Annotated in this window: 52 protein-coding genes (2 of these 52 only partly in view); 35 read left to right on the plus strand and 17 right to left on the minus strand. The window is 41.9% G+C overall.

The genetic code is table 11. From position 1 onward, the window contains the following. Nucleotides 1-471 carry the 3' portion of a hypothetical protein gene (locus UNH61_RS05870; protein ID WP_326991200.1) on the plus strand. 246 nt of this gene lie to the left of the window's left edge, so only the last 471 of its 717 coding nucleotides appear in the window; its start codon lies off the left edge, out of view; its stop codon occupies nucleotides 469-471. A 172-nt stretch (nucleotides 472-643) separates the two neighbouring features. Here UNH61_RS05870 and UNH61_RS05875 read toward each other — a convergent pair whose 3' ends face one another. After that, nucleotides 644-2152, minus strand: coding sequence for a caspase family protein (locus tag UNH61_RS05875; RefSeq protein WP_326991201.1), 1509 nt, complete (start codon nucleotides 2150-2152; stop codon nucleotides 644-646). A 410-nt stretch (nucleotides 2153-2562) separates the two neighbouring features. On the opposite strand from UNH61_RS05875, the gene UNH61_RS05880 reads away from it, so the two are divergent. The 3 genes from UNH61_RS05880 to UNH61_RS05890 all read left to right on the plus strand — a co-directional run bounded on the left by UNH61_RS05880 (nucleotide 2563) and on the right by UNH61_RS05890 (nucleotide 7311). Then, a complete protein-coding gene (locus UNH61_RS05880; protein ID WP_326991202.1) occupies nucleotides 2563-2847 on the plus strand; it encodes a hypothetical protein in 285 nt (94 codons plus the stop codon). A 259-nt stretch (nucleotides 2848-3106) separates the two neighbouring features. Beyond that, nucleotides 3107-6214, plus strand: coding sequence for a hypothetical protein (locus UNH61_RS05885; protein ID WP_326991203.1), 3108 nt, complete (start codon nucleotides 3107-3109; stop codon nucleotides 6212-6214). Between the two features lie 2 nt (nucleotides 6215-6216). After that, nucleotides 6217-7311, plus strand: coding sequence for an ATP-binding protein (locus UNH61_RS05890; protein WP_326991204.1), 1095 nt, complete (start codon nucleotides 6217-6219; stop codon nucleotides 7309-7311). A gap of 34 nt (nucleotides 7312-7345) precedes the next feature. Here UNH61_RS05890 and mobC read toward each other — a convergent pair whose 3' ends face one another. The 3 genes from mobC to UNH61_RS05905 are packed head-to-tail and all read right to left on the minus strand — an operon-like array spanning nucleotide 7346 to nucleotide 11054. Then, nucleotides 7346-9331 (minus strand): conjugal transfer protein MobC, encoded by a 1986-nt coding sequence (gene mobC, locus UNH61_RS05895; protein WP_326991205.1) that lies wholly within the window; start codon nucleotides 9329-9331, stop codon nucleotides 7346-7348. Nucleotides 9332-9372: 41 nt separating this feature from the next. Beyond that, a complete protein-coding gene (locus UNH61_RS05900; protein WP_326991206.1) occupies nucleotides 9373-10686 on the minus strand; it encodes a relaxase/mobilization nuclease domain-containing protein in 1314 nt (437 codons plus the stop codon). Then, entirely contained in the window at nucleotides 10671-11054 is a 384-nt protein-coding gene (locus UNH61_RS05905) for a plasmid mobilization relaxosome protein MobC (RefSeq protein WP_326991207.1), read from the minus strand. Before UNH61_RS05905 ends, UNH61_RS05900 begins: the two co-directional genes overlap by 16 nt. Before the next feature lie 604 nt (nucleotides 11055-11658). Here UNH61_RS05905 and UNH61_RS05910 point away from each other — a divergent pair. Further along, nucleotides 11659-12012: a hypothetical protein gene (locus UNH61_RS05910; protein WP_326991208.1), complete on the plus strand. Its 354-nt coding sequence runs from the start codon at nucleotides 11659-11661 to the stop codon at nucleotides 12010-12012. A gap of 265 nt (nucleotides 12013-12277) precedes the next feature. Here the strand turns inward: UNH61_RS05910 and UNH61_RS05915 are convergent, their stop codons facing one another. Further along, nucleotides 12278-13357 carry a DUF932 domain-containing protein gene (locus UNH61_RS05915; RefSeq protein WP_326991209.1) on the minus strand — a complete coding sequence of 360 codons (1080 nt, stop codon included), beginning with the start codon at nucleotides 13355-13357 and terminating at the stop codon, nucleotides 12278-12280. An 85-nt stretch (nucleotides 13358-13442) separates the two neighbouring features. After that, nucleotides 13443-13790 carry a hypothetical protein gene (locus UNH61_RS05920; protein ID WP_326991210.1) on the minus strand — a complete coding sequence of 116 codons (348 nt, stop codon included), beginning with the start codon at nucleotides 13788-13790 and terminating at the stop codon, nucleotides 13443-13445. 1177 nt (nucleotides 13791-14967) lie between these two features. Here UNH61_RS05920 and UNH61_RS05925 point away from each other — a divergent pair. From UNH61_RS05925 to UNH61_RS05935, 3 genes are all read left to right on the plus strand, one after another. Beyond that, nucleotides 14968-15354, plus strand: coding sequence for an AraC family transcriptional regulator (locus tag UNH61_RS05925; protein ID WP_339071613.1), 387 nt, complete (start codon nucleotides 14968-14970; stop codon nucleotides 15352-15354). A gap of 106 nt (nucleotides 15355-15460) precedes the next feature. Next, nucleotides 15461-16624, plus strand: coding sequence for a hypothetical protein (locus UNH61_RS05930; RefSeq protein ID WP_326991212.1), 1164 nt, complete (start codon nucleotides 15461-15463; stop codon nucleotides 16622-16624). Between the two features lie 315 nt (nucleotides 16625-16939). Then, nucleotides 16940-17266 carry a hypothetical protein gene (locus tag UNH61_RS05935; RefSeq protein WP_326991213.1) on the plus strand — a complete coding sequence of 109 codons (327 nt, stop codon included), beginning with the start codon at nucleotides 16940-16942 and terminating at the stop codon, nucleotides 17264-17266. 36 nt (nucleotides 17267-17302) lie between these two features. Here the strand turns inward: UNH61_RS05935 and UNH61_RS05940 are convergent, their stop codons facing one another. The 3 genes from UNH61_RS05940 to UNH61_RS05950 are packed head-to-tail and all read right to left on the minus strand — an operon-like array spanning nucleotide 17303 to nucleotide 23258. Then, entirely contained in the window at nucleotides 17303-18670 is a 1368-nt protein-coding gene (locus UNH61_RS05940; protein ID WP_326991214.1) for a RagB/SusD family nutrient uptake outer membrane protein, read from the minus strand. An 18-nt stretch (nucleotides 18671-18688) separates the two neighbouring features. Continuing rightward, the gene (locus UNH61_RS05945) at nucleotides 18689-21922 is read right to left on the minus strand and encodes a SusC/RagA family TonB-linked outer membrane protein (protein ID WP_326991215.1); all 3234 of its coding nucleotides are present in this window, start codon (nucleotides 21920-21922) and stop codon (nucleotides 18689-18691) included. A gap of 49 nt (nucleotides 21923-21971) precedes the next feature. Continuing rightward, the gene (locus tag UNH61_RS05950; protein WP_326991216.1) at nucleotides 21972-23258 is read right to left on the minus strand and encodes a DUF3738 domain-containing protein; all 1287 of its coding nucleotides are present in this window, start codon (nucleotides 23256-23258) and stop codon (nucleotides 21972-21974) included. A gap of 637 nt (nucleotides 23259-23895) precedes the next feature. Between UNH61_RS05950 and UNH61_RS05955 the strand changes: the two genes are divergently transcribed. Together UNH61_RS05955 and UNH61_RS05960 are read left to right on the plus strand one after the other, a co-directional pair. Then, nucleotides 23896-24285, plus strand: a complete 390-nt coding sequence (locus tag UNH61_RS05955) for a hypothetical protein (RefSeq protein ID WP_326991217.1) — start codon at nucleotides 23896-23898, stop codon at nucleotides 24283-24285. 125 nt (nucleotides 24286-24410) lie between these two features. Next, the gene (locus UNH61_RS05960) at nucleotides 24411-24950 is read left to right on the plus strand and encodes a hypothetical protein (protein ID WP_326991218.1); all 540 of its coding nucleotides are present in this window, start codon (nucleotides 24411-24413) and stop codon (nucleotides 24948-24950) included. Between the two features lie 23 nt (nucleotides 24951-24973). Here the strand turns inward: UNH61_RS05960 and UNH61_RS05965 are convergent, their stop codons facing one another. The 5 genes from UNH61_RS05965 to UNH61_RS05985 form a co-directional block, all read right to left on the minus strand. Further along, nucleotides 24974-25240 carry a hypothetical protein gene (locus tag UNH61_RS05965; protein WP_326991219.1) on the minus strand — a complete coding sequence of 89 codons (267 nt, stop codon included), beginning with the start codon at nucleotides 25238-25240 and terminating at the stop codon, nucleotides 24974-24976. Between the two features lie 168 nt (nucleotides 25241-25408). Beyond that, a complete protein-coding gene (locus UNH61_RS05970; protein WP_326991220.1) occupies nucleotides 25409-25768 on the minus strand; it encodes a hypothetical protein in 360 nt (119 codons plus the stop codon). A gap of 26 nt (nucleotides 25769-25794) precedes the next feature. Further along, a complete protein-coding gene (locus tag UNH61_RS05975) occupies nucleotides 25795-26049 on the minus strand; it encodes a SymE family type I addiction module toxin (protein WP_326991221.1) in 255 nt (84 codons plus the stop codon). Next, on the minus strand, nucleotides 26046-27230 hold the full coding sequence (locus tag UNH61_RS05980) for a HEPN domain-containing protein (protein WP_326991222.1): 1185 nt from the start codon (nucleotides 27228-27230) through the stop codon (nucleotides 26046-26048). The genes UNH61_RS05975 and UNH61_RS05980 overlap by 4 nt, the downstream gene beginning before the upstream one ends. Before the next feature lie 96 nt (nucleotides 27231-27326). Continuing rightward, nucleotides 27327-27641 (minus strand): hypothetical protein, encoded by a 315-nt coding sequence (locus tag UNH61_RS05985; protein ID WP_326991223.1) that lies wholly within the window; start codon nucleotides 27639-27641, stop codon nucleotides 27327-27329. A gap of 472 nt (nucleotides 27642-28113) precedes the next feature. Here UNH61_RS05985 and UNH61_RS05990 point away from each other — a divergent pair, with 472 nt between their 5' ends. From UNH61_RS05990 to UNH61_RS06055, 14 genes are read left to right on the plus strand one after another with little or no spacing between them, the layout of a single operon-like run. Beyond that, nucleotides 28114-28557 carry a hypothetical protein gene (locus UNH61_RS05990; protein WP_326991224.1) on the plus strand — a complete coding sequence of 148 codons (444 nt, stop codon included), beginning with the start codon at nucleotides 28114-28116 and terminating at the stop codon, nucleotides 28555-28557. 54 nt (nucleotides 28558-28611) lie between these two features. Then, nucleotides 28612-28959: a DUF4134 domain-containing protein gene (locus UNH61_RS05995; protein ID WP_326991225.1), complete on the plus strand. Its 348-nt coding sequence runs from the start codon at nucleotides 28612-28614 to the stop codon at nucleotides 28957-28959. Between the two features lie 27 nt (nucleotides 28960-28986). Then, on the plus strand, nucleotides 28987-29364 hold the full coding sequence (locus UNH61_RS06000; protein WP_326991226.1) for a DUF4133 domain-containing protein: 378 nt from the start codon (nucleotides 28987-28989) through the stop codon (nucleotides 29362-29364). Next, the gene (locus UNH61_RS06005; protein WP_326991227.1) at nucleotides 29348-31786 is read left to right on the plus strand and encodes a TraG family conjugative transposon ATPase; all 2439 of its coding nucleotides are present in this window, start codon (nucleotides 29348-29350) and stop codon (nucleotides 31784-31786) included. The genes UNH61_RS06000 and UNH61_RS06005 overlap by 17 nt, the downstream gene beginning before the upstream one ends. A 5-nt stretch (nucleotides 31787-31791) precedes the next feature. Next, nucleotides 31792-32478: a conjugal transfer protein TraI gene (locus UNH61_RS06010; RefSeq protein ID WP_326991228.1), complete on the plus strand. Its 687-nt coding sequence runs from the start codon at nucleotides 31792-31794 to the stop codon at nucleotides 32476-32478. Between the two features lie 23 nt (nucleotides 32479-32501). Next, nucleotides 32502-33143, plus strand: a complete 642-nt coding sequence (locus tag UNH61_RS06015) for a hypothetical protein (RefSeq protein WP_326991229.1) — start codon at nucleotides 32502-32504, stop codon at nucleotides 33141-33143. Nucleotides 33144-33150: 7 nt separating this feature from the next. Next, nucleotides 33151-33798, plus strand: a complete 648-nt coding sequence (locus UNH61_RS06020; protein WP_326991230.1) for a TerB family tellurite resistance protein — start codon at nucleotides 33151-33153, stop codon at nucleotides 33796-33798. Between the two features lie 5 nt (nucleotides 33799-33803). After that, a complete protein-coding gene (gene traJ, locus UNH61_RS06025; protein ID WP_326991231.1) occupies nucleotides 33804-35021 on the plus strand; it encodes a conjugative transposon protein TraJ in 1218 nt (405 codons plus the stop codon). Between the two features lie 10 nt (nucleotides 35022-35031). Beyond that, a complete protein-coding gene (traK, locus tag UNH61_RS06030; protein ID WP_326991232.1) occupies nucleotides 35032-35649 on the plus strand; it encodes a conjugative transposon protein TraK in 618 nt (205 codons plus the stop codon). A gap of 3 nt (nucleotides 35650-35652) precedes the next feature. Next, nucleotides 35653-36141: a hypothetical protein gene (locus tag UNH61_RS06035; RefSeq protein WP_326991233.1), complete on the plus strand. Its 489-nt coding sequence runs from the start codon at nucleotides 35653-35655 to the stop codon at nucleotides 36139-36141. Nucleotides 36142-36172: 31 nt separating this feature from the next. Continuing rightward, on the plus strand, nucleotides 36173-37513 hold the full coding sequence (gene traM / locus UNH61_RS06040; protein WP_326991234.1) for a conjugative transposon protein TraM: 1341 nt from the start codon (nucleotides 36173-36175) through the stop codon (nucleotides 37511-37513). Between the two features lie 33 nt (nucleotides 37514-37546). Continuing rightward, nucleotides 37547-38383, plus strand: a complete 837-nt coding sequence (traN, locus tag UNH61_RS06045; RefSeq protein WP_326991235.1) for a conjugative transposon protein TraN — start codon at nucleotides 37547-37549, stop codon at nucleotides 38381-38383. Between the two features lie 19 nt (nucleotides 38384-38402). Then, nucleotides 38403-39629 (plus strand): hypothetical protein, encoded by a 1227-nt coding sequence (locus UNH61_RS06050; RefSeq protein ID WP_326991236.1) that lies wholly within the window; start codon nucleotides 38403-38405, stop codon nucleotides 39627-39629. A gap of 37 nt (nucleotides 39630-39666) precedes the next feature. Next, nucleotides 39667-39987, plus strand: coding sequence for a hypothetical protein (locus UNH61_RS06055; RefSeq protein WP_326991237.1), 321 nt, complete (start codon nucleotides 39667-39669; stop codon nucleotides 39985-39987). Between the two features lie 483 nt (nucleotides 39988-40470). Here UNH61_RS06055 and UNH61_RS06060 read toward each other — a convergent pair whose 3' ends face one another. After that, a complete protein-coding gene (locus UNH61_RS06060) occupies nucleotides 40471-40878 on the minus strand; it encodes a helix-turn-helix domain-containing protein (protein ID WP_326991238.1) in 408 nt (135 codons plus the stop codon). A 101-nt stretch (nucleotides 40879-40979) separates the two neighbouring features. Between UNH61_RS06060 and UNH61_RS06065 the strand changes: the two genes are divergently transcribed. The 11 genes from UNH61_RS06065 (at nucleotide 40980) to UNH61_RS06115 (ending at nucleotide 55640) form a co-directional block, all read left to right on the plus strand. Then, nucleotides 40980-41828, plus strand: a complete 849-nt coding sequence (locus UNH61_RS06065) for an alpha/beta hydrolase (RefSeq protein WP_326991239.1) — start codon at nucleotides 40980-40982, stop codon at nucleotides 41826-41828. A 1-nt stretch (nucleotide 41829) separates the two neighbouring features. After that, nucleotides 41830-42594: an SDR family NAD(P)-dependent oxidoreductase gene (locus tag UNH61_RS06070; RefSeq protein ID WP_326991240.1), complete on the plus strand. Its 765-nt coding sequence runs from the start codon at nucleotides 41830-41832 to the stop codon at nucleotides 42592-42594. 156 nt (nucleotides 42595-42750) lie between these two features. Beyond that, nucleotides 42751-43353: a sigma-70 family RNA polymerase sigma factor gene (locus UNH61_RS06075; RefSeq protein WP_326991241.1), complete on the plus strand. Its 603-nt coding sequence runs from the start codon at nucleotides 42751-42753 to the stop codon at nucleotides 43351-43353. Between the two features lie 61 nt (nucleotides 43354-43414). Further along, a complete protein-coding gene (locus UNH61_RS06080; RefSeq protein ID WP_326991242.1) occupies nucleotides 43415-44623 on the plus strand; it encodes a FecR domain-containing protein in 1209 nt (402 codons plus the stop codon). 152 nt (nucleotides 44624-44775) lie between these two features. Further along, nucleotides 44776-48189, plus strand: coding sequence for a SusC/RagA family TonB-linked outer membrane protein (locus tag UNH61_RS06085; protein WP_326991243.1), 3414 nt, complete (start codon nucleotides 44776-44778; stop codon nucleotides 48187-48189). A 10-nt stretch (nucleotides 48190-48199) separates the two neighbouring features. Then, nucleotides 48200-49603: a RagB/SusD family nutrient uptake outer membrane protein gene (locus UNH61_RS06090; RefSeq protein ID WP_326991244.1), complete on the plus strand. Its 1404-nt coding sequence runs from the start codon at nucleotides 48200-48202 to the stop codon at nucleotides 49601-49603. 17 nt (nucleotides 49604-49620) lie between these two features. Further along, nucleotides 49621-50331, plus strand: a complete 711-nt coding sequence (locus tag UNH61_RS06095; RefSeq protein ID WP_326991245.1) for a DUF4843 domain-containing protein — start codon at nucleotides 49621-49623, stop codon at nucleotides 50329-50331. Nucleotides 50332-50362: 31 nt separating this feature from the next. Then, nucleotides 50363-51811: a PKD-like family lipoprotein gene (locus UNH61_RS06100; RefSeq protein WP_326991246.1), complete on the plus strand. Its 1449-nt coding sequence runs from the start codon at nucleotides 50363-50365 to the stop codon at nucleotides 51809-51811. 101 nt (nucleotides 51812-51912) lie between these two features. After that, nucleotides 51913-53334, plus strand: coding sequence for a TlpA disulfide reductase family protein (locus UNH61_RS06105; protein WP_326991247.1), 1422 nt, complete (start codon nucleotides 51913-51915; stop codon nucleotides 53332-53334). 16 nt (nucleotides 53335-53350) lie between these two features. Continuing rightward, the gene (locus UNH61_RS06110; protein ID WP_326991248.1) at nucleotides 53351-55015 is read left to right on the plus strand and encodes a trypsin-like peptidase domain-containing protein; all 1665 of its coding nucleotides are present in this window, start codon (nucleotides 53351-53353) and stop codon (nucleotides 55013-55015) included. A 16-nt stretch (nucleotides 55016-55031) separates the two neighbouring features. Beyond that, on the plus strand, nucleotides 55032-55640 hold the full coding sequence (locus UNH61_RS06115; protein ID WP_326991249.1) for a TlpA disulfide reductase family protein: 609 nt from the start codon (nucleotides 55032-55034) through the stop codon (nucleotides 55638-55640). 146 nt (nucleotides 55641-55786) lie between these two features. Here UNH61_RS06115 and UNH61_RS06120 read toward each other — a convergent pair whose 3' ends face one another. Both UNH61_RS06120 and UNH61_RS06125 read right to left on the minus strand, forming a co-directional pair. Beyond that, on the minus strand, nucleotides 55787-57205 hold the full coding sequence (locus tag UNH61_RS06120) for an amino acid racemase (RefSeq protein WP_326991250.1): 1419 nt from the start codon (nucleotides 57203-57205) through the stop codon (nucleotides 55787-55789). A gap of 194 nt (nucleotides 57206-57399) precedes the next feature. Further along, nucleotides 57400-57671: the 3' end of a site-specific integrase gene (locus UNH61_RS06125; protein WP_326991251.1), read on the minus strand. It continues 832 nt past the right edge of the window; the window shows 272 of its 1104 coding nt (coding positions 833-1104); the start codon falls outside the window, past its right edge; the stop codon is at nucleotides 57400-57402.

The raw sequence follows: 57671 nt of genomic DNA on the forward strand, positions 1-57671 counted from the left end.
GCCTATTTTCCTGCTTTGGGAAATCCTTTGGGAAACAGAAAGAATATGAAAATAATTCAGGATAGGATAAAGGGTTCTGTGGAAAATGCGGATACGACAAATAATAGATATATTATCGAATTTTTAAAAGTGAAATCTGAAGAGTTTAGTGCGTTCGTGAGTCAAATAGTAAGGGTTGATTTGAAAACAAATTGGTCTGGATTTTTTGAAATGATTTCAATTTTAAGAAATGTTATAGCTCACCACGGGACAATCGTAAATATTGACACCCTTAATCAAATAAAGATGAATGCGAAGGATGTTTTTGAAAGGCACTTTAGTTTAATAGCAGATAAAGCTGGTTTTAAACTTCTTCACCCTAAGTTTGGAGAATCCTTTTCAAATTTTCTTAACTTGATAAATGATTTTTCTTTGAATACAGCTAAATTTATTTTTAATGAGAATGATCTATCATTTTTGGATCTGAATTAGAAATGAGAGCGGCGATATCCTATAATAAATCTCTGGTAGTAAGAAGTTTATTTTATTGAAACTTTTCACTAACTACATTTCCTGATCATCTCGAAATTTTACTATTTTATGGAACTGATCTGCCAGAAAACAGCATAGTCTGTAAATTAAGCTTAATGTAACTTTCTCGTGCTTATTCGCCTAAGAATTTTATTTTATGAGAACTAATCATTTTAAGATCTTCCATGGATTTATCTATGAGTGCTAAACTACGCAAAGGGCTATAATGTGTAATTATTAGTTCATTTTCTTCTGTATTAATTGTAATAGATGTTGCTCTATCTGTGAGATACTCTACAGTTCCCTTAGCTCGCCGGTCTTTGACACTACCGCCATACTGTTCCGCTAAATTTTCAAATTGATTAAGTACGTCTGAAAATTTAATATCTCCAATTATTGGAATTATTAATTCATCAAGGTACATGTCAAATATTGAGTCAAAATTGTTAGGCAGCCTTTTTCTTGGGACTCTAAGCTCTAATTGACGAGTCATTTTGGCTTTTGACAGATCGTCTTCATCTAAATCTATATCCAAATAGTAACGAAAATACTCACATTTAATATACCCTCCGTCAATGGAAGCATTTTGATCAATTTCAGCGCCGCGTAAATTCAATATCTTTTTTGCACCATCATAAACTGATTGAATATCATTTTCAACATCCTTTGCAAATAGTTCTTGTACGAATTTAATCGATGTAGCATTTTTCCATTTTGGAACAGAATGTCCTTTTCGAAAACCAGGCGCATCCTTTATCCTTTCACTGTCGATTTTTCGAAATATTGCCTTAGAATAGTTTAATCTAAGATCAGGTAAACTGCTGTCAAATGCAGTGATATCCTTTGAAAGTTTTCGGATTAGAAAATTGTTCTTAGCATGAATTTTTGCATATGGGCGCTGCGTACTACGAATATCGGTTTCCTTAGTTATATATGCGGGAACTGCATGGCTAAGATAATTCTGTAACGAAGCATCAGTAATGAAAAAATCATTGATTATCGCAGCATCCTCCTTTCCAGAAAGGGCCTGCGTCAAATGCCAAGTCCAAATGCCGTGCTTGAGAATATCACATGAATGAGATTTTTGGCCAGGAGAACAAGACATGAATACAGCATGATAATCATCTGGTTGAATAAAGTGCTCAAACTCATGAGGGGCCAAATCTGAAAGTACATCGCGAGCTCCAAAAGAATCTTTTAACTCAGATGAGCAGCAATCCAAGAATATTAGGCTCTTTTTGCAATCACTTTTTGATAGAGGGGTAAACAAAATCTCGTCTAAAGAAACACACGTTCCACTAAGATTAGACGGATGTGAATCCCAGCACGTGAGTTTATTATCCCCATCCTTATAAAACCCATGTCCAGCATAGTAAAAAACAAGCTGATATTCTGAAGTCAGATTCATAATCTCATAAGGAATATCATTCTCAAGGGCAGATTTTACCGCATCGTGATCAAGCAGAAGTTTTATTTCACTTTCCAGATAGCCGAAATCATCGATCAAAATTTGCTTAAATCGTTCAGCATCATTTCTGGCATATTTAACCGGGTTAATACTTGTAATACCTTTTCGATAATTTTCAATTGCGATTATAATTGCAAGTTTCTTGTGAGTAATTAATTCCCTAGGATCTGACATATAATCGATTTGAGGTTGATACAAATTTATCACTGCGCTGTTTAAGCATTTCTTCTAGCCAATGACGTAATCATCATTAACTCACCCAATAGTTGAAACAACCGGTTCTATAAAATCCAGTAGGTTTCTGGTCTTTATTGACGTCTATCATAATGAGTTTCAGCAGACCATAATAAATCTGTAGGATGTAGGTCTTCACTGAGCTTAAAAAGACAAGAATCTCCGATTTCGGTAGCTTTTGAATGCAAAGGTAACTTCATATCAAAGGCAAAGCAAGAAAATTGTTACTGACGGAGGAAATAGATGCCGCTGACTATAAAGCAATCAAAACTGAGAGCGAAAGAAAAATTATTCTGCTGGAAGCTAAACTCATGGATGCTACCTAAAAGACAAATAATATAGAATCCCTGTTGGACAAAGCCGTAAAATCCCTTGTAACCCTTGACCAGCCTTATAAAGATGGAGATGTGAAGAAGAAGCGGCAAATTATTGGTTCGATTTTTCCCGAAAAACTCGTTTTTGATGGAATCAATTATCGAACCGCCCGACTTAATGAAGCCGTCAAGCTAATATATACGCTGGACGCGGGTTTTCCAGAAAATAAAAATGGACAAACCGAGATGAATTTCGATTTGTCCACTTTAGTGCCCAGAACTGGATTCTTTACAGTCTGGTTTTCAATATCTTACAAGTAAAGTGTGTCAAAATTGTGTCGTGATATAAAAGAACATCGTTTTTAAACGTTTATGCGCTCTTTCTCCCTGTCGGCAGCAAATTAAGAAAAAATTTTGAGTAGGCAGATCCATTTTCCTTATTGATTATCCCTGTATTCATTGATATCAGATATACACACATGTTAATGATAGGTATATAAAAAATTTTCTTATGTATTTTCAGTTAACTATTTTATTTATTCGTATATTTTAACCGGTTTTCCTCAATATATCTGTGAAAATGAACTACAAAACCTTAGTACAGCAGCAGACCCAAGACGGCTATATGAAGAAAGTAGCCGGCGATCTTAAAGAAAAAATGCGCAAATTGCGACAGGGTGCCCACCCGTCAGATGTCCGCCGCTGGATATGGGAATTGATACAAAATGGGAAAGATGTGGCCAGCCCTGGGGTACCATTTCACGCTTCAATCAATCTGAGTAGTGAAACGGCTCCGGCAGTATTAGAATTTAAACATAATGGTAGACCTTTTTCCGTAAAAAACATCACTTACCTGGTAGAAGCTGTTTCCTCCAAGGATCAGGAAGAATACGAAGAAGGGCAACGACCTACCGGACAGTTTGGCAGCGGCTTCCTTACAACGCATCTCTTATCTCCCAAAGTGGAGCTGGAGACGATCATAAAAGCAGATAGTCTTCCATATAAAAAATGTCTTCTGGAATTAGATCGTAGCGCAACCGACGTGGAAGGCGTCATGAAAAGTATGCGATCATCTCTAGCCATTTTGGAAACTCTTGACGAACTGCAAGATATTACTGATTATGACCCGCATGAGTTTTCCACTACCTTCCGTTACCATCTCGACGCCCATAGTGTGGAAATAGCCAAAATAGGGCTCCAAGATCTAGTTCAGTCTATGATCTTCACACTGGTATTTGTGCCGGTTATTAAGTCCATTACCATTGAAAACTATGGCATTACGTATCGGCTACTGGATGAGTTGACAAAAGAAAAAAACGGCGTTACATTCTTTACAGTAGAAACTATAGACGGGCTTGGCGTACCGGCGAGGCAGCAGATTGTCAGTGTAATGGGGAAACGTACGCAGATTGCTATGCCCGTGATTACCAGCGATGGAACCTTGTACTTCCAGAAACTAGACGACACCCAACCACGGTTGTTTTGTGATTTCCCGATGATTGGAAGTGAAGACTTTCCATTCCCGGTAATAGCCAATAGCTCTTACTACGACCTTGATGACCCCAGAAGTACCATCATTTTGTCAGATGTTAAGGAAGCCGGTATCGATGAGAATAAAGCCTTGATAAAGGAAGCTGTAGGCTTATACATACAACTACTCAGGTATTGTGATGGTAACAAGGAGACGCAGCATATTTTTAATATTGCAAAAACGAATGCCAAGTTTAAACGCGACTGGCTCAGCGATACCTGGTACAAAAACGAGATGTTAAACCCAGTGCTGGACGCTCTCTCTTCAATGGCTATAGTCGATCTTGCAAGCGGGGAAAAGGTTAAAATTGATGATGGAGAAAAAACAGCGAATGTCATCTTCCCAGCACATGTAAATGCTGAGGTACGGAAGTCACTTTATCATCTTGGAAAGCAGTTATGGCCTCATGCCATGCCCCGGGAGACCGAGATTGGCGAATGGTTTGATGTATTGTGGCCGCGGTGCTACAAGCTCACGTTAAAGTCATTGAGCGAATTTATTGCTAACAAGGGTAATATTACCAATCTCGAAGAACACCTTGGGGAAAAATGTAAAATCAACGACTGGCTGAACAACTATTATGACCTGCTCAATTTTGAGGAAATCTATGTAGCGGATATAGTAAGCAATTCTATAGCAGTCATCCCAGATCAGAATGGCCAGTTTAGGCTCATGAAGGACGTAAAGTTCGACAATGGCCTGGAGGATGTATTCAAAGACGTATTGAAAACGCTTGGCTATGACATTCGGCATGAACTACGTAGAAATGAACTTATCACAAAAAATAGATATAAAGAAGAGCCAAAATATAAAATTGTTCATTTCACCTATAAAAGGGAGAATGTTTATACGGCACTAAACCAATATTTAAAGGAAGCACCTGTAGGCGATATACTCCAGCCAGCAGCAAGTATTGCTGCTATTACCACGTTGCAAGGAAATGCGCCTGCCTGGCATCAGCAGCTTTTTGGGGTAATGCAGCGCCTATTTCCCGACCTACCAGTGAAAGAAGTACAAGTAAACGAATATTCAGAAAATATTTATGAACAAGCGAGCCTTGTAGTAGTTCACCATATACTGGAAAAAATTTCGTCCCTAATTACGTTAGAGAACTTTACGGGTGAATTAGGCTTTAAAGATACTGAAACCGCTCTGAAATTTTTGTCTGACTTTGTTTCACTGCTACAGCAAATGGGGCAAGAACATTTAGTACACACCACAGATTTTCCAATATTGCCAAACCAGCACGGCATCTTTCGTACTAAGGAAGAATTAATGGGAGGACCTAATACTGATGAAACGCTCAAAGACATTTCCGCGCTGTTAGGTCATGACTATAGAAAAAATCTTATAGATCAGTCTCTGCTACTTACTTTTAGCGATGCAATGACAGTCACCGATACAATCATTGCCGAAAAAATATCCTCTCTTGCAGGTAGTCTCATGGCAGATATGCGCCAAGACGAGGATACTCAAAAAGCATTTGCTAAGTTGTTTACCTGGTTTAATGAAAAAAGAACCAAGGCGCAATTGCTGTTTGGAGATTTATACACTAATCGGCACCGTCTTTGTGAACCCGACACGATTATTACTTCCATGGAGAAGGCCGCAGATTTAGACGCTCTGCTAAAAGAAAATGGTGTTGCGTCAGTAGAAGACTTGCGACTGATATTACAAAACAATTTCGGCAAGCCACCCCAACCAGACATTAGTGAGATAACCAAGGACATACTGGTTAATTTGGGTGTTAAAAATTATGAGGAGTTCAAGGAAGCGCTAAAAGACAAGAACCTTGCCGAACTGTTCGGCCACGTTTCTGTTCCATCGGTTGAATATTTTATGTTTGCCGAAAGCAAAATAGATCGAACCCAAGGCCAGGTAAAGGATTTTTTAATTCGGTTGGGGTATAATTTCTCCATGGCCGATTCCTCTACATCAAATATCTTCATTGGTGTATTAAAAGATGGTCGTTCAATTGACATTGTTTGCAGACCGGGAGATAACAATGAAGTCATTCTTTATTCTGGTGCGGAAATCGCACATTTGAAAAATCAAGGCGCCGAACTATGGGTTTCAAAAGCAACCGGTGATCCTATACAGCTGACCATTGGCAAAATAGTAGAAGATAATGACCTTAAAAAAATTAGATTTACCTGAACATGAACATCAAAGAATATTTTGAATATCATATAGGCAAACCAGAAGGGCCACAGTTGGAATATAAAGCTACTCCAATTCCATCACACACTATTGCACAGATATTAGCCAGTTTTGCCAATTCAGAAGGAGGAGGATTGGTTTTCGGTATTCGGATGATACCTATCGACAAAAAAAACATAGAGGGCCTTAGCACGGATTTTAACATGAAAGGCATGGTTCAGAAAGCCGTAGGATTAATGGAACCACAACCTACGGTTTTTAGTGACTACTTTGATCATCAGGGGAAATTGCTTTTTGGTATTATCGTCGAAAAAAGTAACACCCCAGTACTCGTTGGCGGTCAGACGTATCAAAGGATACATGATAGAACAATGAATGTCAGCAGTCCTGGATACGCTGGCAGACCTACCATGAACTACCGTGAGTTCAATGATGTATTTACCCTTCTTGAAAACGAGCGAAAGGTTGCCACCAGTTCCAAAAAACGCTTTCTTGATCACTATAACAGTACACTTAGTCTATACCAACCTCTGCTTCAAGCATATTATCCCGCTGATATTACAGCCAAAGTGACAACACAACAGGGAAAGGTATTCAATAGAATTTTGTTTGCATCCTGCGTGGATAATTTTGAAACATATCTTTCCTCGCTGCTTTATGAGATTTACCTGGCTATCCCTAATACTCTAAAGAGTGGCGAATCCCTCGTGAAGGTGGCAGACGTACTGGCATGTTCAGATATCGAGGAGATAATCCAAATGGTTGCCGCCAACAGAGTAAGAACGCTACAAAAGGGCAGTGTAAAAGGCTTTATCAAGGACAATGAGCAAATCCGAATCCTAGAAGCCATAAATGACACCCAAATAAAAGAGATCGAAAGAATACTGCAAATTCGTCACCTTTATACCCATAGGAATGGTATCGTAGACGAAGGCTTTCTGGTCTACTTCCGGGGGGAGTTTCAATTGAATGAAGAGCATCAGCTTTCATTGGAACAAATGCTTATTAAACTAGAATACCTCGTAAACATAGTTTCTGTAATTGATGGAAAGGCAGTGGCGAAATATGGGCTTTCTACCCAAGACCCCGCCTAAAGCCTAATAAAACATTAATAAAACTTTGATTTATCTATTTTTTAATTAGTAAGTGCGATAATACTGGATCATTTATTATTCTGTCGAGCTCGGCTGATACAATATCCTGAACGTCCAGTTTAATCTGAAGAAAGTTGTTTTGAACAATATTGTTATCAAGGCTACGAACCAGCGGAAGATCTTTATACCTCTCCTGATTTCTCTTAATGGTAACAGGGTCATTCGTTACTTTACAGTGAAATACTTTTTGTGGGATTACCTGGTCCGGCGTATCCGCGACCACACCCACAAATTCCCCGGCTGAAAGCCCGGATATCGTAGATGCCGGTACTGCAAACTCCAGCTGTTGGGAATGGCTGACCGAAGTATCAGAGCTGTTAACTGATACACTGGAGCGGTCCTGCATTATCTTCCCTATCCTCTCGCTCATCTGCTTGGCAGTATCCCCGCTTACCTGCCCACAGATGATGTTTCCACATAAATTCATCAACACATCTGCCATCTCACGGGAATAGTCCTTCCTTACCTGATCGAGGTTCTGGACTACTAATGTGGTTGCTATAAGATTGGATCTACCAGTACCGACCAAGGCATCAATACCATTTACCGTCAGGGTGGGAAACTCCTCGAAATTCACTGCACACTTGAGTTTACCTTTTTTATTGATTTGTTTTATCAGTCTGTTGATATATAAAGAAAGAACAGCACCATACACAGTTTGTTTTTGCGGGTTGTTCCCCATGCAGAGGATCTGCGGGGCTTGTGGGTTGTTAATATCCAGATTGAAATCATTTCCGGAAAGCACGAAATACAGTTCAGGAGAAGACAGGCGAGCCATTGCAATTTTCGCGCTGGCGATCTGGCCTTCAAGCTGCTCCATAACATCATTTTCTAACGCCGTTATGAACGGACTTATCAATGGCTGAATTTCGCTTTGTGCGCATCGTAGAATAGTGAACAGCTTGGAGTATTCAACTTGAATGAGTTCCACGACGTGAGGCAACGTACAGAATTTACCATCCTGATATTTTCTGAGATACCAGATAATGGCTGTCAGAAAAATAATCGGAGATTCCACGAAAAAATCACCTCCGCGTTGAATCCAGTTACGATTGAGTCCCAAGAGGATTGTCCTCGCGCTTTCCCCTGCATCTGTAATGTCTGCCATCCCACTTGGCTCCAATGGGTTGCATCTTCCAGATCGGGTCAGGTCTTCAAAAAGAATCGCATTAAAACCTGGAATAACCTTATACCTATGTTTGTATTTCAGGAAATGGTTATAGGCTATAAGGGTAAGGTCCGGGTACTTCCAATCATGAATAAACATGGTGTAGCCCTTCTCTATCTGTTGTTTGATTATATTCTCCAGGATATACCAGGTTTTTCCACTCCCTGGTTGGCCAGCCAAAAGTACACCCCTAGCGGGATTGACCAGGTTTATATGGCTTTTGCGTGTTTGCTTTTTTAGTTTATATGTAGCAGGCAGGTTTATGGAGAACTCATTGCTGATTAACCGCTCTTCCTGTGGGAAGCTCTGGCCTTCCTGGTTGAAGATATCGCGGCGGTTAATTTTTAGCTTCAGAACACGGGACAGTAAAGTGCCGCCTGTAAGTATCAGGATGTATCCAGTTCCGGTGGTTCCAATGTAAATAACGGTGCGTAGTTGTGTTGTAACCGGTATCAGAAAACTATAATAGCTAGTAAAATAGAACAACAGGCCGGAAACCATATAAATCACCGCCGTTCTATACTGTATCTTTTCATCCTTCCTCCCCTGGGCGCCCAGCAGTGTGATGCCGAGGAATCCCAGGGCGATTAACTTGGATTTATGGAAATAGGAAAACAGCCCCGTCTTGGCGATATTCTCCAACAATCGGTCTGTAATATCTGCTGTCAGCTGCCATGTATGAAACCCTGAATAGCAATAGTAATAAAAGTGAATAATCAGTACAGATATGCTGATCAATCGGGTCATGTCCAGGATCTTCCTTAATCCCTGGTCGTTTTCTCCTGTACGCATTTTTCAGTTCCTCCATTTCTCTTGCACGTGCGCATGAGCGTCTAATCGTTATCTGATGGGCGTTTCCGCCTTTTTTTCTTTCGGCGTTGCTCGGGAGCTTCAAAATTATACTCCGGCTGGAGCAACTGTTCAATAATACCAGGGACCGCGGAAGCTATTCCCCCTGGTCCAGTGGCCTGTGGTATAGATATTTGATCCCGTTGAAATGAGCCTGTCAATACTGGACCATCTGATTTCATCTGATTATCTGTAGAAAGGATATCAGGTTTTAGCTCTGGAGCTTGTGCGAATGGCGTTTGTGTATTGGTGGCGCATCGTTGTTGCAGGCCGCCGGCGCTGTATTGCTTGCCTAGCGTACTCCCGTTGAACACACATTTAGTCTGATGATCAACAAACGTGATCCCGTATAGCTGGCCGGCAGCGTTCTGCCGTCTGACTGTGGAAATACCTTCTTTTTCCAGGGTGGTTACCAGCTGGGATATAGACAGCTGGCGTTGCCCAGCTAATGCCCAGTCTATTGCAGTTTTTATCTTTTTAGCGTGAGGCTCTTTTTGTGGCTGATTTTCCTGAAACTGTTGCTCCAGATGGGCCAGTGTTGGTTTACTATAGATGGAACTGGCTTTAATGGGGACCCCTACTTTGTTACCTTGTTCATCCAGGACACGATAGACAAGGCCGCCTTTCTGAAAGGCGCGGGAATCTTCTTTCCCTCTGTCGGCGGTGATGTTATAAAGCCGGAGGATAGCATTCAGCTCTGGGAGAGAGCTATATTTGTACTTTTTGATTACGGCATCGAGTACATTGATGATGCTGCGCTTAGTTTCCGTTTTACCATAGATAATTTTTTGTGCGTTTACAGGATGAACGTCTTTTAATAGCTCCTTCTGACTTTCTGCGCGTACCAGCCCGTATTGCGCCTCAATAGCCTTCCGTGCAGGTTCTGATTTGTATTTGCCAATATTATGCAGTCGGATTGGCGTACCATCAGCCTTGATGGAAGTTGTGATAATGTGGATATGCGGGTGCCCCGCATCATAGTGTTCATATATCAGGAATGGCTGGCCGGAAAAACCAATACGTTTCATATAGTCCTCTGCGATGGTGACCAGCTTTTCAGGCGGGAACTTCTCTGTGGGGTGAAAGTTCAGGGAAATATGCAGGATCTTGGTTTTTATCCGCTCATTCAGGGCATTTTGATGCTGAAATCTTTCCAATTTATCATAGAAGTTCATTTCCTCTTTATCCTGGAGGAAATTACCAGCATGAATCAGCGTAGCACAACCTTCTTTGACCTTATTCTCATTGTAATTGAGTACACGGAGAATACTTCCGGGAAATTTTATTTTTGCGACCATTGCCGATAGATTTGGTTCATTCGTTGATTGATTTCCGATACCTTTTGTAATAGTTCCTGTTGCTGCTTTTCATTGGAAACTATCCAGGTAAGATATTCCGGTTGTTCTCGTAGGGTATGAAGCTTTTTAACAGCCTGGTTATAATTGTTTCCGATGGCGCTCAATTCATTTTTCAATGCGATCAGTGCTGCCAAAAGGTCATCGGCAGATTGATTGCGGAGCTTTACAGTAACCGGCTTTTGAAGTAAAACAGCCCTGATATACTGGCTCAACTTCCGGCATGTGGTGGCTTTGTATAGCTGAAAAATCTGCTTATATTCTTCCGGCTTCACCCGTATGCTGATCCATTTTCTTTCCTTCGTATCCATAAGTATCCATTTTCTTCTCTTAAAAAATTCCGAGTTCCGAGGAATTTGAAATATACCGCTGCCGACGTCGGAGGCGAGCGGCGAGATTCGTTGTGCAACAACGGTACATCTCGCCGGGTGCCATCAATGGTACACTGATCCTCCTTCCGGAAGTATCGGCAGCCTTTTTATAGGATATCCACCGTCTTCTTTCTGAGTGTATCTGTGATCTTGTTTGAGTGTCCACGGCCTCATGATATGGAGCTATCCTGTCTGAAGTAATATATCTATTTGCTCTGCCGCCGTCAAGGATAGACAGCCAGGAAGAGAGTAAATGCCAGCGGTAGAAAGTATGTTCTACCGTATTTTGCTGTGACTTCTTCAGGAATTGTCAGGCTGAAAATCTGGCAGCAGGACCACTTCTATGCCAGCCTGTGAGAAAGACAGGTATTCTTTTGTTGATCATCATACATCACTATTTCAAATATCAATAATCAGTTTCTTTCTCTGCAAAGCTAATGTTGCACAATGTTTCAGGGAATACATGTATCAATTCCATACAGGCTGTGTATATTCCTTTCCGTTAGTTTTGTGATTATAATTTTTTACCTAAAAACGAAATGTGATGGATGGAAATGTGCAAACCTTTGGTGAAGCCATAGCTGCCGGATGCGAACCAAGAGAATACCTGTTTGATACAGCGCACCTACCTACAGGAACTGTTCAGGCGTTCCTGGATTTCAAAATATGGACAAAAAGCGGCACAGGGATAACCTGTTTCTTCCAAGAAGAAAAAACAGGCAGGAAATTCCGGCTAACGGTCTTCCGTCGGAAAGATGCGGATACATATAAGCTGGATGATGGACGGATTGATTTCGGGACTTGTCCGCTGAATCTGCTATACCAGCTTGTATCGAATAAAAACAGCAATGGAAATATCGTATTGCGGCAGGCTGGTATTATAGAGACAGTGCGATAATAACGTATAAGTCTGGAGCCATTGACTTCCGGAGATAAATGGTTTTCGTAGTTTCAGTTATAGTTGTGATGTATCCGGGTATTCCTACCCGGATTTTTATCGTAATACTAACAGGTACCTATCTTTCAGGATGGTCACCTTTCTAAATATCCGCAACGGCCTGTCCCGGAGGGCAGGGCGTTTTTTTTGAAAAAAAAGCCCATCCTATCTTGTAGGATTTCGCATAAAAAGAAATAGCGGGGAGACATGCCCCCCGCTGTGATGGTTAGTTAAAGATTAGTCCTTCTGTTCCTTTAGTGGCAAAGGATTGGCAAAGATTAAAGGCGGACTGTGTACGCTGCTGCCCTGTACCGTTCATAATGGAGTTTAACTTCAGCTCCTGTGTTTTATAGGTACGCACGTTCTGAAAATAGCCGCTAACCGCATTGTACGCACCAAAGAGGGTGCCGCGCGTGGTGTCTGTCTGTTGCGTGCTATCGCTCATTGCATACTCATATACACGATCAACGATATTGGTAAAGGTGGTAGAAAGTTCGTCCATTTTTCCGGCGGTAATGTTGTGCAAAACTTCTTTATTAGGCACCATCGCTAGCTGAATGAGTTTTTTTACTTCAGGGTCGGTAATTCTCACTTTTGCCCACTGGTTAAAAATATCCTCCATCTGAATAGATAATTTATTAGCAATGCCCATCACCTTGTGGGCCTCCGTCAGTTTGTCCTTTGCGTTGGTCGTGTGGCGAATCTTCACACTATTGGAATGGTTACGCATGGCCGCATTTAAGGTATTGTTACAAACTATTCTGATAGGTGTAAAGGCGGCGGTAATGCTACCCATACCGTTATGGCTGGTGGTTAAGAAAAGATATTGCTCTATCAGATCATCGTTTCCGACCCGGATATAAGACGGGAGTTTTGCAGTTATAAATATACGTTCTCCCTGACCCAAGGCCCCAGCAGTTTCGTAAAAAATACCGTCACCATCTACAATAGAATCAAAAAAGGCAAAGGCATCAACATTTTGTACCACTTCGTACTCCCGGCCTACAACACCTAATACAGTTTCGTTATCTGTGCGGACTGTTGCAAAGTAGTTCGGAACATCAATTTCCGGGATGATGATATTACCTTCGTTTTCTTCGTCCTTTTTACTGTTGGCAAAATTTGAATTATCATACGTGAACAGAGGGCGTTTTTCCACAGTGTAGTCCAGGCCCGCAAACTGAATGGCTTCTGCACTTGTAGGATGACTTTCAACTATCTGTCCTAAGCCGTGCCACGCTTTTTCTTGTACTGAAAAGAAACTATGTTTGCCTGTTTGTTCGTTAAAAAAAATATTATGTGCCATAAAATAACCCGTTTTTAACTTGTAGGCCGCAGATGGGAAGCTGCGGTAAAATGTGATTGAGAAAGTTTGAAACAAAGGCGGTTGACTAATCGCCCAGAAGTGTGAGCTGTTCCGGGTTTGCACGATTGGCATAACTGGTATGACTGTGTTTTTTCACCAGGAACCAGACCGTTATATCTTCGTTTAGAAGAATCGCCCACGCAGTAAAGAGGGCTTTAGACCTTGATACGCGGCGCAGACGTTGAATTTGCCATGATAACCGCATTAGCCGGGAAAGGTGTTTTTGTTTCATGATCGCTTTTTTAGGTGAAGAATCTGTAAGGCTCGGCATCCCGCCTGCCACACAACCGTAGCGACCAGCCATTGCAGCGTTCAGCACAGACCAAATTTTTTCAGAAAAAAATACGACCGCGTTCCACTGAAAAATCATCATGAACGTGGTGGAGATTTTTTTAGGAAAAAATTTTGACAGTGATGAACGGTGTAATAACTTTCGGAGGGGAGAATGAGGAAATATCCCACTTCTTCGGAAAACGTCAAACAGTGCGGTAAGGAAGAACGGAGCGTCGCAACGGAGGCTAATCAGGATGACCACCGCCGATCACCAACCATTGCAATTATTTACCTGATAAGATTGCTAGTCATTTCCATAACTAAGTGCAGTCATTCGTATTGATAAATATCAGATGGAAGGATTGTTATTTTAGCCACCAATGGCCTTTTCCAAATGAGGCATATGCTCATGGACTAAGCAAACCGTTAAAATTTCGGTTTATTTTTCAAGATGTCGCTTTTATACTAAGTTATATATACAGTGTTTTATTATATTCGTAAAGTATATATTGAGGTACATACAAGAAAAGTTAACCTATTATAGAATGCTGACTATTAATTAATAATTGTAGCCATTTCTCCCACTGCCACATTTCAAAAATTTGAGTGTACCTGAATATGTCAGGCGTTGTGCCACATTTATCGGAAACAAGTAACCATTAAAAAAAGATGCAATGCGTTGTAATTTAACCTCTGCTGCCTCCTATCCAATCCGATTTTTAAAGGAGATTCCTACAGTTTGGACACCTGACCAGGTGCCGGCTATCAAACGGTATGCAGCGCGGTATAGAAAGGGAATCATGCTATTTCAATGTATAGAAGAAGACAATGATTGTTCCCTGTGGCATAATGTCTTCAGGTTAAATGACACAGATACGTTAAGGAGTTCCTGCATCTGTCCAATGGTGGCTCTGCGGGTATCTTTAAGTGGATTACTTCACTTTAGGGCAGGTGAGTTAGGAGAATTTGAGCTGGCTCCCAGGCAGGCGCTTTTATTTTATTTACCGCGCCCAACCAGCGAGCTAATCCTTAGTGGCGGCAAGGAGTATACTTTTTTTGATATTTTATTGCCGGAGAAATATATGCAACATTTTTTGCCATATTATACTATTCTACCTCCATTTGCCAGAAAGATGGCTGACCGGGTGGCGACCAGCCTTACTTCTTTTCCCATCCGGTTGTCCGCTCCAGGGTTACATTATATTGACAGGCTATTAAACTGTACCTACACCGGTTCCCTGCGTAGTATGTACATTGATGCCCGAATAATGGACACAATGACGGAAGTACTTTCGATAGCTGAAGGCAGTGCCAAACGTGAAATCCAGCTGACTGATGAAGAGACCAGCCGGATACTCCAGATCCGTAAACTACTGGGAGAAAACCTCCATAAGCATTACCGGATAAAGGATCTGTCCCGAATGGTCTATATTAATGAGTATAAGTTAAAACGGGGCTTTCAGCAGGTGGTTGGGGCTAGTATTTTCGATTATCAGCTTAACCGTCGGATGCAGGAAGCACAGATGCACCTTTCCAATACTGAAATGTCGCTGGAGGAAATAGCAGAGGCAACCGGGTATCAATATCTGTCTAGTTTTATCAGCGCATTCCGGCACCACTTTGGGCTCACACCATCCGTATTCCGTAAACAATGGCGGCGATAATATTGCATTCCCGATTGCAAAACTTTTGCTCCCATTTGCTTAGAGCAGGCAGTGGCATTAAACTGTAATTTAGTTACAGTGATATTCCTGAAAACCAGACACGACTATGAAAAAATTTTCGCTGGAATGGTTTGAGCTGTTTGTTTCCAGAACCTTGCAATCCGCCAACTTAAACCATGCTACCATTACCGCCAACTTTGTCCGTGATTCTATCCAGAAGGCCAATGAAGAAAGAGATCGCATTCGATTAGAACTACTACAGGAGATGTTCACCGTTTCCAGTGAAGAAGGGATGCGCGTTTCCGTACAACGATACCAGCTGTTACTGATTCACCTGCTTGATGAACTGTATGACCAGGAGACGACAGACGCCGGCAACCGATTGTTCCGGAAGCTTTGTCATTATTTGAGGGATTGCTTAAAGGAGCTGCTGACGTTGATAGAGAATCATTTTACCCGTTATTTTGACCTGGAGCAAAAAGTACCAGAAAGCTACCTTAGCCTGTGCCGGGAAGAGATCAGGCATGGGATCGATGAACTGGAGAACCAGCTTTATAAACATAAACAGGATGCAAAGCTGGTGCAGATACTTATAAATCATATCCGGGCATTTATATCGAACAACCGGGTACAGCTTACTTACCGGGATTTCATGTACCTCAAAGATGCCTGGGGCGAGCTTCTTCATTCCAGGATCTACGGAAAGCAGGGCAGAACTTTTCCTCTACTGGTCGAACTGCTGATCCGCATTAACTATAATTCGCCCATGTTCGCAAATTATTTTATTCAGGACTGTATGGGGGGCATGTTGAGTAAAGCAGGTACCACTGATGAAAAGATAGGAATTGTACACAGGCTGAAAAACAAGGTAAGAGAGGTAAATAAGTTGCCCAACCTCCGCATGTTACCAGCACATGCGGATATTGAGAACCAGATCATGGATATGCTTCAGGAAGAGTTATCGTTTTTACAACCTACCGGGTCTATATTTATCGGCACCGATATTGCGCCCAGTGATTATAAGGTACAGACAACGTTGCCGGTACCCATGCTGGCGGCTACAATACGTGTTTTTAAAGAAAGCGGTGTTATCCTCAACACTAATATTAAAAAACTGCTGGAATTTATTTCCGCTCATTACAGTAGCATGAAGCAGGAAAATATATCTTATACGCATCTTCACTCCAGCTACTACGATATTGATCCCAGGAATAAAGAGCGCTTGTATGACATGCTGATGGCGCTTGCCAAAGAATGCCGTAAATTATAATCTCCTCTTCTATCTACCAGCGAGCCAGGGATCAAAATTGATCCCTGGCTCGCTGGTACTTTTTCCAGGTATTACATAATTATGAAAATAATACGAATTGATACTCATATAGTTAAAAGGGCTACTACTAGGTGTGGTAGCCCTTTAGGCGGAGAGTGTATCCTTTCTTTGCCCTTGTGATATATTCTGTTTTGTTGCCTCCCGGTGGATAGCCGCAGAACCCAAACATATTGCACGTGTAATGCAGGTGGAGCCTGTGGCCTGCTGTACAGAAATACAGGCATAACCATTTCACTCACCATTTAAAAACCGATTATGAAAAATGTAAAATTAGGATTGATAGTTCTGGCCGTTATTGCCACAGTAGGTGGTGCCTATGCAGCCAGGTCCGCCAACACAAAAGCAGTAAGAGCCCAAAGCTGGTTTGAATATCAGCCAACGCAATCAGGAGGAACGTCAAACCCGGCAAATTATGTTGAAGTTTCCGGAAATGGCGGCTGCTGGGACGGCAACCAACTATGCCGTATTAAAGTAGAGAAGAATACCAGCACAGGGCGGCCCGATCAGACTGCCCTTAATGCTATGCAACCCGCGATAGATGGACTTTCCCCTATCGCCGACCAGGTTGTGTTTAAACATTAAGTAAAAAGAGGCAGGTAATTAAACCTGCCTCTTTTCTTATCGTGGGTTTTTCGGCATGTCTACAAGGGATGTAACGCTGTTAGGGATTTGAAGTACGTACCGTAGGTCTCCAGGACGCAATACGTATGTTTCGCCGTTCAGTTTTCGTGTGATGGTGGTGGCTGTGGCGGTATTTTTGTTAAGCCTGCGTAGGTCCGTCCAACGGATTGCCCGGAAAGGGAGCTGTTTTCTTCGCTCCTGAAGTGCAATAGCCAGCAGTTCATCGGCGTTTGTTGTCGAGATCGGGTGGAACAAGGCAGGAACATATCTTTTTTGAAGGAAACCGTTAAGTACCTGGAGCGCATCTGTTATTTTGCCCTGCCTCACACTGCATTCCACCAAAGTCAGATATACTTCATCCGCAGCGAGGCCAGTGAATAGCTGGGATGAGTTGCTGCCGTTGTAGTTTCCTCGAAAGCTGTTGGTCCCATTCGGATTTTTACGGAAAAATAGTTGGCTACGGAGGTCTCCTACTGCGTATGACTGTACAAGGGTACTATCAACATTCCCCTTTGCAGGATCAAGACAGTAGGAATAATTTGCACATATATGAAAAATAACCTCCGGATTGAATCGCACAAATGGCTCGGCAGCAGTAGCAGATAATCTGTTGTAGTCCAAGAGCTGCGCGCCGCCACTAATGCAGGAATCGGCGGCGCTGGCAGCCTTTATATAATTGCTCATACTTAGGTGGACACGGGAAAGCAGTGCAAAGGCAGCTACCCGGCTAGGCCGGGTTTTGTACTCCACCTGTGACTGGAGTAGCTGGCTGGCCGATTCCAGGTCATTGATGATGGTACCGTAGGTTTGTTCGACACTTGATCTGGTCGACACTTCATTGATATCTGCGGTCAGGCGGATCGGTATTCCGGCATCCTTTGAAGCGGAGGACTGGTCATATGCCAGGGCAAACTCCTGGGCTATCATAAAAAAAGCAAAAGCCCGATAAAAGAGAGCGGTCCCCTTGATCTGCTTCCAGGCAGTAAGCTGGTTCACGGGAGGATCTATATTCCGCAGCGTTTCCAGTACCACATTGGCTTTAAATACCACCTTGAAAGCAGTGCTCCAGTCTTTATCATTGCTCACATCTCTAAACCATACATAATTCTCTTTATCTGTAACTACGGCGAGGCTTGCCCAGGTATTATAGGAAAGATAATAGTTATCTGCGGCTACCTCCCCTGCGACAGGCCATGAAAGATTCATGGTGCCTACGTCATCCAACATCGCCTGAAGGTCTTGAAGGGAAGCTGGTACCACCATTTTTTTATCCGGCTTTGCATCAAGGTATTTACGGCAGGCGTTCAGTGATAATAAGATTGTCAGTGGAAGGCATACTGCTACGATCAGTTTAGAATATCTCATATTATTCTTTTTAAGAGGTTAGAAAGTGCCCTTGATTCCAAAGGAAATACTGCGGGGAGGTATCACAGCGCCGTATTCCGGATCAAGGCCATGTTTTTTAGCTCTGTATATGGTAGCGATGTTTTCTATGTACAGATAACATTGGAGCTGACTAAATACAGGGTTGTGCCTACTCTGCGGTGTAACGGTATATTGCAGGCTGATATCCTTCCACCGGATCATGTCGGCTCTCTCTACCAGCGCCGCAGACTGTAGATAGAATTGATCCCGGTAGAAATCTGCCGGATATATCATTGCTGGCACGTTCGTCGTTTTTTCATCACCTGGTTGTTTCCATCGGAGGGCGTAATCACTGTGACCGGTCCAGTTTTGATACAGTGCAGAATAATTTATGGAGTTTCTAAGAAAGTAATGCCCCATCTTAAAAAGGATATTGGTGCTTAAAGTCCATCCTGCATAAGATATGCTTGGCCTGAAGGCTCCGTAGAACGGAGGAAGCGCCCTGCCAGAGTAAACAAGATCACTCAGTAATGATTTGCTGGCGATGGCATAATAATCTTTACTTACGTTTCCATTTAGCCACCCTTGTGGGTTTCCGTGATCATCCAGCCCCTCCCAGCGATAGCTTAGTATAGCATCGGTGGGCCGACCCTCCAGCGGATTGACCCCACTGCCAATATAGCTGCTCGCCTTCGTGTACTTGTACAGATACCTAGTGATCTTGTTGGTGTTATAGCTTAACAGTAAAGTGGCATCCAGCTTTATTTTCCTGTCTATTATCCGGCTTTGTAAATTGATATCCATGCCCTGCCCCTCAATAGCAGCGGAGTTCTTGGAGATATTGGTTACGCCTGTGGTGGGATCAAGAGGGGTAACGCCGATCAGGTCCGTACTCTTTTTCGTATATACGTCCACGCTGCCGGAAAGTGCATTTCCACGTAGCCGGAAATCCAGCCCTATGTTTAGTGTACCTGTCTTTTCCCATTGCAGGCTGGGATTAGGCGCTGCGGCGATGGTTGCGAATGGCTGATTAATGTAAAAATTACTACCTGCGGCACCGTAGCTTATAATGGTAAGGGCGGAAAGCCGGCTGCTCGTATTGCCATTATAACCATAAGTGATGCGGGCAGCAAGCATCGGTAGCCATGATACATTAAAGAATTTTTCCTGTGAAACATTCCATCGTAGACCGCTTGACCAAAGCGGCACACCTTTCTGATTGGTCCTCACACCGAAAAGGTTGCTGGCATCCTTCCTGGCGCTTACAGACAGTATATACCGATTGTCAAACGTGTACGAGGCATTGGCGTAATAGGATATATACCGGAGTAATATATCTCCAAAGTCCAGCGGATCAGGAACACGCTGGCTCCCTGCCAAATTGAGATACGTTGGGAGATAATCAACATAGTTAACGTTGCTGAAGGTGAGCAGATCAGGATCATACCCGTAGGTGCGGCGCATATCGTTGCTAGTTCGGGCCTGCTTCACTTCTATGCCTGCGAGTGCGGTCAGCTCGTGTCGGTCATTCCAACGTTGGTTATAATTTAGCTGGCCCCTTCCGGAATGTACGGTGAGATCATTGGCCCCTTGATCCAGTATACCACCGCGAGGGATTCCATATAATACCTGCCCGTTTTCTGCTATCTGTGAATATAAGTTTATAAGATTACGGGCGTAGTATGTATCACTGTTGTACAGGTTCCACGTAGAACCTGTCTGATGTTCATACTGGTAGCGTAGTTCCGCAGTCAATGCAGAAGTAATGGAATACCTGGCTCCCAGGTTAAACCTGTAGTTATGAATATCAGTGTGATTGTCTGCCTGCTGCACTTCCTGAAGCGGATAGTACCTCCAGTCTAGCAGCATTCTTGCCCCGGCTGTATCTGTAAACGATGCTCTGTAATCCTTTACCAGCGGTAAAGGGACGCCGTTATTATCCGCAAGCGCCGCGTAAGGGTAATAACGGAATTTGCCGCCACCAGGAGAAAGCATGTCCGGCCCTGGATTGTTGTTAGTGGTTCTACTAAAGCCGTAAAGCAGGCCCACTTGCATTTCAAGGCTTTTCGCCAGCCGGAAAGAGTTCTCCGAACGGAGCGTGATTCTTTGGGAGCCATTGCGGATAAGGCTATTCTGCTGGTCATCAAAGCCGGCACTGAAAAAGTAATGTACGCCCGGAGTACCGCCACTAAGATTTACGGAGTGCTGCTGGCTGACAGCAGTCCGGTACAGATATTTCCTGTAATCATCCCGTATATCATGCTGTCGGAGCGCTGCAATCTGTTCGGCTGCCTGCCCATGCCCAATTAATCCGGTCTTTTCTTTTTGTAGTATTTCCACAACCGGCGATAATGGGGGCCGGTTATAGGTATTGTTGATATCACTGTTATAGAATCCTTCTTTAAACAGCTTCATTTCCATATCGATAAAATCCCCGGAGGACATGGCGTTGTCCTTAAAAAGATCAGGTTTATCCGTTACTGTTATATTGGTAGAGGCTTCCACCTTCAGCGGCTGGTTATATCTGCCTTTCCGCGTGGTGATCACCACCACACCGTTGCCGGCCTGGGCTCCCCAAATTGAAGCGGCTGCGGCATCTTTGAGCAGCGTTACACTCTCAATATCGGTTGGGTTTATCTGTCCTATGTCGCCGTCAAACGGGAAATTATCGACCACGAGTAACGGCGCATTGTTGGCAAATAATGTACTACGTCCCCTTACAAGTAGCTGCCGGTCTTTGTTACGATTATCAAAAAGTACGGAGGTCGTGCCTTCCAGGCGAGAAAGAAGATCCATTCCTGGCCTCCGGGATAATACCGTCTGGTCCACTTTTTCAAAGGCACCGGTAGCCCTTTCACGTGGCAATGACTGGTATCCTGTAGAAACTACCACCTCTTGTAGACCTGTTTGTACCGGGGAAAGATAAACGACCAGGTTAGGTGCTCTTCCTGCGGCGTCAGCGGCGGAAATGCTCATGGGCGTGTAGCCTACAAAAGAAATATATAGGCTATCAGCATTTACATAGATAATCTGGAACTGGCCGTTAGCGGCGGTATGTGTAAGATGTGGCGCTTTTTTATAACGCACCGTCGCACCAGGAAGCGGCTTGCTGGTGCCTGTTTCCATGACATAACCGATAATCGGTCCTCTAGTCGTTTGCCGTGCAGCGGCGTGCAGGCCGGAGGCAGAAATAAGTAAGATCAAGATGATGCAGCGGTATAGGCTGAATACAATGTTTCGCTTGTCTTGCATAAAACTAAGTTTTGGTGAAGGGCGGCACAGGCCCGATGGTTGGTGATTTTTACGAACCGGATTTTTCGGTTATGACGAACATTTCGAGTTCTTGTTCACTATCTTCTAATTCAAGCCCATGCTGCATTAGTGCCTTCCGCAGTGCGGATATGTCAGCATAGGGCATATTCAAGGTAAGGTCGATGTTACCGGTAAAGCCAGTCTGATCTATCACGGGTGGTAGGCCGTACATTTCGTTGAGTTTATACAGCAGGGCTGCTAGTGTTGTGTTACGTAGGAAAAGCAGGCTTCCATCGGGTCCGGTCCTTATTTCAGGCGATCCCCCAGCAGTAGATAACGTTGTGCCGGTAGTACTTTTTTTCAAGATGCAGCATTTAACCAGGCGTTTTTCCATCCGGCCATCTGCACGCAGATACCGGTTAAGGTCTTGCAACATATATGTTTGGAGCTGTTGTCTGCTTGTGGAAAGTGGACATCTCAATTCGTAACAAAGGCCGTATTGTTGCTGCCATTCAAAGAAATAGCCGTGTGTGGGAGTGTACCGGTAGGCCGCAGGATTATTAACCTCTAGGATTACCCTGTTACGGGGGAAGTTAACCAATCTGCCAAGCGCCATCAGGTATAGGTCAATAACCTGCCAGTTGGTTGCATACCTCCGGATGATCCCAGTTGTGGTATCACTATTAATACCAGCTATCATGCCTAAGCCAGGTATAAAACCTGTGAGCGCACTGTAATACTCGACAGCGCCTTCTTTTATCGGAAGAACAGGTTTGAGCAGCGCCGCCTTATAGTCATATTGGACGAGATCATTTTTAGCTGGCAGATAACTAAAATCCCCACGCAGCGCCGATTGTATGTTGTCAGCATTCAAATATTCGGCATACGTAATAGCCGATACTCTGCCGGACGGCGCTATCCAAACAATGTGAGGTATAGCAGCGTACGGAAACAGTTTTTGCAGAATGGTGTCACCAGTCAAAGTAGGTACAGGCGGGTGGTTAGCTGCGCCTGTACTGAAAAAATTCCGCACTATTTCTCTTTTTTGTGGAGTTACTGTAATAATCTGTATGCTATCTCCGAACTGGCGTTGCAGGCTGTCCAGCTTGGGAAGACCGGCTACACAGGCACTACAGCTGGTAGTCCAGAAATCCAGGATCAGTAGTTTTCCTTTAAATCCGGCAAAGTTGCCTTTCTTTGCCGGAAAGTTGATGATTGGTGCTATTGATATCGCGGGAACAGTTTCACCTATATGTAGCGGCGCTATTGGTATGGTTTGCCCGAATAGTATCAGGAATGGGCATAGCATTCCCGTCAGGAAAATTAATCTTTTCATGATGGTAGAATTAGAATGAAGAATTGCGTTCAGTATTCCGCTGGCAGATCAGGTGAGCGGATATGAAGATTGTAAGATGGTTGATATATCATAACGGCTGGTTTAATGTTGAAGCAATAAATTAGCCCCAGCGGATAGACATCCGCAGGCCGTCCTTAGATTTTAATCCCTATAGCTTGTAAAAAAATAAGTTTGCAAATGAATCTCGGTGGAGTAATGATCGTAGCCGGGGTGCAACTACGTATAGATATGACCGGTAGGGGCATAAAAAAGACGTGGGTTAGTCCCTACCGATCAACAGGGCTACGACACCCCAGGCACCGAATAGGAACGCCCACGCCGTAACGTGAGCGTTTCACTCGATCTCCCGGTGCCTCTTCAAATGTCGTAGTTTGTTGATGCCGAGATTGCAAGCAATACGCTTATAATCATATATTTATAAGTCTGCAAATGTACATCACTAGGATGTATTTGCAAAGAATGAAATAACCATTTGTCAGAATTTATCGTATGTAATCCAAAACACTGATAACTGTGAATTGTAATTATACCCTTTCTCACATAAAGATACGGAAATTTTCATTTTATGCTAATTCTAGCATCAAAATATTTTTTAGTTCGATGCACTTTCCGGTTTATGGAAAAGAGCAAAGTATTTCTTAAAAATCGGCTAGGCTTAGGTTTAGTCAAATGGATTGCTGGCAATAAAGAACAAGCAAAGAAAAATAAAGAGGCTGGAATCCAGGATTTAAGTTTAGTAAAAAGCCTTCGGGGATTGGAATCTTCATCAGGTATAAGTTACCGGATCTTACAAGGTATTTCCAAAGGAGAAAGAAGCCCTGAATATACAACGTTAGAAGCAATTGCAGAAGCCTTTGGAACAAAGTTAAGTGTATTCCTTGCTTATTGTGAGGCGCTCCCTGATAATGATGTCCAACAGGCAATGGAAGCGAATAAAAAGGCTAAAAGTAAAGAAGCAAATAAGAGAGCAAAGAGTAAAGTTGTAAAAGGAAGAAAAAAACCATAAAATTTATCAAGTAAAATTTCCATCCTGATTCTTGGTCCTATCGTGGAATTTTTTTGAGAGGATATTGTAAATTGCACCGTTAACCATTTACTACCTCCGGGTGTTCACTAATAAATTCCGTTATTATGAGAACTCTATTACTGATCCTCGCAATAGCCTTTCTCTCTGCCTGTAGCTCAAAGAAACTTGGCCGGGAACAAGCAGCAGAAATAATCAAAAAAGCCTATCCCCGCACAATTGATTGGGATATCTATACTGCTGATCCCCAGTCAGCGGCAAAAGCGCTTAATACAAAGTTGGAGCAGGATGGATATATCATCATTCAAAAGAAGCAATCACTGGCGGATATCGGTAATCCATTTATCTCGTTCACAGAAAAATCAAAGCCCTATCTTATGGAAACTCCGGAGAAAGATAAGGCTATTAATGTTCAGAAGGTTAAACTGGCGGAACAGCATTTTAAGGAAGTTACCGGTATGCAACTGTTGAGCAATGATAAGAAGGCTATCGTTGAATATACAGTCATCTATCAAAACGTTACTCCGTTTGTACCTCTTTCAACGCTGAAGATTGAGCCGGAATTAAAGCGTAAAGCATATTTTGCTTTATACGATGATGGCTGGCGTATTGTAGAGAAGCCGGATATCGATTTCCTGGTACAATAACTTCGCGCTCACTATTCAGTAGGTTATCGATAACATTTTTCGAGGTTTTTGATTAAACTATCATTCATTTCATCGGTAATCTCTACAATTCTTCGTTTTTCTGCGAGACTAAGGTGATCACGGCTTTTTTCCTTAGTATATATATCCCGTGGTGGTTTGCTACGCATCTTCCGGTAGAATGTCGGTATGCTCCAGTTACAGTCCTCACAAACTTTTTCCCGGAAACTGGCTCCCATGTTTGAATATAATTCATGGAGGCTGTATAGAACGTTTCGTTTTTCTTTTTTCATATGGGTAGTTTTGATATGGATGAAATTTGTGTGTAATTATTGGCAAACAAGCCGTAGACACGGCTCGTCGGTTATAAACAACAAAAAATGGAAAAAACAAACAATGAATATTTTTGATAAGGCACAATAAGAATAAGGTGCCGTCATATATCTCGCAAGTATCTCTTTTTAGGATATTTGATCGCGCAGCAATTCTATTTTTGTTGGAATTTCTATATCATCAGGTTTTACCATTTTTACCTTGAATAAAGCCTTAGAGCCCTCTCCAGCCATTTTGACCCCTGTTCCTGTCCGGATATCGACAAACCAGAGCATATGCTTTTCTCTTCTCCCTGCAAGGAATTGTTTTGCGCCATTTTCGTAGGCAATCACATAAATGTCGCTTCCCACAAGCTGAATATCATCTAATGGTATTTTCTCCAGGAACACGATACTACCTGCCATAATGAAGGGTGGAACCTTATCTGTCTTTATGTGCATGTAATGTGTGGATTGCAAAAGGAGTTTTTCTTGTTTAGACGTGGTCATATAAATTATTTTAGATAATGAAAATGTCAGATTACTTTCTTCGCCTTCTGATATTTTAAACCTCCGAAAGGTTGCCCTGAAATCGGATCAGTCACCGATTTTATTTTTTTTATCTTCAATGAATCTCTACTTACTGTAACGGATATACGATCTCCAATTTTAAATCCGGCTTGTGCGAGCCAATGACCTGAAAGATTTACCCAGGGAACGCGAATATAATCGCCAATTCTCGGTACTGATTTGTAATGAATCAATACGTTTCGGTTTGTTTTGCTACTCATAAGGGTTGGTTTATGGTTGAAATAGTACGATACGGGCAATATGGGAGCTGTCCAAACTGGCAGACGATTTCAGCTAATGTTCCTTTAATTACGTTCTCTAATTCAGATAATTTTTCAAACAACGTATTTAGATCAATATCAGAGATACTGTATTCATCTGAGAAGTTATACCTCGATTTTTTGTACGCTTGATTGAGTAGTTGCAGCAGTGCATTGTCTCTCGGATCATCTTCCTTGAAAACCTTACCGATATTTTCAGTAAAAAATAGCGTTGCCTTTATAAGTGTATTCAGGTTATGTGTATGTGAAGCTGAGCCCATCACAGATATCAATAAAGCTCTTAATGAATGCTCTGCTGCCTGATGGATGGAAAATGTTGCCAGTGCTGGTTTATTGTTCCGGCGATAGTACGCTGCACCTTCTTGGAAATCATGTACTAAAGAAAAAATTTTATCGAAAATATCCCAGGATTTTTGTTGCATTACTTCAGAAGGTACATAGTGTTTTTTAGGAAGGATAGTATGATGACCGTTATACTTTATGCGTTCCGGTCTGCATACTCGCTCGTAAAACAGATGTCCATCTTTTAGCGCATTATATACCTCACTGGCTGGTCGGATCTGAATATTTACGGGCAATTCAGAATCGAAATATCCGTGAATTTTCTTTTCCAATTCAGCGTGGGGAATTTCGTTATTATGGGTAAGATATAGGAGGCTGGCTGCATAGTCAGCTCTACTATGATACTTTATTAAAAAAATTTTGTCAATCACCGGTATGCTGGTCCCGGAATCAATGATCCCATACATAATTGGATTATCTTCTAGTTTATCGCATTCCTCTTCACATACAATTTCGTCCTCTTCTACCGGATTCATTGTTGTTGACCATTGAATTTTTTCATCTTTCCACAGTTTATGTACAAGATATCCGGCTTCAATGAATTTCTCCAGCATCTCATAAAAGAAAACTATGTCTCCCCTTGTGTTGCGGTCTAGTTCTTTATTATAATTTCCCGTCACGGTCGATTTGATGATCTCCCATAAACTATTACGTAAACCTGATAAGTCATCCAGGAGAAAGAAATCCTGTAATACCTTAAATGGATTTTTAACTTCCGGAAGTGAGAGCGTAAATGTCCGGTTCATCCATGCTGGTTGAAGGTTTGTTCCATCTAACATAAAATTGGGTTTAGATTTGAAGGATAATTTTGGTTGCAGGGATGAAAATATAAGGAATATACAGCGCTATATGTGTTTGGGGTAATCAAGACTAAATCACTGTTCCATATCGTCAAATGAAGGTAGATTCTTATCCTTTCCCCGATTTTTCACTTCATGATTCAATAATTCAAGCGTTTTCTTTAAGTACCCACAGAAGATAAGTATCTCGTGCCTCTTGGATTCAGGGAAGCAAAATATTACATTGCCCTGCGATACCGCGCAAAGGTCGTTGATCATGGATTGAGCAGTATCTAAGGGAAAAATCTTAAAAAGTGAATAGAACATTCCCCATGCCAGTTTGTATTGTTCATCAATTGGCTTTCTTTTAAATGCTTCCAGGAGAACAATTAGTTGCTCATGTTGATTCATAATAGCAGTTTTAGACTTTAGATGTCAATACCATTCTGTCGGACCTGACTGGCCCGATAATAGAATAGACTTTGCAATGTGAAGGGAGAAATCTTGGAAGGACTAAGATGTTATACTGGTGCAGTGTAACTATGATTCTAAAATTACCAAAATGAATATTACAAACCAAATTACTGACCTGTATTTCTCTGGCCGAGGTAAATCATAATCAGCCAAGTTCCCTACCTACCCTCAATATTTTTTTTTCATTTTTCTTTTCCCAACAGATTACTTCTGAAATTATATAAGTTGACCGACAGCAAGTTATCCTCCCTACTACTAGGTGTGTAAGGTTTTTTCGGGTTTATTCAGGTGCATATTTGTACCCGAACAGTTCATAGTACCAGAAGCAGATAGATATGTGGTGAGTGCGTGTGCTTGACAAACATAGGCTGCGTGATGGTGATGATGTGTGGTTTGAAAAATACAGCCTATGTTAAGTTCATTTTCATGGGCGAGCTACCTGATGGTAGCCGCCCTTTTAATCGGCATCTATTACTGTATTGTTATCGTCCGGTATTACCGGAACGATATCAGCAAATTATCTTCTCGCCGCCAAAGAGAAGGTGATGAACCCGTTAGCCCCCAGCTGTCATTGTTTGATGACGCACCTGAAGATCATGCTACCATAAATCCCGCAGACCTTTTTACACCTGCATTGGGGCTATCGGCAAGGATCAGGGAAGTAATGAACAAGGCCGCCAATGAAAAATACAGCAAGGCAGGATTGGTCCTGATTCTGCGCAAACTTATTGCTGAATACCCAGCACTGAAGGGCACACCATTTCAGGTTGCTATCAACAATGTCATTATAACGGAAAGTAAAGCTATGGGTGCCGCTGGCCTTGATGAAGGCGATGTTGATCTTTTGTGGTAAGTACCGACCGGCGGCTACACCTATAGTGTATTTGTGAGATATAAAATGTGAAGTATGAAAGTGAGGTGGTTGAATTTAAAGTATCACAAAGATGTCTGCATTTTCGTAGGGGTTACACTGTTAGTGTCATTGGTTAATACAGCAGTAATGGCCCAGGGAACGGCTGATGGGAAGGCTGGCATAAAAGAGGCCAGCGACAAGGTACGTAGCTATTTTGATACCGGAACAGACTTAATGTACGCGGTTGGCGCCGTCGTTGGATTAATCGGTGCTGTAAAGGTTTATCAGAAGTGGTCCAGTGGAGATCCGGATACATCGCGCGTTGCCGCTGCATGGTTCGGCAGTTGTGTGTTTTTGGTGGTTGTTGCTACCGTGTTGAAATCGTTCTTTGGTATCACCTGATACCAGTTACGCTAAAGAGTACAGTGTATGGCAAACAGTGTTTATACCGTCAATAAAGGAATCAATATCAGTATTGAGTTTAAAGGATTGAAAGCACAGTATATATGGTATTTGGCTGGTGGTCTGCTTGGTATTATGATCCTGTTTGCCATTCTGTATATCGCTGGCGTGAATCCCTATGTATGTGTTGCTATCGCCCTGGGAACGGGAGCTGGTCTGGTTTCATGGGTTTATCGGTTAAGCAATACATACGGTGAACACGGCTTAAGCAAGAAATGGGCAAGGCGGCAAATTCCCCCCTGCATAAGAGCAGGGAAAGGCCATGAAATATTTATTGGCAATATAAGTGGTCGTTATGGTAAAGGTGTTGGAGGAAATGTTGCCAATCATGAGCGTGGAACATGATTGCATACTTTCAAAAAGCGGCGATGTTACTATCGCCTTTCAGGTGCAGCTTCCGGAGATATTTACATTATCCGCCGGTGACTATGAAGCATTGCATCAGACGTTCATAAAAGCGATTAAGGCGCTGCCGAAAAATTCGGTATTCCACAAGCAGGATTGGTTTATCAATCGCCGGTATAAGGGCGACTTTGAAAAAGACGGAGATTCTTTTCTATCCCGGAGCAGTACCCGCTTTTTTAATGAGCGGCCATTTTTGGATCATACCTGCTACATCATGATCACAAGAAGGCTGGATAGCCGTAAACCTTCCAGTTCTCTTTTTTCATCACTGTGTAGGAGGTTTATTATCCCCGGTGAACTGATGCAACCCAATACTCTCCGGGATTTCCTGGATTCAGTTGGACAGTTCAAAAGCATACTGGAAGGCACTGGATTTATTAAGCTGGACCGGATCACTGATGCGGGCTTGATTAGTGATCGGCAGAAAGCTGGCCTCATTGAAAGGTATTGTTTTCTGACGCCTGATGCCGATAGACCCATCAGTAAGGATATTTCTTTTGGTGATGATATCAGGATTGGTGATGACTACCTTCAGATGTACACATTGGCAGATGTAGAAAATCTTCCTGGGTTATGCGGAAGCCGCATAAACTTTGACAAGTATTCAACTGACGCGAACAAATACAGTGTTGGCTTTACCGCTGCTTTGGGGCAGTTGCTTCCCTGTGATCACATTTATAACCAGTTCCTGTTTATTGGTGATGCTTCTGCAAAAATTCAGCAATTGGAGAAAAAGCGCCTGCGGCTGCAATCCCTATCCGCCTATAGTAGAAGAAACACGATGGCAAGGGACGCCATCAATGATTTCCTACAGGAGGCAGTTGGGCAACAGCGGTTACCGGTACAAGCGCACTTTAATATCTGCACCTGGTCAAATGATAGAAGTGTACTGAAGGAGCTAAAAAATCAGGTGGCTACGTCTTTAGCGCAGATAGACGCTTCCACCAAACAGGAAATCGTAGGCGCTCCGCAGATTTTCTGGTCCGCTATCCCTGGCAATGAGGGCGACTTTCCGATGAACGACACATTTGATACGTTCTGCGAGCAGGCATGTTGCTTTCTGACCCTCGAAACCAGTTACCGTAATAGCATCAGTCCTTTTGGTATTCGGCTGGGTGATCGTCAGACAGGACGGCCATTGCATGTGGATATCTCGGATGAGCCCATGCGCCAGGGAATCATTACCAACAGGAATAAAATTGTCATAGGCGGTAGCGGTTCCGGGAAGAGCATGTTTATGTGCTCACTCTTGCGCAGCTACTTTGAACAGGGGGCGCACTGCGTTGTACTAGACGTTGGAGGTAGCTATACCGGATTGTGCAAATTGCTCAATGGCTATTATTTCTCTTATACAGAACAAGATCCTATCAAGTTTAATCCCTTCTATATATCGGAGAGCGATACTCTGGATGTAGAAAAAAGGGAAAGCCTTAAAACCTTGATACTTGCTTTGTGGAAGCGGGAAAGCGAATCATTCAACCGGTCGGAATATGTCGCGATATCAAACGCGCTCATGTTGTATTATCAGAAGCTGGATAGCGATAAATCCATTTTTCCCTGTTTTGACACCTTCTACGAGTTTTTGCAGGATGAATATGTAGGCATCCTGGAAAAGGAAAGGGTACAAACCAAAGACTTTGATATTAACAACCTCTTGTATGTTTTAAAACCGTATTTCAGCGGAGGGGAATTTTCCTACCTACTTAATGCCAGGGAGAATCTTAATTTATTGGAAGAGAGGTTTGTTGTCATAGAACTGGACAATATCACCGAGAACCCAATACTATTCCCAGTGGTAACGCTTTTGTGTATGGAGATGTTCATTTCCAAGATGAGAAAGCTGAAAGGTGTGCGGAAACTCATTGTTATAGAGGAAGCCTGGAAGGCGATCATGCGTAACGGCATGGCGGAGTTCATGAAATATCTTTATAAAACCATCCGAAAATTCTACGGGGAAGCCTATACGGTAACACAGGAACTATCAGACCTTATCAGTTCTCCGATTGTCAAAGAAGCCATCATTTCAAATGCTGATTGTAAGATTCTGCTTGACATGCGGAAATTCTCTAACAAGTTTTCCGATATCCAGGCACTTCTGGGCATGAGCGACAAAGGGAAAGAAATGGTGTTGTCCGTCAACCGTTCCAACGAGCCAGGGCGCAGGTACAGAGAGGTGTTTATTGATCTCGGTGGGCAGGTGATGAAAGTTTACCGCTATGAGCCCTCACCTGAAGAGTATTATGCTTATTCCACAGAGGAAACTGAAAAGATGAAAGTGATGGCCTATGCTGACAAATATGGAGGTGACATACGCAGAGGAATCACAGCGCTTGTTCAGGAATTACTTGACCAGCAAAATTGAGCGGTATGAAAAGTGTGTATAAGGTAATGCTGTGTGCTGTATTGTGTTGTGGCCTTGTTGTAATGCCAACAAAGAAAAGCCAAGCCATTGTTTGGGTCGTGATAAAAGCTGCGGCAAAAAAGGTTATCAAAGCGCTGGACCTCCAGATTCAACGTCTTCAGAACAACACTATTGTTTTGCAAAATGCACAAAAGACGTTGGAAAACGCATTGTCCAAATTGAAGTTGCAGGAAATCGCCGGCTGGACTGAAAAGCAGCGTCAATTATATGCTGGTTATTTTGAAGAGTTGTGGAAGGTAAAGAATGCTATCTCCACCTATAAAAAGATAAAAGAAATAGTTCAGCAGCAGGTGGTCCTGGTGAATGAGTATAAAAAGGCGTATGAGCTTCTCCGGAAGGATACCCGCTTTACCCCGGAGGAAATCGATTATATGTATAAAGTTTATTCTGGCATCCTCTCAGAAAGCCTAAAGAATGTAGATCAGCTCCTTTTGGTCTGCAACTCTTTCGCTACTCAAATGTCAGACGGAAGGAGATTGGAGATTATCGCTGATGCTGCTGCCGGTATTGAGGAAAACATGACTGCACTGCGTCAGTTCACAAATTACAATATCGGTATCAGTATGCAACGAGCGAATGGGGCTAGTGAGATTGATATGGTGCGGCGCATGTACGGTTTGCCAGCCAAGTGATGTATAATATAATATGGTGTGGTATGAGAGTGGTGATGTTGGTCTGTATTATAGTTTTCTCTTCTCTTCATTTAAAAGCGCAAACTTTTAATGAATGGTTTCGTCAGAAGAAGACACAGCGTGAGTATCTGATAAAGCAAATAGCCTTATTGCAGCAGTATATTGGTTATGCCAAGAAGGGCTATGACATTGCGCAGAAGGGGCTTGGAACTATATCGCAGATAAAGAATGGTGATCTGAAAATTCACCAGGTATTCTTTAATGCTTTGAAGGAGGTGAATCCCTCTTTGGTAAACTATCCCAAAGCTGCCGATATCATTGCTTCTATTGTATCTATGGATGCCTCATGCAATCGAGTATTACGATACGTCAACGCCAACGATCTCGCTGATGAGGGTAACCGGGATTATGCGCAAAAGGTCTTCAGGAATATCAAGACTGAAAACAAGCTGTCGTTTGATGACTTGATGCTTGTTATTTCAAATGATCACTTGCAGTTGTCCGATGATCAGCGTCTTTCCAGGATAGACCAGTTGTATTCTGTGGTAAAGGATAGAGGTGCGTTTGTTGCTTCTTTCATCAACCAGTTGGATATGTTGATACGACAACGACATTCTGAAATAGCTGATGTGGAGATGGAACGGGTTATGTATGGACTAAAATAATTTTTTTATGAAGAGTGTGATTTGTGTTGTGGTATTAGTGATCTCTTCACAGTTGTTATTGTCTATCCCTGCTAAAGCACAGGCGGACGAACTCGCACAACTGGCGTTGAATATCCAGAAATTGAGCCAGCTGAAAAAGATTCTGCAAAATATGTACAATGGCTATCAGATCATCAGCAAAGGATACAATACTGTCAAAGACCTTTCACAGGGCAACTTTAATCTACATGAGGTTTTCCTAAATGGCTTATATGCGGTCAATCCTGCAATAAAGAACTACAAGCGTGTTGGGGATATCATTAATTACCAGGCCCGGATTGTGAAAGGATATAAGTCCGCTTTCAATACATTCAGGTCTTCCAGCCTTTTCAGTGTCGAGGAAATAGAATACATGTCTACCGTGTATGCCCGTCTAACAAAGGAGAGCCTGAAGAATCTGGAAGAGCTGATGTTAATAGTAACGGCTAGTAAGCTAAGAATGAGTGATGACGAACGTTTGAAGGGAATTGATCGTATTTATGCTGACATGGAGGACGCCTGGTTGTTCTTGTGTGATTTTAACAACAGAGCCGAGATGCTCGGTTTTCAGCGAGCGAAAGCAAATAATGATGTAGAAACAGTGAAGGTTCTCTACAGTATCGGGAAATTAAACTGAGGTATATGAAATGGTGTATGATGTTGCTGGCATGTGCAGCTATGGGGATTTTATTGCCGGGTATTTGCAACGCGCAGAGTGTTACTGATAGCATTGGCGGGTTACACGGGGTGTTGGACAAGTTATATGATGACATGATCCCGTTATGCGGTGAGATGATAGATATAGGCAGGGCTATTGCAGGTTTTGCAGCCATCTGGTTTATATCTGCACGTGTGTGGAAGCATATAGCAAACGCTGAACCCGTTGATCTATATCCATTGCTAAGACCTTTCGTTATCACCCTTGCTATCGGGATGTTTCCGCAGGTACTGGACGTTCTTAACGGAATTATGAAGCCTACCGTAACTGCAACATCGGGTATCGTTAAAGATGGCGATTCCGCCATAGCCACACTCTTGCAGAAGAAGCAGGACGCTATCAAGACAACGGAGTATTATAAAATGTATGTCGGTGTCGATGGTCGAGGCGACTATGATCGGTGGTATAAATACTATCATCCTAATGATCCGGATAGGCAAAATGAGGGCGTGTTTGAGAGGATGGGAAATGATATAAAGTTCGGCCTGGAGCAGACGGCTTACTCGATACGAAACTCTGTTAAACAATTTCTTTCTGAAGTCCTCCAGGTGCTTTTTCAAGCCGCATCTCTCTGCATCAATACTGTCAGAACTTTCTATCTTATTGTGTTGGCAATATTGGGCCCTCTTGTTTTCGGCATCTCCGTATTCGATGGATTCCAGCAGTCGATTATGAGTTGGCTGGGGCGTTATATAAACTATTTTTTGTGGTTGCCTGTTGCTAATATTTTTGGTGCAATTATTAATAAAATCCAGATCAATATGCTACAGATAGATATTGATCAGATCACGAAATACGGTGATACTTCTTTCGGCGCGAACGATACCGCTTACTTGATTTTCCTGATCATGGGTATCGTAGGATACTTTACCGTCCCCAGTGTTGCAGGATATGTAGTACATGTTGCCGGCGGTAATCCTCTTTTACAGAAGATCACTGGCATATCCGCTGCCGCAGCTACAGGCGGTGCCGGCATGGCCGCTTCCCGGTTGGGTCAAGGGATATCAAACGCTTACAATGCACCAAAGAATTTTAATGAAGGGTATAGTGGTCAGAATAAAGGGTCTGGTGTCATGGCCGATGCTGGTCGTGTTGCTGGAAATACCGGAGCATACATGTATGATCAGTTGAATAAGTTGTAAATGTGGAGATATGTTTCGTCAACTAAAGAATATCGATACCGCTTTCAGGTACATTCGGGCCTTTTCCATCGCTGTTATATTAGGGAATACGCTATTAGCTTGTTTCTGTTATTATCAGAGTTACCGGTTGGCGGGGAAGGTGCAGGGAAAAATTTACGTGCTATACGGTGATAAGGTAATTGAAGCCTTTGCGGATGATCGAAAAAACTATCTGCCGGTAGAAGCCAGAGCACATGTAAAGGACTTTCATCGTTTGTTTTTCACACTTGATCCCGATGAAAGGCTTATACAGTCCAACATCGCAAAGGCAATGTACCTGGCAGATGCCTCCGCACGGGCAAAGTACCAGAGCCTGAAAGAAAGCGGCTTTTATACAAGCGTTATCTCCGGAAACGTGAGCCAGAGAATAGAGGTAGACAGCGTAAATGTGGATTTTAATCGAAAACCTTTTGCATTTCGTTGCTATGCAACACTTCAAATACGCCGCCCTACAAGCATCACGACTAGAAGCCTTGTTACTGAGGGATATTTACAGGACGCAAAAACATCTGATAATAATTCTCATGGCTTCCTGATCCTGAATTGGACCATCATCAGAAATGAAGATTTGAATGTCATAAACAGATAATATATGCATTGGAATGGTAGGCATAAACGGAGAAGTAGTGTGCAGGATCACCGTGGTGAATCTTATGCCTGGCTGGACAGACTTTCCGCGGAATGGAAGAGAGTTATAAGGATCGCCTGTAATAAGGTGGAGGAGAGATTTAATAAAATCCATGCTGTATATCAAAAGATGATCCTGGTGGTTTTCTTTCTTTCTGGTACGACAATGTGTGTTTTATTCGCCGCAGGTGGCGGTGTCGAAAGAAAAAGTTCATTGCATAAGGTAACCCCTATAACCCGGACCACTCATGCAATACCATCTTTTGATACCGCGGGACCATTGCAGATGATAAAGCGGGGTGGCGCCTTTCAGGGTATCCAGCGGTACAGCGCTTTCCTGGATAGTCTGTCTACTACAACAAAAGGAAGACAGGTTTTAGATAGTGTAAGGGCTGCCAGGCCAGGTTTGTTCGACAGCTTGGCCCTCGTTGATAAAATTATTGGATTGCACTAATAGTGATGTTGAACTTTTAAATAAGTGTGTTATGGATAATCAGCAGCAATCATTAAAAGAGGAAACATTAAGAAAGCGGAAGTTTGCTTTGGTGTTGCCTGTTATAGTTTTCCCCTTTGCGACATTGTTATTTTGGGGCCTCGGTGGTGGTAAGGGTACAGCCGCACCCATTGTACAAACAAAGGATGCCTTTAATTATCAGTTACCGGCTCCGGTGCTACCTGACGATTCACGGATGAATAAGATGGACTTTTACGAAAAGGCCGCTAGGGATTCTGCCAAATGGAGAGATATTGCTCGCCGTGATCCTTACTATGATTCAAAAGCTGGTAAGGATACAGGAAAAGGGGAAAGTGAGGACATGGATTTTCACTCTTTTATGGAGGTAGAGAAGGCCAATAAACAAAGGAAGCCCGGCGCGGTAGAATCTCCTTACTCTTCCGGTGAGGCTGATGATAATGTACGAAAAGTAAACAAGAAGTTGGCAGAGCTGGACAGGGAACTGAATAAGACAACGGCTCCTGTGCCTGGGAAAGTGGATCATGCCTTTCCGGGCAATAACCTTACTGATACTTCCAACATCAACCCTGAAGTCGCGCAACTGGAGAAAATCATGCAGGCCATGCAGGGTGGTACCCCTGAAGATTCGGAGATGGCGAAGATCGATGGTATGCTCGATAAAATACTGGATATCCAGTACCCTTCCCGGATGCAGGACAAATTGAAGAAAGTTTCTGCTGAGCATAAACAACAGGTATATCCTGTATCATCGATGAACCGTGACCTTATTCCAGTGTCTAGCTTACAGCCGGTTCAATCAGTATCTTCTTTACGTACAGATACTATTTTATCCCTGCATCAGGTTTCCAATGGTTTTTACTCCCTGGATGATCCGCTGATAGAAACGAATGAAGACAATGCTGTTGAAGCGGAGGTAGCGGAAACACAGACGCTGGTTTCTGGCGCCACCCTGAAGCTCCGGCTGATACGTGATGTTTATATCGCAGGGCGCCTGGTACCCAAAGATACTTATGTTAATGGCGCTGTATCTATCAACGGGGAGCGCCTTCAGGTTGAAATCAATTCCATCAGATTATCAAATTCTATTCTGCCGGTCGCAGTATCTGCATACGACATGGATGGTATGGTGGGCATCTATATCCCCGGAGCAATTGCCAGGGACGTGTCAAAAAACTCCGCTGATCAAGCAATACAGAGTCTCGGTATGATGTCAATGGACCCTTCGCTGGGTGCCCAGGCTGCGAGTGCCGGTATTGAAACCGCAAAAACCTTACTTAGCCGGAAAGTAAAGCTCATTAAGGTAACTGTAAAAGCTGGATATCAAGTTTTGCTGAAAAACAGGCAAAGCTGACAGATTATTTTCTCATGATTAAATTCCTAAAAGATGACGTTGAAATGTGCTGTATGGATGGCAGGTATTGCCTGCCTATTAGGAAACATGACTGCTAGGGCGCAGGAATATGATGAATTGGCCCCGTTAAATTTGCGGGTGTCGTTTCAGAAAACAACGAACCTCATTTTTCCGTATGCTGTCGCCAGTGTGGACAGAGGGAGCCGCGACATACTGGTTCAAAAGGCAAAGGGTGTTCGTAATATCCTCCAGGTAAAAGCTGGTAAGGAGTATTTTTCTGAAACAAACCTTAGTGTCGTGACGGAGGACGGGCGTTTTTATTCGTTTGTTGTGCGTTATGATAGTTTCCCTCACGTGTTGAACTTACAATTCGGTAAAAAACTGGATACTGATCTGTATGGTGGTCCAGTTCAGCTTTCCAATGATTCCCTGAATGCTGCTGAGCTGCACCGGACGGCGGAACTTGTGCGTATCAGTAAGCGGCATCAATGGAGAACTACCGATGAAAAATATAGTATGCGCCTCCGCTTGAATGCAATCTATATCAGGAACGATCACTTCTACTTTCAGGTAAGTTTAAAGAACAGTTCCGCTATCAATTATTATCCTGATCAGATAAAGTTTTTTATCCGGGATAAAAGAGTTGCCCGGAGAACTGCTCACCAGGAAAAGATCATCCCGCCGAAATTGATTTTAGGACCAAGTGAGGTAATCTCCGCTAATAGCGAATCCGCAATGGTCTTTGTTCTCCCGAAATTCACTATTCCCGATAGGAAAAATTTATACCTATATGTGACGGAGAAAGACGGTGGGCGGCATCTGAAGATCAGGATCAAAAACCGTCAGCTGGTGAAGGCACAAGCTATTTAGATACTATAATATCTGCTTTATGAGTGAGGTTAACAATATGTTTCGTAGCGGTAAGCCTGAAAATATCGCGTTTCATCCACTTGATGTAATTGATCAATACCTGGTATTCCGTCACACTCATCCCGGTCATTTGGTTTACGAAGTCGGCCATGAATTAAGCGAGGTTGGCCGCAGTATTAACCTTATGGACGCATATGCTTGTCTTCTAAAGCGTTCAATGAATGAGGAAGTTGGACGAAAGGAATATGTCGATTATATGCTTATTGCAACTTATAAACACCGGAGGCTTGAATTAGATTTTGATGGAGATCCTAAAGATTCAACGGGATTACTTGTTGCTGGGTCATATTATGAATACAATACTGATACAGGGAATAGGTCGTGGGAATTTAGCGAGGTTTATAACCCTTGCAAGCCGATTGTTATCAATGACCTTGATAATCATCGTTTTCTTAGAAGAGGTTTCAGGGATATAGACCCAATTTATTTACATCGTGAAAATGAAAATGCCATGAATGAAAAGGTGTATGAGTATCACAAGAACGATTTAAAGAGCCGGGGTGTTGGTGACGCTCTTGATGATGCACTCAAAATAATGTTGCAGAAGGGAGAAAAACAGTCCAGCCTGTATCACACCACAAAATACGGAGAAGATCTGGCTGTAGCTTCCTTTCAATACAATAAATCCCAACGAGAGGGTAGTGATCTTGTTTTTCTGAATAAGATTGAGATGCTGGTAAAACCCAAAGTGGGGGAAATTCAAAAACAGACTTTTGAGATCACGAGGGACTCGGACAAATTAACATTGAAGAATGCTTATAATTCGATGCAGGGCCGTTCTTTTCTTGTGAATGAAGATAAGCATGAATGGGCCTACCTTGATTTCAAGCAAACAGATAAACAAGGTAATCACCCACTAGTAAAGACTTCAGGGTATGATGTACAGAAGGTAGTCGGTAAATACCCATTAGATCAGCTCATTAATCCAGAGGAAGCGCAGATGCTCTACGGTTCGCTGGAAAGGGGTAACCGTCAGATGGTTAGTGTAAATGAAAAACGTTTCTTTATTGAAGCGCTTCCATTACATGACACCATCCGGGTGTTTAAAGAAAATCTACAACAGACGACAGTGGAGGCTTTAAAGGATGCTGCTCAACAGAAACAAAAAAATGATCAGGTTCCGGACCAGGGTACAACAAAGGAAGATAAAGTTCTCAAAAACAATAGAGGGCAGTCTATTTCCTGATTTTCAAAAATGCTTTGTGATATTGAATCTGTGACTTATGGAAAAAGCAAGAGAGAGGCTTACCGCCATCTTTGAAGCGGTAAAAAGTGATAACCGAATCGGGGCTACTCATCTTAGTTTATACCTAGCTTTATTTCAGCTATGGAATCAAAACGATTTTGATGACCCCATATCCATTCATCGCCCGGAAGTATTAGAATTGGCTAAAATAAGCCGATCTACCTACCACAGATGTATGAATGATCTCAATGATCAGGGATATGTGAAGTACATTGCTTCTTATCATCCGATACTAGGTAGCATCGTTTACATGGCGGATTTTCAGCTGCCCGCCATAAAGGATGCTGGTCAACGATAGTTTTAAGGTATTGTAAGCCTGAAAAGGAAACAGTTCGGCAGGAGTGCCACTGTCAGCGATAAGGTTTGCAGATGGGGATAATTCCATGACGGATAAGGCCCGCTTGTCGGGCTTTATCATGTTTATATAAATGTAACGTTATGATCAAGAATGATGAAAATGTGGTAATAAGAGCTATAGCGCTGTGTTATAAGCCATTTTTAAAGGTCGAGGAAGCGCTTATTTATTGTAATCTCGGTCGGACACAATTTTCCAAGCGATGTGAGGAATTCGGAATTTATAAAAATGAGAGCGGTTACTTCAGGCGCGAACACCTGGACAAATTGATGTCCGGGGAACCGTCACCATATGTAGCCGCTGATCATGGATTAAGGTCGAGGGGAAAACGCTAATAGTTTAATCGGATAAATACCTCCTCGTTGTACCACTATAAATATCTCTTGAAATATCACACATTATAGACACTGACCGCGAAATATAACATCAACTGTCTAGTTCTTCTATTGTATCATTTATAAATTTTGCTTTGTCTTTCTTTATAGCCAATAATAATGCTTTTCTGTCCTCTGGGATTGATAAATACTTTTCAGCCCATAGATGTATTTCTACCAAAACAGGAAGCAGATCAACACCTTTTCTTTTCAATCTATATAGAACTTTGGCTTTACTGTCTGGATGCTCCAATTTCTCGATCAAGTCATTCTCCTCCAGCATCTGAAGCCTTGTAGCCAGGATATTGGTAGCAATTCTCTCAGGGGACTTTAAAAAATCGCCATAAGTACATGTTTTAGAGAACATTAAGTCTCTGATAATCAGTAGTGACCATTTATCTCCCCATATATCAAGTGAGCAACTAATCGGACACTCAGATCTATTTTTGGGTTTTATCATACATATTTTTTTAAAAATTACTTGCAATTTGCAAGTAATTGCTATATTTGTACTTGCAAATTGCAAGCAAATATAGCAATTACTTAAATAAATCAAAAAGTATGACAAATACAGCCATAGCAACGGAAACTCAATATGCAAATATTGATAGTAAAAGAATTGCCTATCGGATAATAGGCAAAGGCGCACCAATCATCTTATCAAATAGATTTAGAGGAACATTGGACACATGGGACCCTCTTTTCCTTGATTTATTGGCTGAAACCAATACTGTGATAACTTTCGATTACTCAGGTATTGGTTATTCGGAAGGAGAATTACCATTGGGTATTAAAGAGGTAGCTGCCCAGGCAGTAAAACTTGCTGATCATCTCAGTATTGATAAGTTCCACGTAGGAGGATGGTCATATGGTGGTGTGGTGGCACAATACACAACTTTTCTATATCCAACTAGAATATTGAGTACCGTAGTTATTGGAAGTAATCCAATGGGTAAACGAGATATTCCGACTTCCCCCCTGTTTCTGGAAAGGGCATTAAAACCAATTCAAGATTTTGATGATATGTTCGTGTTGTTCTTTGAACCGAAATCCGAAAAAAGCAGAACAGCTGCACAAACATCATGGGGTAGAATTGCCCAAGGAATTGATCGGTCAAAACTGCCCTCAGCTCCAGAGGTTTTACAACGATATTTTGCTGTATTCCCAGAAGTGGCAGAAGACAATGACAATTTCAGGGAGTTGTATCAAACATTAGAGATCCCAGTATTAGTAATTTCTGGCGACCATGATATTTCATTCGCAGTAGAGAATTGGCTTCCTTTACTCCAAAAAGCGCCTTCTGTACAGCATATAATTCTCCCTAGTACAGGGCACGCTCCTCATTTTCAATATCCAGAAATTTCAACTGGGTATATAAAAAACTTTTTAAATAACGGAAAAACCAAATAAAATGAAAATAGAGGATAAAACCATATTGATTACAGGTGGCGCATCAGGCATTGGTTTGGAGGCTGCTAAACAATTTCTGAGCATCGGCTGTAAAGTCATTATTACAGGTAGAAACGAGCAAAAACTGAAACTGGCAAAACAAAAATTTCCAATGTTAATTACTATTAAAAGTGATGTAGCCAATGAAGAAGATGCTTTATCACTTTTGAAACAAGTAAGCGACTTGGGAGGTATAGATATTCTATATAATAATGCGGGTGTCAGCACGCCCCCCATTAATTTAGGTAAACCAGATCCCATGCATTACGATAAAGCGACATATGAAATGAACATAAATTATCTAGGGATCATCCGACTGAACAATATCTTTATAGATATGTTGAATTCGAGAAAAGAGCCTGCCATAATAAATACGACCTCGATTTTAAGCTATGTGCCGGCAAACCTCGCGCCTACGTATTCAGCGACAAAAGTCGCTTTGCGATTTTATACTGAAACATTGAGAAGCCACTTACAAATGCTGAATAGCGATATTAAGGTTTTCGAACTTCTACCGCCGCTTGTTGCAACTGAAATGGCAGAGGGAATGGACGCTAAGGCAATAAAACCCGAACAATTAGTTAAAGGTCTTATTACTGGGCTCAAAAATGACAATCTTACTATTCGGGTGGGTGCTACGAAAGCCATATATTTTCTCAGTCGGTTTTTCCCGAGGCTAGCATTCAAATTAATTAATCCTTTAAAGTATTCAAACCTACTGAAATAGCAGTTATTCCCTTTCTGGAATCTAGTTCCAGGTTGCATCGTCGGAAGGTTATTTTAATTACCTTCCCACGATAAATAACGGAACAACATTATCGGTCCATTAAGAATTTCTGATTTTTTTGGCGTAGATTTCCGGCAAATTGAATACAACAAATATTTGCCTGCATCGCGTACATATGATGAAACAGTAATTCTCTCTAAATTGAGCCTTGGAGATGAAGCCGCTTTTGAAATAGTTTTTCAGAGACTTTTAGCTCCCCTACATTATTATGCTCTCAAGCTCGTAAATGATAACGCAGAAGCGGAGGACATGGTAAGTCTCGCCTTTCATAAATTGTTGGAGGGGAAGAAAGAATTCAAAAGCTTCGTGGCCTTACGCAGCTATCTTTTTACTGTCATTAGAAGGCAATGTATCGATCTTTTCCGGCATAGGCAGGTAGTCGATAACGTACATCAAGAAATATCCCGCGATCTTATTTCAGATGAGGGATATGTGGAAGCGAAGCTTTTTCAAACAGAGCTTATGAGAGTCATTTATGAAGAAATGCAACAATTGCCGGCTAAATATCGTGACATATTACAATGGACCTTCATAGAGGAACTTACACCTGCCGATATGGCTTTGCGCCTTGGTGTAACTGAAGGACATATTAGGGCAGATAGGTCCAGAGGTTTGGTGCTATTGCGTAACGCATTGAAAAATAAGGGATTATTTAGCGCAGCTATTTATCTGTACATTATATGGCTACAACGGAATTAGTGCTAATCTAATTTTTTTTTAAATTTTTGCTTCGTTTTCGATCCTCATCCGTTTTTATTATATGATGGAACGGACAGAACATCAATTTCAACAGATTCTTGAGCTACTGAAAAAGAGGGCCACCGGGGGAACAATTACTTCGGAGGAATTGACCATCCTAAATAATTGGTTGCACTCCAACCAATACAACGAAGAACTTTGGAATAACTTATCTTCAAGCTCTTGGATGGAGCATGAGATAAAGACCTATGCTCGAGTAGATCAGGAAAGTGTTAGAAAGAAAATTGTAATCTTACGTTCCTCACGAGTTAAGCCACGTATACGCCGTCTTCTTCCACAGATCAGCTGGTCGATAGCTGCTGCTGTCCTGGTGGCCATTGGTGCCTTCTGGTGGTTTAACTATAACAGTAGGCACAATGAACCAACTCTCGTAAATGTACAACAGGAAAAAATTCTACCGGGAATGAACGGCGCGCTACTCACATTGGCAGATGGGAGTAGCATTTCACTCGACAGCATAAAGAATGGTACCATCACAACCAGTGGCGGGGTTACAGCGAAAGTCAATAATGGTACCCTTCAATATATAGGACATACTAATGAACTGACTTTCAATAAAGTGAGCACACCGAAAGGAAGACAATTTACTGTCCAGCTGCCAGATGGTTCCCTCGCACTATTGAATAGTGCCAGTTCAATTCGATATCCAATGACCTTTATAGGCAGTATACGAGACATTGAAATCACTGGTGAGGTATATTTTGACGTTAAGCAAAATGCGAAGCAGCCTTTCATTGTAAATACTGACCGTGGACTACGTATAGAGGTACTCGGAACTAAATTTAATATCAACAGCTACAACAATGAGCCTGTAATAAAAACAACCTTAATAGACGGCAAAGTCAGATTGACCACCGGCGCGCAAAACAGCAATGCAACTCTGCTACCAGGACAGCAGGCACAATACAATCAACCAGGTGATGCAGGGGCAAAAATTTCAATACAACAGCTTGATCAGCCAGGACTTGACCGCGTTCTTGCTTGGAAGAACGGATTATTCATATTCAACAATGATAAGCTACCCGACATTATGAGACAGTTGGAAAGATGGTATGATATATCGGTAATCTATGGCCAGCATATCCCTGTTAGAACTTTCTCCGGTAAAATATATCGGGACGTTCCGTTATCAGAACTTTTAGACATATTTCAAGGAATGGGAGTAAAATTTGCCCTTGACGGCAGAACCTTAACAGTAGAAGAGGAATAAGGGAAAAGCCACGGCATGAAGTAGCCTTTTTCAGATTGTCATCAAACTATTCACCACTTTGGACAGTGGCGCGACTGCGCCAAGGGGAAGCTATTCATAAATGTCCAGTGTATATTTTTTGCGTTCAAAAATCAACCAAACATTACTGATGTATGAAAATTTTATGTTCTTATGCCTCCTTCCGCCGAAGGAAAATCAATCCACCTCTTCTCAAGTGTACATTCTTTTTGAGCATTATGCTTCTCTTGTTACTGGTCCGGTTGGATAGCGTTGCTCAAACGGTAACATTTTCGGGTAAAGATGCACAATTTAAACACGTTCTATTAGAGGTAGAAAAACAAACTGGATTTCTTTTCATTTATCCCGACGCTGAGATCCAGAAAGCCAAACCAGTAACCGTACGTGCAAAAAATGCTCCTCTCGACAGTTTCCTTCAAATGATTTTCAATGATCAACCTTTCAGTTATAGTAAGAAAGGGAAAAATATTGTAATCGAGCCGTTAAGGTCAGACCGTAATATAAGTGGTCAGGGTAAAAATGAAGCTGAAAGTCAACAAACCAAGATCATTGGTAGAATCACAGATGAAAATGGGGTATCGATTATAGGTGCGACAATCATGGTCAAAGAAACTAATAACGGTATTACATCAGATGCAAATGGTCAGTTTGCTATTGATGTAGCAACCGGGCAAACTCTGGTAATATCATGTATTGGATATCTAAGAAGAGAGATTCAAATTAAAAACGGAAGCAACCTGGAAATTATTTTGCAGACTTCTACTAATACTCTCAACAATGTGGTAGTTACAGGTCTTTATGAGCGTCGGAAGGATTCATATACTGGTTCTGCACAAACATTCACCAAAAAGGACTTAACCAGAGCATCCGCTTCTAATGTATTCAACGCGCTCAGATCCCTTGATCCTTCCTTCCAAATGCCTGATAACATTCAAATGGGAGCCAATCCAAATGCGCGACAAGAGATCCTCATGCGCGGTGGCAACAGCCTTGGAAATCTGGGTGGTGGTAATACTGCTGATGTGTTCAATTACACCAAAAGTCCCAATACACCACTTTTCATTATGGACGGATTCGAGGTACCACAACAGCGCATTGCAGACCTTGACATCAACCGTATAAAGAGTGTCACGTTGCTCAAAGATGCGTCAGCGACTGCCATATACGGCTCTAGAGCAGCGAACGGAGTTGTAGTTGTGGAAACGATTCGTCCTGAACCCGGAAAACTGAGAATGAATTATACAGGAAGCATTGTAAATGAATTTGCCGATCTCAAAGGCTATGACATGCTTAACGCAGCTGAAAAACTGCAATTGGAAAAGGACGGGGGTGTATATAGTGGTGGCGCATTCGGACAATTGCCCTATGTTCAAGAACAACAAAGAGTGCTTTATAGCTACCGTCGGGCACTCGTTGAAAAAGGGAATAATACTGACTGGAAGACTAAACCTGTACGCAATGGTATCGGCTATAATAACAACCTGTATATTGAGGGAGGAAATGATGCCGTCACGTACGGAATGACCGGCACTTATAATTATACGGCGGGCGTGATGAAAGGGTCAGACCGTAAAAATGTTTCGGGTAACACTTACCTGGCCTACCGCACAGGAAAATTACTTTTCCGAAACGATTTTACAATAAATTACACTACTTCCAACAATTCACCATACGGAAGTTTCAGTACATATGTAGACCTTAATCCATACTGGTCTCCCTACGATGCCAATGGACAGTATGTTATGTATTTGGAAGATATTTATCACACAAACGGAAACCTTCTTTCCAGGGTAATGAACCCCATGTATGATCTTAGGCTTCATACAATAGACAAGGCTATGGCACAAAGCTTTGTCAATAACTTTTTTACCCAATGGCAGGTATTGTCATGGTTGAGGCTTTCGGGAAGACTGGCCTACACCAAAGCCAACAATGAGGCCGATAAGTTCCTGCCAGGAACACACAGTTCTTTTGCGAATATTCCCGCTGACCGCTTTTATGAAAAAGGTTCCTATACTAAATCGTATGGCAGATCGAGTACCCTCGATGCTACACTTTCCCTTGATTTTAATAAGTCATTCGGCAAAAATATAATTTACGCATCTTCAGGATCTACTCTCAGAGACGAGAGACTATTCACTGAAACTTATAATTTAATTGGATTCCCCAATGACCGCCTAGACAACCTTCTTCAAGGTGCATATCCAAGAAACGGCGAGAAACCACAAGGTATGGACGGCATAAATCGTTTATTGGGTTTTTTTACCAACGTAAGCCTGGTACATGATGAACGTTATTTAATGGATCTCTCGTATCGAGTAGATGGATCATCCCAGTTTGGTGCAGATAGACGATTCGCCCCATTCTGGAGTGTAGGAGGAGGTTGGAATATTCACAATGAAGCCTTTCTTAAAGATAATAGCAACATCAAGCAGCTGAAATTGCGTTACTCTTATGGATATACTGGCTCCTCAAATTTTGCCAGCTATCTAGGGCTTACTACCAGTAAGTATTATGATAATCAGGAGTATCTCTATCAAATCGGTACCTACTTGATGGGATATGGCAACAGTAAACTTCAATGGCAGCAAACACTCAAACAGAATTTTGGTGCCGACTTTAATTTGTTTGACAAACTGCAAGGCTCAGTAGACATCTTTACTGAAAAGACTAAGGGCGCTGTAATTTCTGTAACCACTGCGCCATCCACAGGATTTACCACATATATGGACAACCTTGGGGATATAGTTTCCAAGGGGTATGAAGCAAGGCTTACCTATACAATTCTTAACCGACCGGGCACCAGGGATAATTGGACAGTTTTTGCTACCGCCATGCACGTAGCTAATAAGATTGAAAGAATTTCTAATTCATTGAAAGCCCTTAACAAGCAAAATGCGGACTCCATGTCGGTGTCCCCGCTTCCTCGTTATGAAGAAGGCCGCAGTACCACAGCCATTTGGGCTGTCCCATCTTTGGGCATCGATCCTTCAACTGGTAGTGAGATTTTTGTTAATCGTGCTGGAAAAAGGACAACCAATTACAATCCACTCGACCAAATCATCGTAGGAGATACTCGACCCAAATTGCAAGGTACCTTCGGGACCAACCTTGAAATCCGTGGTATCGGCCTGAATCTGTTCTTTGAATATCGAATTGGAGGGGACGCATACAATGAAACATTGGCGTCGCGAGTGGAAAATGCAGACATTACAAAAAACGTGGACAGGAGGGTATATGATGATAGGTGGCGCCATCCGGGTGATCACACCTTCTTCAAGGGAATTGTGACAGTAGACGGTGTTACAGTGACCAGCACAACATTTAACACATCCCGATTCGTGCAAAAGGACAACTGGCTGAGTCTCCGAAACGCAAGTGTATACTATCGTTTCACCGACAAACTCAATAAGACACTGCGCCTCAATGATACAAAGGTTACGCTGTTTGCTGGGCAGCTTTTCTGGTTGTCTTCCATTAAACAGGAAAGAGGATTAGATTATCCATTTTCCCGGAGCTATACGCTACAATTAAACACCACTTTTTAACTCGCCGACAATGAGAAACATAATTTTATTGCTAGCATTCACTTTTTTATGCGCCTCTTGTACTAAATGGCTGGAGGTCCAGCCTTCTTCACAGATTTCTGAAGACAGGCAGTTTAGCACAGAAGATGGGTTCAAGGATGCCTTGATCGGAGTATATCAAAAAATGTCACAACCGACTTTATATGGTCAGGAATTGTCATTTGGATTTGTTGATGTATTGGCACAAAACTACACTAACCCTGCCAGTAGCACCAGCCATACGTATATGTATGTTGCCCGATATATGTATACTGACGCCGGTGTTCAGGGTACAGTTGGTAATATCTGGGGAGAACTGTATGGTTCAATTGCTCAGGTAAATTATATTCTTAAACATGTTGATAACCAAAAGGGGCTATTTACTGGTATAAACTACAATGTGATAAAAGGTGAGGCATTGGCACTCCGAGCCTATCTCCATTTTGACCTATTGCGTTTGTTCGGAAATTTCAATAAGCCTGATGCTCTATCAATCCCTTATATGAAGGATTTTACCGTTGTGCCACAAGCATCTATTTCTGCTAGGCAGGTAATGGCAGAATGTCTTTCAGATCTCAAGGCAGCAGAGGATCTCCTAATAAAGGATAAGGACCTAATACATCAACCTGCTTCTGGCGATAACTTTCTGGCATTCAGAAAAAATCGATTAAACTACTGGGCAATAAGGGGGCTCACTTCGCGTATCTCCCTATACGCTGGCAACAAGGACGGCGCATTCCTTGCAGCAAAGGATATAATTGATAATGGTGGCTTCACTTTTTTGAAACCGTCAGACATCAATGGTAATACTTCAGAGATGGATCGTACTGCTTCTATGGAGCATGTGTTTGCCATTTATGTTTCTAACCTGAAGTTGCTTACCGATGCAGTTTTTAAAACACCGACAGCAACTGGTGGGGCCAATACGACATTGCTTGTTTCAGATATGCGCAAACGCGAACTGTTTACCGCCACTGCTGACATTAGGTTGAATCCGGCTTTCTGGTCAGATAGCAGAGGAATCATCTACTATTCAAAACTTTGGCAAGACGATAACAGTGCCGAAAATATCCGTAGAAGAATCCCGCTTATCAAATTATCTGAGTTATATCTGATAGCAGCAGAAACGGCACCTTCACTTGCGGAAAAGATTACATATTTCAACAAGCTTCGGGATGCCCGGATAGATGTTTTGCTATCCAGTAATACTAACGAGGTCGCACTGAAATCAGCTATCGATATGGAATATAGGAAGGACTTTATTTGCGAAGGGCAACTTTTTTATTATTATAAACGGCAAAATACTGCTAGTATTTCTGGTAGTGTAACCGGACCGATGTCGGATGAAAAGTACGTTCTTCCTAAGCCAGTTCAGGAAATTGAATTTGGAAAATGATCTTAAAATATTAGCAAATGAAAATTATCTCCTCCATTATAGCAACCATTCTGCTTTTTTTTATAACCGTCATTTTTACCGAATGTAAGAAAGGTGAAAGGTTAATGTATAAAAATGCACCATTGGTTTATTTCTCCGGCTCAGTTCCCGCTGCGCTTGGAGACAGCCTGCCGTATAGCTTTGTTGTACGGCCTGATACCGTCACCAAGGACACTGTGACACTGCGTTTTAGAATCAGCGGCTTTGCGGCTGATAAGGACAGAAGCGTGAATGTTCAGATTGATCAAAGTACAACGGCAAAGCAAGGTACGCACTTTGATATTTCACCTGCCGTAATTAAAGCCGGTTCATATACCGCAGAAATGTATGTTATTCTCCACCGAACACCAGATTTGAAAGAAAAAACTTTTCTTATTAACCTGGTGATCGATAAATCACCAGAATTTGATGTGGGATTAGGTAACTCAGATCTGCGGATATTCGTGACTGATCAGCTATTAATGCCAAGTGACTGGCCGGATTTTATTTATGGTCCTTATTCCAGGGTAAAGCATCAATTCATGGTGGAGCATCTAAACTCAATCAAGATTACTGAAAGCCTTGGTGCGCAGCTTTCTGAAATGCTCGCTATTCTGCAAAAGATGAGATTGGAGCTATTGAAATATGAATCTGTTAATGGACCATTGATGGACGAGAATGGGGAGAGAGTCACATTCCCATCATTTTAATTCTCTATTGGATAAAAATAATGCTGAAGAAATGAAAAAAAATCTTAAATATATCAGGAGTATATATGCTCTTCTGCTAGTAGTTTTCGCTTTGGGGGGGTGCGTGAAAGATAAGAGCACACACGATTTGATTAATCTTAATAAAGTAGAGATCGTAGATTCAGACACCAGTACACGTATCATTCTTCAATTTGATACATTGCGTATTGAACCCATTATCCGGCAAAGCATACCGACAGCCGATTCTGCTTTCAATTACAGTTGGTATATCCGGGATGCTGCCGGACAAAAACCTATTATCGTTCTGGATAGTACAAGAAGTCTGAAAAAAGCCATAGGTGTACCAACCGGTAGTTATACAGTCGTGTTTGAGGTGACGGAAAAGAGGACGGGAGTAATGGTAATGAAATTTTTTCCACTGACAGTCACAGACAGGCTTGGTACAGGATGGTTGCTACTTGAAGAGAAGGATAACAAGGGAGATATTTCGGTGATTATCCCAAATGGTGAGGTGTTTCATAACGTATACTCTGATCTGAATCGTGGGTACGACCTAAAACTTCCCCTGCGTCAAATTGAGATTACGGAGACCTATTCAGGTAAGAAGATCGAGATTTTGTCGGAGAATGATGCCATACAACTGGATTACCAAGCAATGATTAAACAAGCTCAGTTCAATGACTACTTCTGGAGTGCCCCACAAATTGTGAAGCCTCAGTACATTAAGAGTCTTTCGCTTAGTACTAAAATATTCATCAACAACGGTTTGTTGCATATGTATATTGAAGGAGGATTTCCAGGAGATGTGAAGTATCTATCCGAGTTGCCTTTCATAAATGATAAAGGTACGGACTATGCACTGGCACCTTTTGCGATAAAGGGACCTGAATCATGGGATGGCCTTACGGCTTTTAGTAGTGCATACTACGATACCAAAGCAAAGGGTTTTGTATATGTAACTAATGCTACTGTGCTTCCAACTATGGCCTCCTTTAATGCACCAGCGGCTACTGCGGCATTTGATATGAGAAGTATCGGCATGGACCTGCTGAATCTGGATAGAGGGTATACTGATCAGTATTACAATGCTGTGTTCAAAGACAATACTGGAAACTTATTTATATATCAGATCAACCTGAAAGTTGACGAGCCTGCCGTTGGAAAATCGGCGGTAGCGGAGGGCCTCAAAGGTAGTACTTTTTTTGTCAGCTCTCAATCCAATCAGTTTATCTACTTCTTTAAAGATAACATTGCGTACCTATATGATATTCCTCAAAATTCTTATGGGGTTGCTGGAAGAATTACGCCAGGCGAGACAATCACCAAAGTAAAGATTTTGTCGAATCAGTTATTGGTAGCAACATGGGATGGTACCCAAGGGCACTTTTATATTTATAACATCAATCCTCGCGGTGATATTACCCTGTCCAATAAATTCAGTGACTTTGGTAAGGTTATCGATTTTGCATATAAGTCCTGATTTTTTAAATATTATATAACCAACCAATAAGCAAGTGCGAGTGCATTGCTCCGTGCGGTGCATTCGTACTTTACAAATTAATTAAGAAAAACAATAATAAGATGAAAATAAAAACCCTTTTAACCATCATTTTGATGGCAGCCATAAGTTTCGCAAGAGCGCAAAACAACAATAACCCACGTCTAGGGGAGCTGATGAACGCGAAGAATCCTGTTGAATTGAAGAAGAAAATTGAAAAGCTAAAACAAAGCAATGTAGAAAGCGACGTGCAAGCCTTGATTGACTATTATGCTCAAAAACAGGATGAGAAAGGTTATAATGAAGCCCGTGAGCTGATCGTTCAAAGATTCCCTAACGGTGTTGCCGCATTTGAAGCCAACCTCGATGGCGTCTATAACGAAAGTAACCCGGATATTAACGAGCGGAATTTCCATGAATTTGAGAAGAAATGGCCGACCCGACCCGCTGGCGTAAATCCACACTTGATAGATTATGCAAGATATTATACCGCTCGTTCATTCCTCGGGAAAAATCGACCGGAGAAAGTACTCGAATACCTTAATATGATACAGGATGCAAACTACAGGACAGATGCCTACTCGTATGCAGCAACATTATCAATCGATGCAAATGATTATGTCCTTGGGGAAAAATTGATAAGAAAGGTTTTCGCTGATTTGGCTAAGAGAGGAATTAAGGAACCTGTAGACGAAGAAGTTACTATGACATTGAGTAAATTGTTATATCTAAACGGTAAATACGAGGAAGGATTCAAATATGCAGAGAAGGTCTTTAAGAAAACTAAACCGTCAGATATTTCTTACAGATTCGTGGCTGAAACATATTTAAACTATTTACTGGCACTTAATAAACTTAAGGAAGCATACCCACTTTTGGATGCCCGGATCAAAAGTGGTGAGTATACTACAGATCAGATGGCTAAATTCAAAGATGCCTACATCGCTTCGAAGGGTAGTGATAAGGGGTTTGATGAGATGATAAATTCTGTAATTCAATCTAACGACACTAAAACCAATGCGGAACTAACCAAAAAGATGATATCCGAGCCAGCTTATAATTTTTCTCTCAAAGATCTTAATGGTAATAATGTACAGCTTAGTGATTACAGAGGCAAAGTGGTGATCCTTGATTTCTGGGCTACATGGTGTGGTCCATGTAAAGCATCATTTCCTAAGATGCAAAAAGCTGTTGATCATTTCAAACAGGATACCAATGTTGTATTTCTTTTCATCCACACTCTCGAGACATCGGAGGATGCCCCTCGTTTCGCACGAGATTATATTGCTGATAAGAAATTTACATTTACGGTCTTGATGGACATGAAAGATCCATCAACAAAGAAAAATCTAGCTGCATCAGGCTTCAAAATACAGGCACTTCCTACCAAAGTTGTCATAGACACCAAAGGTAATGTTCGATTCAAATCTATGGGAGGTGGTCCATCAGCAGATGAGGCTTTCATCAAAGAAATAACAACGATGATCCAGCTTGCTAAAGTGTAATCAATAATACTTAAATATGAGAAATATTGTATCAGCGGTCATGGCCATACTTTTGGTATGTCTATCGATTGAAATAAAAGCACAGGAGTTAGGACCGAAGGAACTCCAGCAAAAAGTACAACAAGCGATCGCTAAGGTTTCACCAGCGTGTGTATTTCTTTCCGATTATGACACCATTACCAAACGTGAAGGTGGGAACCGATTCAGCGGCGTCATTGTTAGTGAGGACGGTTTGATCCTCACCGCAGCTCATGTTGGGCACCCCAAACAGACGTACCTTGTTATTATGCCAGATGGCAAAGAATGCTTTGCAACTGGTCTGGGTAGCATCTCCAAATACGATGTGGCTGTTCTTAAAATGAACCAGCCGGGTAATTACCCCTACGCTGAGATGGGATGGGCGTCTTCTTTGCGTGTTGGAGAACCATGCTTCAGTGTTGCTTACCCTGGAAGTATGCCCGTGCCAGTTAGTGTTGCTCGCTTTGGGATGGTTGCTGATTTGAATGATCCACGAATGAAAATGATCAGGACAACTTGTCGCATGGAGCCAGGTGATTCAGGGGGACCAGTATTTGATCTTTTGGGTCGGGTTATCGGTATCCGTAGCTATATCCTTATGGACTTGGCAGATAACTTTGAGGTACCAGTCGATACATTTAGGAAGTACTGGTCTGCCTTTCAAAAGCCCGTGGAATACAATAAGATCCCTATCCCAGTAGCCATTCCCAAAGATCCATTGGCAATGGATAGAATATATTACAAAAATATCCACAGCGTGGAAACAATGACGGTGGATTACGAATCTAAATTTGCGCTTCATACCGTAGAACTTATTAATACTTTGGGAAAACAAGTCGCGTTAGGGTTGTTGGTAAAGTCACCCGGCCATCTCACCACAAAGACACTGATCGTTTCCAAAAGCTCCGAGATCCCCAACGATGTATACGCTCTTTTGCCTGACGCTACTAAAAGGAAGTTAAAGGTTGAATATCGGGATGAGGCTCGCGACTTGGTATTGCTTTCTTCAAGCAAGGAATGGGAAGGCAGTTTGGAAATATCGTCCATAACTAGCGACACTGTAAATTCATCTCAGATCGGCATGTTCCTTCTTTCACCGAATCCTCGGGATGGCGGGGAGTTCAGCGTATTGGGTTCGTCCGAGTTTGGCATCCCTGGTACATATAACATTGGTTATTTTGGGGCGGGGATATGGCCCAAAGACGGACATATTAAGGTCAAAATGATTGAAAATGGATCTCCCGCGAACAAGGCAGGGTTATTGGCTGGTGATCAACTTGTGAGCATTAACAAGGTTGTAGTGAACGAACCACAAGATTTCATCAACGTAATACGCAGTGGTAGACCCGGCGACACTGTTCATATCGCGGTAGAAAGAGCCGGTACCGAAAAAACCTTTGCCGTTGTCCTGTCCAAATTACCGGAGCCCCCCAGCTGGCATGCCGCAGACCAATTCAAGGACGGGAAGAGCGACCGCCGGGATGGATTTGAAAGGGTATTTGCCCATGATGGTAAGTTAAAGCCTTCTGTATGTGGGGGGCCTGTTTTTAATCTGGACGGCGTATTTATGGGAATCAATATTGCGAGAGTTAGCAGAACAAGCAGCGTAACAATCCCTTCTTCTGAGGTAAAATCCTTTCTGGAAGAAGCTATCAAGATATAGTAGTAAAATTAACAATATGAAGACAACTGCTCTCTTAATATTTTTATTAACCACCAGCATCTGTTTAATGGGGCAGCAATCAGGAACCTTGGATTCCCAGATGTTGAATAAACTTATTCGTGAGAATAAGCAAAAACTTAAATCTTCCCTGATTAAAGAGCTGGCGCCATCGTTCTCCATTCAGGATATCGGAGGAAAAAAAGTAAGCCTTGATGATTATAAAGGAAAAGTCGTGGTCTTGGATTTCTGGGCAACCTGGTGCATGCCATGTAAAGCTGTCTTTCCCATTATGCAGGCCACTATAGAGCACTATAGAAATGATACTGGGGTGGCGTTTCTTTTTATACATACAAAGGAAAAAAACGGCAATGCAGCTGAGGAAGTAAGGAAATACTTCTCTAATAATCCTCAGTATAATTTTCATGTATTGATGGATTTGAAGGGGAAGAATACGCAGAACAATGAAGTTGCTAATGCCTACAATGTGGCCGGTATACCCGTGAAGATCGTTATTGATAGGCAGGGCTATATTAGATTTAAAATGGTTGGTTCAGGCAATCATAGCGACATAATGGGAGAAACAGCCCATCTTTCAGCCATGATAGAACTTGCCGAAGATGAATGAATATAAAACTGCGTAAAAGCCATTTCATGTGATGGTTCTGAATGGTTCTGAATTGCCCCAGTAATTGGGCAATATTTTAGGCAGCTGGAGGTAGTCCAGTTGCCTTTTTTTGCTGATGGCATTTAAATTTAAAGAAAGTGGAACATTCAGCTTTTGGCCAGACTAACGATCCTTTTTGCTAGTATCAAAGTTGGATCTATCAAAGGAATTATTTTTCCTCCTTTTATTATTTCAACCTCATCGGGAAATAGTAAAGGAAGTTCTGTACAACCAAGAATAATAACATCCGCTCCTTTCTCAATTACATAATTTGCTCCTTTTAGGATGAGATCTCTACAAACTCCACTTTTATAGCCAGCTTTAACACCAAACTTGCCATAGATACTTTCCATTACATATTCCTGATGTTGTCCATCTGGAATAACAACTTCAAACCCAAAGTCGTGAAGCACATTATGATATACTTTACTTTGTACTGTTCCACTTGTAGCCAATAACCCTACTTTTATATCTTTTTCATATTGTTCCAAAATGTATTCAGCAGTAGTTGTCAACATATTGATAATTGGAATATTGAGATATTCCTGGATACTTTTTACAAACGCATGAGCTGTATTGCAAGGGATAGCTATTGCATCTGCGCCTTCGGCCTCTAACCTTTTACAGGTAGAAAACATTGCAATGGTTGGATCTGTTTCATGATGGATGATATTTGCTGTCCTGTCAGGGATTTGTGGATTTTGCTCTACGATCATTTTGATGTGATCCTGATCTTTTTGGGCTGGTGTACTTAGTATGATTTTGTTCATAAAATCGACCGTTGCTGAAGGGCCAACCCCACCCATAATCCCAAGTTTAAAGGGTTTATTTAGTTTTACATTTCCTGTTTCTAATGCAAAGTCTGCATAAGCTTGATTTACATCTATGACCATAAATCCCCTTTTCCAAAGTTGTTCTGTAATTAGGGAAATCTCTGTAATGCTTGGCAAAATAATTTCACAACCCTTTTGGATTAACTCTTCGCAAATTTCTGAAACGTATTCCAAAGCAAGTCCATCAAAATGACCGTTCTTTATACCAAACTCACCATAAATAGCATCCATTAAACGATTTTGATTGTCAGGAAAAACCAATTCATAATCCTGGAAATATTGATTGAGCATCTGCAATTCCTTCACATAATTAGAAGTTAGAATTCCGATTTTTGCCCCTTTTTCAAATTTAGATTTGATATGTTCCTGCAATGCTTCAAAAATATTGACAATAGGAATGGAAATTTCCTTCTGTAGCTCATCTAGAAAAGAATGACTCGCAAAGCAAGGCAATAAAATTTTAGAAACACTTTTGTCCTCAAAATTTTTACAAATCCTATAAGTATAATATTTTCTCGACTTTATATCTTGTTCATGATACAAAGGTAAATTTATCTGATTATATGGCTGCTGTTCAAAAATAAAATGATAGTTCAGCTGATTTTTTAAAACGTGCTGATTTTTAAGCAGCTTAAATAACAAATCTCCCCCCGACAGTGTTCCTAACCCACCAATAACTGCAATTCTTTCCATCAAAAAAGATTTAATAACAAGTTATACAAAGGTAAACTATTGTGTCAAAATGCTATCGCAGAAAGCATAGAAATTATGTCGAGATTCACCAAGCCTTCGTGGACACATCCTGGACAAATTACTTACCGGGGGAAGGTAGGTAAGGCGAAAGAAAGCCCGGACCACCACGACTTTGCATAGCCGCTATTCAAAAATTAGAGTTGGAGAAAATACGGCAACAGTTCAGGGCACGGTAAATTGTCAATCGTTACCGTCTGATCTTTGGGCCGGTGACGCTTATACGTTTTTTTCACCTGATCAGTTGTCGTATGGCCTAAAAGATAGGCTACTGTTGCATCATCAACTAGCTTATCTTGGAGCAGGATAGAAAAACTCAACCTTGCACAGGACCAAGTGATATGTTTATTAATCCCTGCTGCGCTGACCCATTGCAACAGTATCTTATTAGCACCATCAGCACTCGGTA

Origin of the sequence: Chitinophaga sp. 180180018-3 (assembly GCF_037893185.1) — a bacterium.
Lineage (GTDB): Bacteria > Bacteroidota > Bacteroidia > Chitinophagales > Chitinophagaceae > Chitinophaga.

Coding starts and splice junctions, on each gene's coding strand:
- UNH61_RS05925 (WP_339071613.1), top strand. CDS start 14,968: ATGACGGAAGTACTTTCGATAGCTGAAGGCAGTGCCAAACGTGAAATC.
- UNH61_RS05985 (WP_326991223.1), bottom strand. CDS start 27,641: ATGAATCAACATGAGCAACTAATTGTTCTCCTGGAAGCATTTAAAAGA.
- UNH61_RS06005 (WP_326991227.1), top strand. CDS start 29,348: ATGAGCGTGGAACATGATTGCATACTTTCAAAAAGCGGCGATGTTACT.
- UNH61_RS06015 (WP_326991229.1), top strand. CDS start 32,502: ATGAGAGTGGTGATGTTGGTCTGTATTATAGTTTTCTCTTCTCTTCAT.
- UNH61_RS05930 (WP_326991212.1), top strand. CDS start 15,461: ATGAAAAAATTTTCGCTGGAATGGTTTGAGCTGTTTGTTTCCAGAACC.
- UNH61_RS06110 (WP_326991248.1), top strand. CDS start 53,351: ATGAGAAATATTGTATCAGCGGTCATGGCCATACTTTTGGTATGTCTA.
- UNH61_RS05935 (WP_326991213.1), top strand. CDS start 16,940: ATGAAAAATGTAAAATTAGGATTGATAGTTCTGGCCGTTATTGCCACA.
- UNH61_RS06090 (WP_326991244.1), top strand. CDS start 48,200: ATGAGAAACATAATTTTATTGCTAGCATTCACTTTTTTATGCGCCTCT.
- traK (WP_326991232.1), top strand. CDS start 35,032: ATGTTTCGTCAACTAAAGAATATCGATACCGCTTTCAGGTACATTCGG.
- UNH61_RS05885 (WP_326991203.1), top strand. CDS start 3,107: ATGAACTACAAAACCTTAGTACAGCAGCAGACCCAAGACGGCTATATG.
- UNH61_RS06070 (WP_326991240.1), top strand. CDS start 41,830: ATGAAAATAGAGGATAAAACCATATTGATTACAGGTGGCGCATCAGGC.
- UNH61_RS06050 (WP_326991236.1), top strand. CDS start 38,403: ATGAGTGAGGTTAACAATATGTTTCGTAGCGGTAAGCCTGAAAATATC.
- UNH61_RS05980 (WP_326991222.1), bottom strand. CDS start 27,230: ATGTTAGATGGAACAAACCTTCAACCAGCATGGATGAACCGGACATTT.
- UNH61_RS06035 (WP_326991233.1), top strand. CDS start 35,653: ATGCATTGGAATGGTAGGCATAAACGGAGAAGTAGTGTGCAGGATCAC.
- UNH61_RS05905 (WP_326991207.1), bottom strand. CDS start 11,054: ATGGATACGAAGGAAAGAAAATGGATCAGCATACGGGTGAAGCCGGAA.
- UNH61_RS05990 (WP_326991224.1), top strand. CDS start 28,114: ATGTTAAGTTCATTTTCATGGGCGAGCTACCTGATGGTAGCCGCCCTT.
- UNH61_RS06085 (WP_326991243.1), top strand. CDS start 44,776: ATGAAAATTTTATGTTCTTATGCCTCCTTCCGCCGAAGGAAAATCAAT.
- UNH61_RS05965 (WP_326991219.1), bottom strand. CDS start 25,240: ATGAAAAAAGAAAAACGAAACGTTCTATACAGCCTCCATGAATTATAT.
- UNH61_RS05900 (WP_326991206.1), bottom strand. CDS start 10,686: ATGGTCGCAAAAATAAAATTTCCCGGAAGTATTCTCCGTGTACTCAAT.
- UNH61_RS06020 (WP_326991230.1), top strand. CDS start 33,151: ATGAAGAGTGTGATTTGTGTTGTGGTATTAGTGATCTCTTCACAGTTG.
- UNH61_RS05915 (WP_326991209.1), bottom strand. CDS start 13,357: ATGGCACATAATATTTTTTTTAACGAACAAACAGGCAAACATAGTTTC.
- UNH61_RS05945 (WP_326991215.1), bottom strand. CDS start 21,922: ATGCAAGACAAGCGAAACATTGTATTCAGCCTATACCGCTGCATCATC.
- UNH61_RS06055 (WP_326991237.1), top strand. CDS start 39,667: ATGGAAAAAGCAAGAGAGAGGCTTACCGCCATCTTTGAAGCGGTAAAA.
- UNH61_RS05995 (WP_326991225.1), top strand. CDS start 28,612: ATGAAAGTGAGGTGGTTGAATTTAAAGTATCACAAAGATGTCTGCATT.
- UNH61_RS06115 (WP_326991249.1), top strand. CDS start 55,032: ATGAAGACAACTGCTCTCTTAATATTTTTATTAACCACCAGCATCTGT.
- traN (WP_326991235.1), top strand. CDS start 37,547: ATGACGTTGAAATGTGCTGTATGGATGGCAGGTATTGCCTGCCTATTA.
- UNH61_RS06000 (WP_326991226.1), top strand. CDS start 28,987: ATGGCAAACAGTGTTTATACCGTCAATAAAGGAATCAATATCAGTATT.
- UNH61_RS06105 (WP_326991247.1), top strand. CDS start 51,913: ATGAAAATAAAAACCCTTTTAACCATCATTTTGATGGCAGCCATAAGT.
- UNH61_RS06095 (WP_326991245.1), top strand. CDS start 49,621: ATGAAAATTATCTCCTCCATTATAGCAACCATTCTGCTTTTTTTTATA.
- traM (WP_326991234.1), top strand. CDS start 36,173: ATGGATAATCAGCAGCAATCATTAAAAGAGGAAACATTAAGAAAGCGG.
- UNH61_RS06120 (WP_326991250.1), bottom strand. CDS start 57,205: ATGGAAAGAATTGCAGTTATTGGTGGGTTAGGAACACTGTCGGGGGGA.
- UNH61_RS05940 (WP_326991214.1), bottom strand. CDS start 18,670: ATGAGATATTCTAAACTGATCGTAGCAGTATGCCTTCCACTGACAATC.
- UNH61_RS06010 (WP_326991228.1), top strand. CDS start 31,792: ATGAAAAGTGTGTATAAGGTAATGCTGTGTGCTGTATTGTGTTGTGGC.
- UNH61_RS05950 (WP_326991216.1), bottom strand. CDS start 23,258: ATGAAAAGATTAATTTTCCTGACGGGAATGCTATGCCCATTCCTGATA.
- UNH61_RS05955 (WP_326991217.1), top strand. CDS start 23,896: ATGGAAAAGAGCAAAGTATTTCTTAAAAATCGGCTAGGCTTAGGTTTA.
- UNH61_RS06080 (WP_326991242.1), top strand. CDS start 43,415: ATGATGGAACGGACAGAACATCAATTTCAACAGATTCTTGAGCTACTG.
- UNH61_RS05960 (WP_326991218.1), top strand. CDS start 24,411: ATGAGAACTCTATTACTGATCCTCGCAATAGCCTTTCTCTCTGCCTGT.
- UNH61_RS05890 (WP_326991204.1), top strand. CDS start 6,217: ATGAACATCAAAGAATATTTTGAATATCATATAGGCAAACCAGAAGGG.
- mobC (WP_326991205.1), bottom strand. CDS start 9,331: ATGCGTACAGGAGAAAACGACCAGGGATTAAGGAAGATCCTGGACATG.
- UNH61_RS05970 (WP_326991220.1), bottom strand. CDS start 25,768: ATGACCACGTCTAAACAAGAAAAACTCCTTTTGCAATCCACACATTAC.
- traJ (WP_326991231.1), top strand. CDS start 33,804: ATGAAATGGTGTATGATGTTGCTGGCATGTGCAGCTATGGGGATTTTA.
- UNH61_RS06060 (WP_326991238.1), bottom strand. CDS start 40,878: ATGATAAAACCCAAAAATAGATCTGAGTGTCCGATTAGTTGCTCACTT.
- UNH61_RS05875 (WP_326991201.1), bottom strand. CDS start 2,152: ATGTCAGATCCTAGGGAATTAATTACTCACAAGAAACTTGCAATTATA.
- UNH61_RS06100 (WP_326991246.1), top strand. CDS start 50,363: ATGAAAAAAAATCTTAAATATATCAGGAGTATATATGCTCTTCTGCTA.
- UNH61_RS05975 (WP_326991221.1), bottom strand. CDS start 26,049: ATGAGTAGCAAAACAAACCGAAACGTATTGATTCATTACAAATCAGTA.
- UNH61_RS06065 (WP_326991239.1), top strand. CDS start 40,980: ATGACAAATACAGCCATAGCAACGGAAACTCAATATGCAAATATTGAT.
- UNH61_RS05920 (WP_326991210.1), bottom strand. CDS start 13,790: ATGATGATTTTTCAGTGGAACGCGGTCGTATTTTTTTCTGAAAAAATT.
- UNH61_RS05910 (WP_326991208.1), top strand. CDS start 11,659: ATGGATGGAAATGTGCAAACCTTTGGTGAAGCCATAGCTGCCGGATGC.